The following is a 57,671-nucleotide window of genomic DNA, read 5'->3' on the forward strand; positions in this document are numbered from 1 at the left end:
TCTTCTTCACATAACTCTCCTACAATTACGGGATTAGCCAAAATAAACCCCTTTGGGGTAACAATATGAATAGGATATTCCTCATTTTCAAATAAAGTTAGACCACCACAAAGACTATAAAATTCTTTTAAATCACCTGGTAGCATATGCTTATTCTTATCAATTAACGGTAATTCTGTAGGCTCCTGAACTCGACAATTAGGTAATGATTTTACTTTTTTAATCAACTGATTAATATTTTCCATCTGAATTACTCCCTAAAATTATATTGATTAAAAGCCCTATAATACTCTTGCTTAGCTAAACGTGGTACATTCGCAGCATCAAACATTTTTTCCGTCAATTCTTGTATTTCCTTTGTTGAAACAGATTTCCACTCTACTTTACCTCCAACCTTTTTCCCTGTTTTATCAAAGAGCCATTGTCTATAAACAGCTTTAGTATCATTGTGTTGCTCTTTAGTTAAAGCTATATTTGGAGTATTCGCCCCTCTACTAACATAATCAGGGACATTATGTTCAGCCCATACATCCATAACGCCATGATGATTTTCTAATGGTGAATTGCTTGGTCTATACGGTACTACATCGTATGGTTCTGTAGTCTTACCCTTACCGCCATCTTTAGACTTCGCAAACTTATAATAAGCTTCTATTAATTCGTCTTGAGGTATATTTTGGTTACAATAGTTCCACCAACACTAGAGAATGCATAAGAAGCATCTCTCTTAAATGATTGTAACATTTCAAGCGTAGGCTTCAATTCTTTTGCTAGTGTTACTGCATTAGCAAATGTACTTACTCCACTTGATGCTTTTGCTCCTTTTGTGATATGGCCTATTGAAGATTTAATTAAATCATTCAATTAATTTCTATATACAGATATAAATAGAAGGTGATAACAATATGTTTATGAATTTACTAACATTCAATTAGATATTATGGATATTTAGATAAAAAAATCCAGTGATAATTCATAATTCGTCTGCGTTTCAACATCTCGTACATATTTCCTAATTAGCTCTTACATCTAGCTCACTGGATCCATTACCAACATTACCCTTATACCTACTTTAATACAAACTAAAAAATCCACAGTGTTAAAATTTATCACTGTGGATTCCAACATTTATTTTTCTTGGCAATGCACCATATCATAAGGGTAATATGAACTATCTTTCAAGGTTGAATCATCTAATTTTAAAATTTTAGCGATTGCTCCACTTTCAAAACTCCAGTAACCACTATAAATGTCATGTTTATTTTCATGTACATCGTACCATGCTTCTTCTAAATGTCCCTTATACCAATACTCCTTTATATATTTCTCTAAATTTTTTATAGAATTCTCTTGTGAAATTTTATTACTCTCAATTACTTCTTTTAATTTGAAATATGGATATTTTACATAAAACTCACTTTGCTCATAAAAATCTGATGGCTCACTATTTCTAAAAGCAATAAAATAATTAATCAGATAATCATTTAATCCTTCTTTCCTTACGATTGCTATTAGTCTATTAAATTCTTTATCTTCAACATTTAGCATTACTGCTATAGATATCATCCATAACATACGTATATATCCACTTTCTTTATTCCACACTTTTTCCATTATATTTATTACTTCAGGTAAAAAATCACGAATAGTTTGGATAGAACAACCCGCAGAGTACATTGCCCTTAATTTATTAAAATGATACCCTTGTAACGCTATATATCCATTCTTTACACCTTTATCATCTTTGCCTCTTTCCTCAATAACCTTTTCAACCAATAATAAAAACTTTTCTATTCTCTTTTCCTCATAATTGATAAATTTGTTAAAATATATATCATTTTTGATTTTATCCCTTAGCATAATTTCTTTTCCACCTTTTATACTTCAAGAATTTTCTTCACAATCGTTCCGTCAGGCATAACTTGAATAACAATTCTTTGAATATTTTCTGGATTCAGCAACATCTCTTCCACAATTTCATCTGCTTTTTCTTTTGACAAAGTACTATCTAACCTTTCACTTCCAAGAATCCAATCTTCACTCATTTGCTTACCATCATTTGTTTTTCCTAATTTGGATGTGTTATACTTAGCCTCCGCTATTACATACTTAGGCGGCGGAGATGAATTTTCATATATACCATCTATTCCCTTAACAATTTTTTGATCTAATGTTAATACACGATCATCACTAATTCTAGTATATGTTTGACTTTCAAAAAAGTCATCCATCTTCATTTCACCATAATTTCCTTTACGCTTCGTTGTTTTTAAAGCTACTTCGCCACTTTCTACTGATTCTATTACCGTACGTTGTTGTGCTCTAGCTGCTTCTAATGTTTGGGCTACTTTTCTAGATTCCTTAGCTATTTCACCAGTTTTACCCTTACTACCATCTTTAGATTTTGCAAACTTATAATAAGCTTCTATTAATTCACCTTGAGGTATTTTGGTTACAACAGTTCCACCAACACTAGAGAATGCATAGGAAGCCTCTTTCTTAAATGATTGTAACATTTCAAGGGTAGGCTTCAATTCTTTTGCTAGTTTTTCTGCATTAGCAATTGTACTTATTCCACTTGATGTCTTTGCGATATGACCGATTTTATTTAGCGACTTTAACTTATTTACTTCTCCTACATAATATATATACTCTGAAATACTCTACTTAATTTACAGAACCATTCGTAAACACAAAAATAGTGGCAGTTGGATTCTCCAAACTACCACTATTTTTAACCTCTTAATTCATTAAATTCCGTATAAATTAGTTTTTCAACGTTACTCATGATACACAATGTTTTAATTTGCTTATTATAGAACTTCCTCTACATCGACACTCTCTATCTTCACTTCATACATATTTGGGATATTTACTTCTTTTGGTACCCATGCATAATAATTTTGATCATTCTCTAACATAAATTGAACTAACTTTGTTTCTGAAACATTCCAGAAATTTTTAAGATTATCGATGTAGTCCTCTAAATCTTCTTTATAGTCCAATTGTAATATATAATCTCTTACCGTCAGGGCAAACACAATTAAACTTCCTAATAGATTTTTTTGCTCATTTTCTTCTTCATACTCTTGTGGTAAGAACCACACTTGACCTATTCCTATCGTTTTTTTGTATTTTTCATAAAAACTACTATCATTCATATTCTCATAATCATGTATTAATTCATTGACCAATGAATGCCATTTTGGCGGAATAATATTTTCCAATGCAGGATTATGTTCAATTCCTTCTACTATATCCTCGATTTCTTCTGTCTCATCTTCATAGTGATATTCACTTAGGTCTATATGCTTAAATTTCATTTCATTTTTATAATGTGCCAAATCATATGGATAATGATTATTATCTTTTAAACTTATATCATCCAGTTCCAAAATTTTCGCAAGCGCTGCCGTTTCAAAGCTCCAATATCCTACATATCCAGGTTCTTTATGCGCATTTTTCCACTCATAATCATAATGACCTTTAAACCATTCTTTCTCCATGTACGTTTGTAATCTTTTAGATGCTTCTTTTTTATCTGTTTGTGCAAGTTCTATAATTTCTCTCGTTTTTGCATATGGATTTTCTTTATAATATCTATTCATCATTTTTGTGTATCCGATATCACTAGCGCATAAGAGGAAATCAATTACTGCGTCATTCACATTTTTTTTATCAACTATCTTTTTTAATCTTTCTATATTCTTTTTATCCGTTTCTAACAAAATTCCTAAGGAAATCATCCAAATCAGACTTAAATATCCAATTTCCCTACTTCCTGTATTCTCTAAATCATAAATTGCATTATGAAAATCTTCTTCTATTACACTAACATCTTCCCCTAAAGAATACTTTGCCCTAATATCCTCCATCTCATATCTAAAATTGGCTAGATATGTCCCTTCTATAATACTCTTATTATCTTTAGAATATCTTTGAATTCCATTTTTAGTATCTTCTTCTAAACTTTTAATATCTTCTCTATTTTCCTCTATAAACTCTTTATGATATTCAATTCCTTCTCTACACTTTTCTTCTATACATAAATAATCTCTCATACCATTCAATTCCTCCTAGCTTCTAAATTATGGCCATTCTCCAACGATGTTACCCTTTGCATCTATCTTAAATGTTTTAACCTTTCCGCTACTATCGACTTTTGATAATACTCTTTCTACCTTATCTCTCTCCAACGCTTTTGTAATCTTATCTGCTAATTTGTTATCTCCATCAACAGCTTTCAATATTCTACTTTTTTCAGTATTCACACCTGTCAACCAACCATCTGACATTTGTCGTCCATCTTTAGTTTTTCCTAATTGTGAACTACCAAACTTTGCTTCATCAATAACATATTTAATATTTGAATTTGGATTTGCATTTTCGTATAATCCATCAATCCCTTTTACTATTTTATCATTTATGCCTGATGGTGCACTTTTTCCGACTGGCTTTAAATCAAATCCAGCTTCTTTTAAACTTTGATTATTCAATAAATTGTCACTAGATTTTATTTCACCATAATTACCTTTTTGCTTATTTGTAGCTGTTTTTGCGTCAAAATTGTCTACATTTGTATTTTTGTTACTGCTAGGTTTACCCTTACCACCATCTTTAGACTTCGCAAACTTATAATAAGCTTCTAATAATTCGCCTTGTGGTATTTTGGTTATAATAGTTCCACCAACACTAGAGAATGTATAAGAAGCCTCTTTCTTAAATGATTGTAACATTTCAAGCGTAGGCTTCAATTCTTTTGCTAGTTTTACTGCATTAGTAAATGTACTTACTCCACTTGATGCTTTTGCTCCTTTTGTGATATGGCCTACTTTATTTAGTGCCCTATCGCCTAATATTGTGGTAGCTATTTGTGTTAATCCATAGGTAGTCAATTCTGTACGACTCTCTGCATCTCCCTCTATCATATCTCGTTTTATTTTATTTGAAAATGCATGCCACATATTTTTTGCAGTTTCATCCAAATGGAAAAGTGCATAGGTTACATTAATAAAAGTTCCTATGTCCATATTACTTAAAGCTATTGCGGACTCGATTTCATCACCAATAGCTTTCCCCGATCCTCTTTGAATAGCTTCCCACATCTTTTTCGCTGTTTCAAACGTGCTAACTATACCGTCTGCCGCATCGTCCCAAGCATTTCTAACCGGAGATTTCTTCTCAATTATGTTATTTGTTTCTATATCTTTAATTGACTGATCATTTTTTCGAGCTGTTTCTTCTATAATCCCCTGAATCGAACTCACCCAATCCATATTCAACCCTTGTGTACTAAACGTCCCACTCACAGGACTAAATCCTTTCCCACTTTGTACTTCAGCGAGTCCGGCTGTGATGCTAGCTGCTAATTGGAGAGCGGTGCTGTAGTTGTTGCTGGATGAATGATTGAATTCATATAAATGCTCTAGTTTTTCTTCCAGTTTTTTTCTCATTGCACCTAATACCGTTACAATTGCACCTACTCCGGGCATTGGTGTAAGTACTTCTATTGCTTCTATACTTGTAATCGATTGATTAATTCCCCTTATTTGTTCTCTTATTTCTTGTTCAATCACATCTGTCGAAGCAACTTTCGCTTGGAACTCATTTGGAAATGCTTCATTTTGGCGAATTAATTCTTCACATAAGCATATGATTCCTTGCGCTAATGGCCGAAATGTTTGGACAAGGTAGGCTTTTGCACTACTGTATGTTTGTCCTTGTAATACTGTGTCTATCGCAAATACATCAATAGATTGAATGGCTTGTTCCATACTTTGAATCGTAGCATTACATATAGCGTTCATACTTTGAGTTTGACTTTGTACTTCTCCCAAATACATGTTTAAACTCATGTATTGGCCTCCCTTTGTAGTTGCTGCTGTTCGTAGGAAAGGTTGTTTTCTTTCTCGCTGAGATGCCGTTTTTCTTTAAGCAACGTCTCTTTTTCGTTTTCTAATTCGAATGTAAGTTTTCTTTCATACTGCCCGATCTCTTGCCGCATATTCGTAAAAAAGTGAAATGCTTCTTTGTCACCATACCAAGTTTCTAGTATTCGGTTAAATAAACGATTACTTCTATTTTTCCATTCATGAAAACTAGCCTCAGCTCGTTCTTGATTTTGCAGCGCGATTCGGTTTTCATTTTGTTCTTCAAATATAATTCGTAATTTTTGATTACATTGATTGATTCTCGTTTCAATTCCTTGACTCATCTTTTCTCCCTACCTTTTCCCCTTTACGTAGGTTGTTACATTATTGAAAAGTCTTTTGAAGTCCTGTATCCATTTTCTCAAATTCATTTGCTACGGAATGGATATTATCAATTGTTTGTTGAAAAGCAGTACAAAATTGTTTCGTGATCTGTAAATTTTGTTGATTTGCTTCTTGTGCTTGGAAGTTCACAGATAGTGTAGTACGCGTTGCCTTATTTATAGAGCGACTAGTAGCACTTTGCATTCTATCTGAAGCAGTTCTCATTTTCGTTGCAAATTGTGTTGCCGTATGCAAATTACTTTGAAATTCTCCCATTACTTACTCCCCTCTACCTTTTATTTACAAGAAAATTATAACACGGAAAAATATCCCAATAAACCGAATGTTCGAATTTAACATACAATTCACCACAGTTACTGAGGATACGAGCAACGCTTATCTATCAACATAACTGAGTCCAAGATGGATTCTACTTATACAAAAAAGATGACTTCAGCCATATGCTAAAGTCATCTTTTTCTACCTTATTATTTTACTAATTCTCCATTATAAGCTTTTATATTAAGCGGAGCAGTTAAAAATTGTGCTGCTTTACTAACGAAAGATGTGAAGTGTTCACTCGTATTATGGCTCGCAACTGCTGCTTCATCTTTCCATACTTCTACCATCGTATAAACACTTTCTTTTTCTGTATCTTTATATAAGTCATAAGATACATTTCCACTTTCTTCTCTTGAACCATGAATGAGTGGCTGAATTTCTTCTAAAAATGCTTGTTGTTTCGCTGGATCTACTTGAAATATTGCGTGAATAATAATCATGGTGCTTCCCCTCTCATCTTTCACTTATTGAAGTTCTTTTATAAAATTATTTCCATTCTGCAACTTTTTCAATTGGAAGACGTACTGATTGGTAACCACTGTCTGCAGCTTTCCCGATTGAAATTAACATAACTGGTACGTAGCGTTCTTTATCTAGTCCAAATGCTTCTGCAATTTGGTCTTTTTCAAATCCACCAATTGGACAAGTATCATAACCGTGCGCACGAGCTGCTAGCATAAATTGCATTGCTACAAGACCACCGTCAATTAATACCGTATCTTTCATTACTTCTGGTGTAACCATTGAGAAGTAAGCTGAAAGTTTTTTCATTTGGTCTTCTTTTACTTCTGCTGGCATTAAACCACGCTCTACTGCTGTACCGTAAATTTCTTCTGCGTTATCAAAGTTGTTTAAATCACCAAATAAAGCAATCATTGCTGAAGATGTTTCTACTTGAGATTGATTGAATTTCGCAAGTGGCGCAAGTGTTGCTTTCGCTTCGTCACTTTCAATCACTACGAATCTCCATGGTTGCATGTTTACTGAAGATGGTGCAAGTGTTGCTTCTGTAAGAATTTCTGTCATTTCTTCTTTGCTAATTTTCACTGAAGGGTCGTACTTACGAATTGAACGACGTCCTGTTAAAATTTCGTTAAAATCATTTGTTTTTACTGAGTTAGTCATAGTTGTATTCTCCCTTTTTTATAATTCTTTTATATTTTCTTGAATGTGATTTAACATATTTAAAAGATTATCGCATTCTTCCTCACTTAATCCTTTAAATGCAGATGCTGCAAAACGTTCTTTTTCCTCTTGAAACGCTTGAATTTTATTTCGTCCCTCTTCAGTAAGAGAAACTAACGTAATTCTGTTATCTTCTGGATTTTTACGTCTTACAATCATTTCATTGGCCTCAAGCTGCTTTAAATGCCTTGTTATCGCAGCATTATCAATATTCACTTCTTGCTGAAGTGCTTTTTGACTAATTTCACCTACTTCAAATAATTGAAGTATAAGCTCTAATCGAGACTGGCTCATACCCGTACACCCTTCAAATTTCGAACTTACTTCTTTATTTAGAAAGTGTAATTTATATAAAATAATCGCTTCTTTTGAGCATGAACTTGTCAAATTAACCCTCCTTTACAATCAAAATAAAAACATTTGATGTATCAATAGTTGATATATCAATTAATATAATCTATATCGATTTAGAATGCAAGCATTTTGTTTTTATTTTATTTTTTCCAAATTAAGGCGCTTTGTAGCGTTACAAATAATGTTAATTGCACTATAATAATACTAATTTAAAGAACTGGAGAGTGATTGATAATGCGGCAATACACAAATAGAAATGAGGAATTGAAAATGGAAAATGAAATGAGGATATTCACAAATGACAACAATAAATATAGGGATTGTTGCGCACGTAGACGCTGGCAAGACGAGTTTGACTGAGCGTATTCTTTATGAAACGAATGTGATTAAAGAAATTGGCCGAGTTGATAGTGGTAATACACAAACTGACTCAATGGAATTAGAAAGACAACGCGGAATTACGATTAAAGCATCTGTCGTTTCTTTCTTTATTGATGATGTAAAAGTAAATGTCATTGATACACCTGGACACGCTGATTTTATCGCTGAAGTGGAGCGATCATTCCGCGTTCTAGACGGTGCGATTTTAGTTATCTCTGCCGTTGAAGGTGTACAAGCACAAACAAAAGTTTTAATGCGAACATTACAGAAACTAAACATACCGACTATTTTATTCGTTAATAAAATTGATCGTAGTGGCGCAAACACTGAAAAAGTTATGAAACAAATAAAAGAGGTTCTTTCAAATGAAGCATTCCCCTTCTACTCTGTTCTAAACGAAGGAACGAAAGAAGCCCGGATCATTGAATACAAATCATATGACGATTGTATGGAACTGTTAGCACCATTTAATGAATCGTTACTTGAATCATATGTAATTAACGAAATAATACCGGACGCACTATTAAGAGAAAAACTAGAACAGCAAATACAGCAAGCGAATGTGTATCCAATCTTTTTCGGTTCAGCAATGACTGGTATGGGCGTAACAGAACTTCTTGAAAAACTTCCGGCTCTCATTCCAGCTCATACATCGGTACAAAATGAAACATTATCTGGCGTTGTTTTTAAAATTGAACGTGAATCTTCCGGTGAAAAAATTACTTACGTGAGAGTTTTTTCTGGTAGTTTACACGTTAGAAAATATGTTGATATACAGCGCTGTAAATCTCTATCCCATAAAGAAAAGATTAAAAAACTATGCCTATTTCATAATGGAGATGCCGTTCAAACTACTACCGTTCCTAGTAGTGAATTTTGTAAAGTGCGGGGACTGAATGATATTAAAATTGGTGATATTATTGGTGAACGTACGGATTATATAAAAGATATTCACTTTGCCGAACCACAAATGGAAGCTTCCATTGATGCAGTATCAAAAGAAAGAATTCATGATTTATACGCTGCACTTATGGAGCTATGTGAAGAAGATCCACTTATTAAAGTGTGGAAAGATGATGTTCATAATGAACTATATATTCGCCTTTTCGGTGAAGTACAGAAAGAAGTAATTGAAACGACTCTTTTTGAAAAATATAATTTGCAGGTTACTTTTTCAAATACGCGAGTTGTATGTATTGAAAAGCCAATTGGCATTGGGAATTCCGTTGAAGTCATGGGTGAAAAAGCGAATCCATTTTACGCAACAGTCGGATTCAAAGTTGAACGTGGTGAACTTAATTGCGGCATAACATATAAATTAGGTGTTGAGCTCGGTTCACTACCTTTAGCATTCCATAAAGCGATTGAAGATACGGTATTTCAAACGTTAAAACAAGGATTATATGGATGGGAAGTTACAGATATTATCGTCACGTTAACACATACTGGTTATGCTAGTCCTGTTACAACAGCGAGTGACTTTAGAAATTTAACACCGATCGTATTAATGGATGCTTTAAAGCAAGCTGAAACACATGTATATGAACCAATAAACGAGTTTGAATTAACTGTACCGGAGCACGCAATTAGTACCGCGATGTATAAGCTCGCTGCCGTTCCAGCAACTTTTAGAGAGCCTATATTGAATAATAACTCTTACCAGTTAACAGGATCATTACCTGTTGCAAAAACAGAGAATTTTAAACGAATGCTACATTCATTTACAGAAGGAGACGGCATATTTACAACGAAGCCAGCTGGTTTCACAAAGCTTATGGCTCCCTTCCCTACTCGAAAACGTGTTGATTATAATCCGCTGAACCGTAAGGATTATTTACTTCATGTTTTGAAGGCTTATTAAAGTAAAAGAGGTGCAATTCGCACCTCTTTTGCATGTATTAATAGGTTAGTTTGTCCTAACAACTTCTTTAAGTTCTCCTATTATTTTCGCTATAGCCTCAATTGAATTTTCCGTTTCATATCCCCCAACATTTACAGAATGATTTGCATTTTTGACAACTTCAATCTGTAAATTCGTTTTATATAACTGATCAATTTGATCTGCATTGTATTGGTAATCTTTATCCCCAATAACTAAAAACCCTTCGTGTCGACTATGTAAGATAGAATCAAAAATTGTATCAAACGTCAGTAAAGGTGTAAGTAGTATCATTTTTGACTGCGCGAATTCGTCTCTCTTCATTAAATCATTTGCAATCGGAATTGTTCCGAGTGATTTCCCTAAAAACATAGTATCGTTATATTGCTTACCTTTTAATACGCCCTTCATTATAGGATTAATATCATCCATCATTACTTTCGTTATTTCTTCCATTGTTTTATTCATTACTTGTTCGTCATAAGAATAATGAATATGTACTACATCTATTTTATTTTCGAGCATAAGCATCGTCGCATAATAAAATAACGGTTTATCGTAATTGTATCCTGAACCGGAGAACATAAAGCAAATCCTACTAGAACCTTTTTCGATATGTGTGTAACGAATTACTTTATCATCTATATGTATTTCTTTTTTAGTCCCCTTCACCCTTTTCCCCTCCGAATACATTTAATTTTGTAAAACGATATGTTCTGTATGAACTGCTATATCCTTTACTTTCTCTTTTATAAATGCAGGCTGTAAATTATATGCCTCTAACTCTTCTACCGGCACCCACTTAAAGAAATACGTTCTACCTTCTTCTTCCAAAATATATTGATCCGCTCCATTTGCAGGTAACTCATGTAGCTCTACTTCATAATAAAAACTAATTTCATGAAACTTTCGCTCAGAAAGTGTAAAGAAATTTTCTACTGACCATATTAATCTTTTCCCTTTCATAGGAACACCTAATTCTTCTGCAAGTTCTCGTTTTAACGTATCTTCACTATTTTCTAGCATTTTCACTCTTCCGCCTGGTACATACCAATAATCTTCCCCTTTGTTTTGAAGAATAAGTATTTTATTATCCTGTTTACAAATTGCTCCGACGCGATAATTAAAACATGTTTCCTCTACTTTAAACGTAAGATCCATCCGTAATGCCCCCTCATATAAATATCGAATTATTACAAAACAATTATGTAATTACTGTACAAATAAGGTTACTAAATTTATCCACTTCATTCAATGGTTTTTGAATTTTCTAAACTATTATTTTTCATCATTACAAGTGTATATACATATGTTACAATCACATTGCACACTAGAAAACATTATGGGGGTACGGATGGAAACGTTATTAATCCAGCAAACTGAGAAATCAAATAAGTTTTGGAAAATCGTTGTGAAAGAAAAAGACTATGTTGTGTTTTACGGAAAAATTGGCACAGCTGGCAGTGTGAAAGCGAAAGAGTTTGAAACAGAAGAAGAATGTATGAAAGAAGCTAATAAACTAGTTGCTTCCAAACGTAAAAAAGGATATACAGACCCGTTGCCTGGGGAAGATTACATAAAAGAAAAAACGATAACCGAAGAAGAATTTTGGGAACTACTTCATCGTGCAAAAACGAAAGGTGAGGACCAAGAAGAACAAATAGAATGGCTTACTTCTCACCTTGCTAAACGTACAGTACATGAAATTGTAGCATTTGATACGCATATGCATCGTCTTTTGAAAGACTCCTATACCTCCCGTTTATGGGCAGCAGCCTATATTATTATGGGTGGCTGTTCAGATGATACTTTCGATTACTTCCGCGGATGGTTATTATATCAAGGAAAAGAGACATACGAAGCTTGTATTGAAGATCCAGAACGATTAATTCCTGTATTAGAAAACTTGAGTGAGTATGACGTCCCAGAGATTGAAGAACTTTCTTTATATTTCGGTTTCACTGTATATGCAGAAAAAACTGGTGACGAAGATGATACTTACTTTACACTTTACCATGTCTTATCTAATGAAGAATTCGACGATGTAGATTTTGAATTTGACTGGAATGAAGACGATGAAGAAGGTTTAAAAAAGATGTTTCCTAAGCTATGGGAGATGTATGGGGAAGAACCGATTGAGTAGTAGATTAATTATTCGTGAAAAAGCGCCTTGTTTCTTTAGTAACAAGGCGCTTTTTTTGATACTATATTTAAATTATTATCTTCCCACTCTCCCACCACTCCATAAAAGTCTTTAAAGAAGGAGCAACCCACGTTCTACTATCATTTTCATGATTCCATACATATATATCATCTCTTTGCACTTTTCCATTCAAAATGGAATAGCCAAACAAATCACCATTTCCGCCATCAGCAAAAAATAATAAACAGTCAAAAGGCATGTATAAATCCTTAAAATCAACTATATTTCTCATACTCATATTTTCAGTTTTAATTTTTGAAGCAGACCATATAAAGTCACCGTATTCACCTTCTATACCATTTGTTTCCTGTAATAATTGATATAAATCATTCGGTAACTCCACATGTATACATTGTTGTATATCAGTAAGTTCCTCCTTCGTAGCCGAATTTTTTAAGCTTAAGTTTGATGAGATACTGTGAATGGTGTCTTTCCACATCACCTTTTCTCCTCCTTATGTGCAATCAAGTATATTCAAAGGACACCGCTAAATTTATTGATACCATCTTTCTAACAATTCCTTCTCCCTCTCCCCTGAAATACCTGCTTTTAATTCCCATTCGTCCACACTCTTCATCCACTCATACACATCTGTAACTGTATGTCCTAACCTTCTAAAAGTAAGTCCTTCTTTAACAGCACTTTCAATACTAATTGAAAATCCACCTTTCCACGGCTTCGTTTCACCTTCTAATGAAAAAGTTTCTGGAAGCCATAAAGGCATCTCTGTCCAAGGCTGCACTTTATGTTCATTCATAAACGATTCATCTATCCAAACGAATTCAGCATCACTATTCGTAACTTTTTTACACGTATTTAATAGCTCTTCCATCGTCAAATCATCATTCGGACCTGTTACATTGAATGTACCTGCATTTTTGTTTTCTGCCATGTTTAGTCCCCAGTTTGCGACGTCTTTTATATCAACTATCTGTACTGGACGGTCTTTTCTTCCTGGAACTAACACTTTACCTCCTTTTGCTACACGCCCGATCCAGTATGGAAGTCGATCTGTATAATCGAACATTCCTGAAAGAAGTCCTGCTCTTACGTGTAAAACACGCCCCGGCCAATACTTCTCTGCTTCTTTTTCGCATAATACTTTCAGCGCACCATAATGCTCATAAGGAGATATTTCACCATTCTCTACAGCCTTTATTTGCTCTTCCGTCGGTTCAGGTTGTAATATATAGTCTTCTTTTATGTCATGCAGAATCCAATCTTTATATACGGAAAGGCTTGAGATGAATATATAGTGTTCAATATTATCTTTAAGCACTTCTCCAACATTCCTAATATGATGCGGAGAAAATCCACATGTGTCTATGACAACATCCCACGTTCGATTTTTTAAACTTGATACATCGTTATTTCTGTCACCGGTTAACTGCTCCACATTAGAAAAAATTTCTTTGTTTGTTCCTCGGTTAAATAACGTAATTTCATGCCCTCTCTGTAAAGCCTCATCTACAAATGCTCTTCCTAAAAATCGTGTACCGCCTAGAATTAGAATTTTCATGGTTCTCCCCCATTCGTGATTAATAACCCTTCCTAATGTTTAACGATTTTTTATTGAGGAAAGTTACGGGGAGCGTTTAAATTTTTCTACAAGTTCACCATTACTCTTTTAAAAGTATATACTCTTTGATTAATCTCCATCTATCCTTTGTTTCTGGCACAACTTCAGAAGCCATCACCACCACCAATTCCTTCTCTGGAATACAACAAATCATATTCCCACCATCACCCATTGCACAATACGAATAGACACCCTCTTCTTCTCGTAACCACCATAAGTAACCATATTGATTTGAATTCATCGCTATTGATTCTTTTATCCATGATTTTGATAGTATTTGTTTTCCATTATGAATACCTTCATTCAAATACATCTGTCCAAACTTAGCCATATCCCTAACCGTTAACGTTAGTCCCCAGCCGCCCGCCGAAATACCATTTGGATCGTGAACCCATCCTTTCACATCTTTTCCGAATAAGTCATCAAATCCAAATGCTTTCATATTATAGTTTGGAATTTCTCTCATGCCGAGTGGCTGAAATAAGTATTCATTCGCAAATTCACGCGCATTTTTTCCTATTGCGTTCGTTATGATCGCTGATAGTATATGAGCTCCTGCAGATGAATATTTAAAAGATCCAATTTCTCCGCCGTTTCCTATCCTATTTAACGTATATTGTATCCAATCTTGTTGTGTACATAGTTCTTCTAACGGTTCCTGCCAGTCTACGAATGGATGTGGAGCTGTCATCGTTAGAAGATGGCTTACTGTTACTTCAGATGAATTAACGTTATATTCCGGGAAAAATTCTATTACTCTTTGATCAACGCTTTTTATATAGCCTTTATCTACACATAGTCCAATTAACGCAGAAATAATCGTTTTTGTGACTGACGCTATATGAAATGCATCATCTGGACCGTGACCGTTATAATATTTTTCAAAAATAACATCACCTTTTTGTACTACTAACATCCCATTAATATTTTTATACTCTTCTTTTATAATCAAATCTAACTTTTCAGCAGTTTTCATTTTTATTCCCCTTTAACCCATAATTAAAAAGGTTCGATCGGTACATATATATCAACTATATGTTTATTTTCCGGGTGCCGTCTTGGGTCATTTTTATACATTTCAAAAGGATACGAATCTCTCGGTTTATATCCGCTATTAGGAAGCCACTCACCGTATAAGAAATCCCATGCTCCTTTATATTCATCCTGGAATATTTCAAAATGACCTACCGCATACTTTCCAGAAGGTATTACCATTATTCCAATGTCGCTCGTTTCTACTGGGGACCCCTCTGGAATTTTTATACATAAACTTGTTCTTAAATGATTTTCTTCAGTAAATTCATGATGATCGTGGTAAATGGTTAATACTTTCGTATCCTCAAATACATGACAGTTTTCCTTCGCTGCGTAATGAAATAATTTCTCTATCATTTTTGGAAAAGCTATCGTTAACTCTTCATATGTACCGATATGCCTTATGTATGCGACGTGTATATCGTCCGCTGTTACAATTTCAACATTTCCTCGAACCTTCTTACATTCATTGTATTGAGGAATTCCCCTTACGTCTTTGCAATTCTTGCTATTATCGTTTCGATATTGAGATGGACTTATTCCGTAATGACTTTTAAATGTGCGGGAGAAAACTGCTGAATCTGTAAACCCGAAGTGATACGCAATATGTGTAATCGTCATATCTGTGCGATATGTAAGTAGATTTGTTGCCCTTTCTAACTTCAATCGGTTTACATACCGTGATAATGGCTCGTCTACTATCCCCTTGAAAATCCGATGAAAATGAAACTTTGAAAATCCTGCTATATCCGCTAGCTCTTCAATGGATAGTGAATCATTTATGTGTGATTCTATATAATCTTGCACTTTATAAATGCGTCGTAAGTATTCATTTCTACTTTGTTTACTCTCCATATTTTTATCTCCTCACAACAAAAAGGCTACCGTTAAGCTAGCCTACTTTTACACATTTTTCAAAAACAAAACTCTACTACCGCCGTTCCCATCATAATTTGTATGTACCGATACACCCTCTACCTCATCATCCCCGGCCTCAATTCGAAAACCGATTTCTTGATGAAACTGTATCGACTTTTTGTTAATTGGTGACGTAATTGCTTTTACAACTTTACGATTATTTGCACGAGCGATATCAAAGAAATAAGAATACAATGTCGATGCGATTCCTCTTCTTCTATACTTCGGATTGACACCGATAAAATGAACATATGCTTCATCTTTATATGTTTGTGAAAAGAATCCACATAAGAAACCTAACGTTTCGCCATCTTCTTCAATGATAAAACTCGTTTCTTGAAAATGAACGAAGAACAGTTTTGGCAACATAGCAGCCATATCTCTACCGCCCCACCAATCATTTAAAACAGAATGAATCTTTACATAATCTTCCCCTTGGATGTTTCTTACTTGCATATGTTTCTCCCTTTCACTCACTTCATTTTTTCATAAATTTTAATGACCGTTTCTACTAAAAGGATGAATACCCATATCCCGCAAAATACAAGAACAGACTGGAATAAAGAACCTAGCATAACAATACTTATTAAACCTAATTCTGGGCCTGAAATGGATATTTCATCAAATCCTATATTATGTATAAATGGACCAGTTGAAAAAGCCATCAAAATAGATGCTATTAAATAGATAACACTCATTATTTTTAATATTTTTATAGAAAGATACGAAGTTTGTTCTTGCTCCACTTGTGATAATTCGATTTCACCGCTCGCAATTCCTTTTTGCAAACAGTCCTCACATAGAAATTCTTCCTTAATTTTTTTACCACCGTGCAATGTACCTGTAATTTCTTTACACCTTGAACATTTTCGATTTATCATGTTGTTACCACTCCAATCTATTAAGATTATACTTATATCATTCTGCATTTACCTTAATATCCCTTTTATGTATTTTATAGAGAAAGGTCGTGTTTTATGATTTCAAAACTTACGTTTGGCTCGAAAAAGCGTACCGTTCATTATGTATTAAGACCTAGTTGTTATGCAGTTATTTTCCATTCATCTTCTTCAATGATTGCTGTTATCCAAAAAGGAGACCGTTATTTTTTACCTGGTGGTGGTATGGAAGGTACCGAAACAAAAGATGAATGCTTACATCGTGAACTACTAGAGGAATTAGGATGGGCAATTGAAATTGATCAGTATATCGGTAATGCGGCACGATATTTTTATGCAGAGAAAGAAGATACATATTATTTAAACGATGGGTTCTTTTATATTGCGAACATGGTGCAGAAACAAACTGAAAACTGTGGGGAGGATCATGTTTTACGATGGATGTCTCCATTACTTGCTGTTAAGCTTCTCATTCACGATCATCAAAAATGGGCGGTTGAACAAGCACTTTTATTACGAAAACAAAAATGATCTCCTTCTATATGAAAGAGATCATTTTTACTATTAACTGACTTTTTTCAAATTGAAAGCAGGCTTTTTCATTCCACCTTTTTTTACAACATATAAGCCGATGAAGATAATAAGTCCGCCAACGAGTTGCATCATATTAATTTGCTCTCCAATTGTAACTGCCGCAAAGATAACTGCGAACAATGGTACGAGATACATATAAACCATTACTTTCGTTGAGCCTATTTGACTAATACCGACATACCACATTGCTAGTCCGAAGATGGTCGCAAAGATGATTGAATATGCTAGTGAACCCCAGCTTGGCGTATCTACTGGCCATGTTAAAGAGTTTACGTTGAATAAACAGTATATAACAAGTGGTACAATTCCAATTAAAGTAGACCATGATGTAACTCTCATTGCGGAGTATTTTGTAATAAGAGGTTGCGCTAATATTGGATACCATCCCCACGCAATTGCTGCGACTAATCCAATTACATTTCCGAGCCACGCATATTCGTAAGTAGCTCCTCCTGTATGTCCTGTTAATAAAACAAATGCTGCACCAATAAACGCTACTATTGAACCAATTTGTACTTTCATCGAAAAACGTTCTTGTTTGTGCAATACTGCTAATATCCCTGTAAATATAGGTGACATCGCAATTAATAATGAGGCGTTCGTTGCTGAAGTATATTTCACAGATAACATAAACATCGTTTGATACATTGCTGTACCAACGATACCGACTACTACTAATCGTAACCAATCTTTTCTTTCAATACGTAATGAGCGTTCCATCATAAATGTAATAAGTAATAAGACCGGTGATGCTACTAAAAATCGTAAACTATTAAATTGAATGGATGACATATATGCCACGCCATACTTTCCTATTGTATAATTTGCTCCCCATACTAACGCTACTGATACTAGGAGCCATTCCATTTGCCATCTTTTCATCCGAATCTCCCCTTCCATATTTAGCATAGTAAAATTGGCTGGATATAGCACCGTCCAATTGGCTGTTTTTTTACCCAGCCAATTTGTTATACTTAATGTATATAAGAGATACGGAGGCGTTTGTATGGAATGGAAGCTAGATAGTGACAGTAAAATCCCTATTTATCAGCAAGTGGTTGACTTTATTGAAAAACGTATTACATATGGAGAACTTCCTCCAGGAAGCTTCCTCCCTTCAGAACGGAAATTAGCTACGCAGTTAAATGTAAACAGAAGTACAGTAACGACTGCTTATAATGAACTTCGTGCTATGGGAATTGTAGAAAGTACGACTGGTAAAGGTACACGTGTGAGTACACATATGTGGGGCGTTTCTCCAACATTAACGCCGAACTGGAGAAATTTCGTAGAAGGTGGTACTTTTTTACCAAACTTACCACTACTTCGCCATATTCGGGCAGAAGTACAACAAAATGAAAATATTATAGATTTCGCTAATGGAGAACTCGGTTGTAATCTTTATCCTCACGATCAACTACAAACGATTTTACGTGAACAACCGTTAACGCATTCATTAAGTTACGATCATCCGCAAGGCTATCTCCCGCTAAGACAAGCGGTCGTAAAATATATGAAGGAATATTTAAAAGTTGAGGCGACTGAACAATCCATTATGATTACATCCGGCGCTCAACAAGCACTGCACCTTATCGTGCAATGTTTATTAAATCCAGGTGATGCTGTTGCTTTCGAAAGTCCTTCACACTGTTATTCCCTGCCGTTATTCCAATCAGCAGGTATTCGTATTTTCCCATTACCTGTCGATGAACACGGCATTAATCCAGACGATGTACAAGAGCTATACAGAAAGCACCGCATTAAAATGATTTTTTTAAATCCAAATTTCCAAAACCCTACGGGGACGATGCTTCATCCAAACCGTAGAAAAAAACTATTATCACTTTGCGCAGATTTACGAATTGCAATCGTTGAAGATGATCCATCTAGTTTGCTGACGCTAGAAAAGAAACAACCTTGTCCTACTTTGAAATCAATAGATGAAAATGGAACTGTCATTTATGTACATTCTTTATCAAAAATGATTGCGCCAGGATTACGAGTCGGTTGGCTTGTCGCCCCGCAGTCTGTCGTAGAGCGATTATCAGATGCACGGCACCAAATGGAATTAGGAATGAGTATTTTCCCGCAGTGGCTTATGCAACAATTTTTTGAAACTGTACCATTTCAGTCTCATATCGTACCGTTACGAAAACAACTAGCAGAAAAAAGAGACGTTATCGTTCGTGCCCTAAACGAGCAACTTCATGATAAAATCTCTTTTTCAAACCCTACTGGTGGTATATACATTTGGGGGAAATTAAAAGAACCTATAAACGAAAAACAAATCATTATGCAAAGTTTAAAACAAGAAATTGCTTTTATGCCAGGTAGTATTTTCGGTGCGAAAGATGGTTATATACGTTTATCTTATGGAAAAGTGGATATTGATCAAATTGAGGAAGGTATTTCTCGTTTACGCGAGGCTATTTTGGTATGTGAAAATAACTTTAAATAAAGCTTTCTCGTTTGACAAAACCTAAATCTACCATTATTATCAACTCGAACCTATTTATAGGAGTGATAAAATGAAGATTTACGTTGATGCAGATGCTTGTCCTGTAAAAGATGTAATTATTTTTGAGGCTACGAATGTGGAAATTCCTGTTACCCTCGTTACTAGCTTTTCACATTATTCTAATGCAGAGCAGCCAAAAGGTGTCGAAACAATTTATGTTGATTCTGGAGCAGATGCTGCAGATTACCGGATTATGCAGTTAGCAAAAAAAGAAGATTTAATCGTAACGCAAGATTACGGTCTTGCTTCACTCGCTTTAGCAAAAGGCTGTATCGTACTACACCATAAAGGCTATAAGTATACGAATGACAACATTGAACAATTGTTACAAACACGGTATTTAAGTGCAATGGTTCGCAAAAGCGGTAAGCGTACAAAGGGACCGAAACCATTTACAGCAGAAGATAAAGAGAAATTTAGAGCACTCTTTAAAAGTATGATCGCCCATTAAAGATGAACCTTCTTTTCGCAAGGAAAACTTCGCAACACAAAGAAGAGAATATCCAAATGAACATTCTCTTCTTGAGGTTTACCCGTTTAAAATGAAGGTAAATTATCTAAGTTATTTTCCTTTATTCCATCAGGTTCACTACGTATAATATCTCTGCCATACTTATGAAATACGTCTACATGAGCTAACTTCCCTGATTTTGCTTCTTCAAGGGCAGTCATATAATCTAACTCTCTCCCGCTACTTGTTTTAAACGCAATTAAATCACCATCATCATTTTTACGAACAGCAACAATTTGTTCTGCTCCTGAATTAACTTCATGGTCTACTTCAAATTGAGCTTGTTCTTCTCCTTGATGTAAGTAATCATTATAAACTTTTTCAAAGTCTTTTTTGTCCATAACATTCACCTCCAACACATTTTTTAGTATGGTTGGGAGGTAGTGGTTTTATGTACTTTTCTCTTAGAAAAACGTATTTTTAATACCTACGCAACCCTTCCAAAGTCTCCAATATATCCTCTGTAAAGGCTGTACTACCCTCTGTCTCTAAAACTCTAAAATATAAACTTCTTAAGAAAGCTCTAATATTTTGTACTAAAATATCATATTGAGGATGCGGGATGTCTTCAACAATTGCTATACTATGTAACCAGTTGCTCCACTCTTCTTCAGTTAAAAGATTTTGGTTACGTAACGACATAATTGGTGCTACTAATCTCTCATCCTCAAAGTGAATGTATACGTAGTCATGTAAGCGTACCTTCTGGCGAACAGCAGCTAGTATTGCATATGAGAACTCACGATTTTGGATTGTACGTGCTAAAGCATCGAGCGCATCTGCTGCATGTGCAGTAGAGTGTGCCCAGCCTTTTCCTTCTACGTATCCTCTTACATCTTCTTCTAAATATACATATTCTAGTACTTGTTCTGCCACACTATACAGCTGTTCTTCAGATAACAGTGGTTCTCTTTCATGAACAGATAAAATAAGCGGCGGAATTAATACAGAGAACGCACGTTTAAAGACAGAATCTGTTCCCTTTTCACCAATTTTATAAAATAAATAATCAGGGCTAATTGCTTGCAGCATTAATCCTCGTAATTCTTTTTGTCTAAACACATCATTTGTAATCCATTTGTAAAGCGTACTATAAATTAAATCATCGCGTAATTCAGCATCAGTTGACCCGATATAATCTAACATCCACTGTGCATATGGATAAGCATCTACGTCTTCTGGTACAGCATAATTATTATTTTTAATTTGTAGTAGTTCTTCTTTTAGTTCTAGTACTTCATTCATTATATTTCTTGTCCCCTTTTTGCGTTTTTTATTGTCTTATCCCCTTTTATTTGCTTCATAAAATTAATTTAATTATAACAATAAACAAAAGGCTATACATATATTTCTGATTATGTAATACGCTCATTCATGAAATATAACTTCTGGATTTCCTAAATCACTATTCTGAAATACAACATCCGCACAACTTTTCGGATTATGCTCATCTATATACATCTTACAGGCCGCATGATATCTGTTTAAAAACATTTTCTCAGCTTCTTCATAACTTCCAAAAGCCTCAGTCTCGCGCTTTGCACCACGTTTTCTCGCAATCTCAAAATCTGTATCTACGAAAATTTTATAGTCAAATAAATGCTCTACGTCTTTTTTCAATAGAAACGTCCCATCTACTATTAGTACCATATTAGGTTGAGCCAATAGCTGCCCATTATGGACAGGTATATCCGTTATTAAGTTATGAGAAATCGTATCATATTGTAAATTCCCGTTAGGCCCTAAAGGCTTTAATAATCTTTCTTTGAAAGCTGTATAATCGTGTGCATCTTCATAATACCCTCTTGCAGATTCTTTTCCTTGCGCGTATCGAATTGCTCTCGGATTATGAAAATCATCAATGCTGGCGCGTGTTACTGGTAATCCTCGTTTTTTTATTTCTTCCGCTAGTTCGTTTGCAAATGTTGTTTTTCCCGACGCTGTAATACCACTTACTCCAACTCTTGTTGGGTGCGTTAAATTTAACATTAAAATATGATTAGCAATTTCTTTTATACATTGTTTTCGGTTCATGATATTTCTCCCTTCATTTAGTTTACATAACAAAATTATAATTAACTTTTATGTCACTATTTGTCGGTAAGTCGATATCCTTTGTCGAATCGTTGATATATTTTAAGTTATGATAGATATATTTGAAAAATCGTTGATATATTATGATTGGCTTACTTCCCCTTAAACCCTCGATATAAAGCAGTCCGTAACTCTTGTTTGTATTCTTCAATTTCTGGCATATCGAGCTCTTCTGCCAGCCTGATAGCTAATTCAATATCATACGGTACTCGTACGAGTTGAATAGAAAAGCTCGCTGCTTCTTTTTCATTGTAAGTTCCTTCAAATATTAAATAGGAAGCTTGTGTTATTTCAAGTGGGTTTCCTACGCTACCGGCATTACATAACGTTTTCCCTCTGAAATTTTGAACGAACGCTTGGTGAACGTCACCGTAACAAACGACATCTGGTTTTCTTTCCCCTTCTATATTCTCTGTGAGCTCACTATTTTCGAACATACTAATACGCTCTTCTCTTGAGGCATGTGGTTGAATTCTTTCATATAAACTTCTCGGTGAAGCGTGGAACATACGGATCAGTTTGCCGCTCATAAAAAATTCGATTGAAAATGGTAAGCTTCTTAAATAGTCATTTTGTTCTTCCGATAATTGTTTTTGATGCCATTTTAACGTTTCAAATTCAGTCGGTTTTGTAATGAAATCATCCCAGTTCCCCATTACAACTCCTTCACATTCTTTACGAATGATTTCAATCACTTCGCTAGAATGAGGACCTTTTCCGACTAAATCTCCAAGACACACGACGCGCTCGATTCCTCTTAATTTAATATCTTGCAGTACAGATTCTAATGCTGGAATATTACCATGTATATCTGAAATTACCGCTATTTTATCCAAATGAATCCCTCCATTACTTATAGTTTATTATATCCTCATGTTGTGATTGATACCATTTTGGAATATAGGATGAAAAATGATTATGATCTTCTAAAATTCCGTTCAATCTTTCCTTCATATCATTTACTAAATGTGGCGTGCTTCGGTTTGTCCATACGATATCAGCTGGGAATGTCATTGCTGCATATAATGAGTACAGTTTCCAAAAATGAAGCGACGGTTCGCCTCCGCAATATCCGTGAACTTGTCCAACCGCAAATGGTTTACTTATTCTTGTAGTAAAAATCGCTACGTTATAAAAATCATGTATTGGATCACCAAAATCATATCCACCAAAATCGATAACGATAAACTCCTTATTATGAATCATACTATTTGCTGGATGGAAGTCATCGTGTAAAAAGGTAATAGGGCGATTTTTCAATAATTGTTTATGCTCCCCTACAAATCTTAATACTGGCTTCAAATCAAGGAAGTCTATTTCATAATTTGCTAACGCTTCTACGTATCTTTCGTATTTATTCCATCGAACTGTTTCCCATTTATTACTTGCACTTTCTCTTTCAATTGAGTGAATCCTCTTTAGTACTTCTCCTGCTTTTCTTCCTGCATGGTACTGTTCTTCCACGGATAGCTTCCCTAAACCTTCTTCACCATTTATACCTTGGATCCATTCAAATACTTGAACACATTTATTTATTTGTTCAAGTTTTATAAAATGAATTAACTTAGGCGTTGGAATATGTAATGACTCTAATTGTTTCATATACATATATTCTTCTTGTTTACGTTCAAAATGAACAGCATCACATACTTTCACAAAATATGTTACTCTGTTTTCTAATTCTATTTTATATTTCTCTTCATGTGAAAAACCTTTTGAAATAACTGTACACTTTACAATACGAGGCCATTCTAGTTTACTCTCTATCTCTCTAAGCATTTCCTTCACAACGTTCACCTCTATCAATATATGTACAAACTATGTAACACTTCATGCTCTCGTTTATTTTCACCTTTAAACTCCACTGCAAAAGGATTTTCGCCATTCTTATTCAGATGTTCTAGCACTAGCCCTTCTCCAATCGGCTCACAAAACTGCACATGAATATCTCCAAATACTACACTTTGACACTCGGCATTCCATTTTTCACTTTTCACAACTGAGCTTGTAGATAGCCCCATTACTTCTTTCCATTTCCGCACCGTTTCTCGAACGTTTTTCACTGCATAATGGATCGTTTCAATTTGTTGTACTTTATTTTTATGTTCCGTGATTGTTCCAATGTTACGTAAATCATTTCTTCTTTCTTCGTCCGTTTCATTCCATTGTATAAAGAAAGGTAATTTCGGTCCGTTCTCTTCTTGCTTTACAAATAACATTTTCCATTCTAAAAGGCGACCATCTTTTCTCATACGTTTCCCTTCAAATGGTCCTATCGTATGTAAACCGTGCTTACTAAACTTTACTGCTAGGTCTTCAATTGCATCTGTTCGAATTGCGATTTGCAGCATTCCTTCTCCGTCTTGTAATTTCACTACTGTTTCTTGTACTAATGGATTGTCTGCTTCTTTCGCTTTTTCTTCATGCTGCACTGCTAAAAATTCGATATATGATAAATCAAAATAACATAAACTATTCCAAGTACCCCAAGTAATATGCTCTCCACCTATTGCAGTATAAAATCCGTGCGCCTGCATTTGTTTTGCCGCTTCTTCCGGTGTACAATGTACGGCGTGTACTAGATGATCAAATCGCAACATGTCCTTCTCCCCTTTCTCTCCATCCTTTTATTGTATATTTTATTTTTCTTTCATTCAATTCAAAAAACTTTAAAACCCAGTTGATTTATACGATTAATATGTATTATAATGAAACAAATTTAATTATTGCTGATTGGAAAAACCAAAGGCACTTTTCTCATACGGGAAAAGTGCCTTTTTCATTTATTATTACAGGGGGATTATTTATGCAGAAATTAATTGTCTTTGCTATTATCGGATTTTTCGCTCAATTGATTGATGGGGCACTTGGAATGGCGTATGGGGTAACATCTACCTCACTATTATTAATGTTTGGTATCGCACCGGCTGTAGCTTCCGCTTCTGTTCATTTAGCTGAAGTCGTTACAACCGCCGCTTCCGGTGCATCTCATATCAAATTTGGAAACGTTGATAAATATACAGTTTCCAGACTTACATTACCTGGAGCAATTGGTGCATTTGTTGGGGCATGTTTTTTAAGTAATTTACCTGGCGATGTAATTAAACCGTACATTTCCGTTTTTTTATTTACTTTAGGGGTTTATATTTTATTACGATTCGTCCTTCAAAAACAAATTGTTGCTTCAAATAAGCGTATGTCTGCAAAACAACTTGTGCCGCTTGGTTTATTTGCTGGATTCGTTGATTCAACTGGTGGCGGTGGCTGGGGGCCGATTACGACACCCGTTCTTCTAGCAAGAGGAAATGAAGCTAGAAAAGTTATTGGATCTGTAGATACGAGTGAATTTCCTGTTTCACTCGCTGCAACAATTGGTTTCTTCATCTCACTTGGCTGGGAACAAGTAAGCTGGGTTTGGGTATTTGCCTTAATGCTTGGCGGTATTGTCGCAGCTCCAATTGCTGCATGGTTAGTTCGTATCGTTCCAGCACATTTACTTGGGGTATTAGTTGGTGGTCTTATTATCTTTACGAATATACGTACACTGCTGACTACATTTAAAGTGGATCCAACTATTATTTCACTTTCTTACGTGGCAGTTGGTCTTGTCGTTATTATTTCTATTTTCATTGCTGTTCGCAATCATTCCAAGCGTTCTAACGCATCGACAGCCGGATATCCGAATGATCAAAAACAAATGCTACCATAACGATAAAAATACCGCCCGATATACTTCGAGCGGTATTTTTTATTTTTCTATTTTCCAATTAATCATCGTTTCTGTAGCATTTACTCTCTTCATATGTAACTTTTCTAAAACACGAATCGAACTATAGTTATCTAGGAGTGTCTCTGCAATTATTGTTTCTACCTCTCCTGTTTTGAAAGCCCAATCGATTAGTTCTCTTACAGCTTCTGTTGCATAGCCCTGATTCCAATATTTCTCAATAAATCCATAGCCAATTTCTACTGTTTGCTTCTCGTTTGGTTTCCCTTTAAACCCAATATCACCTAAAAAGCTATCATCTTCTTTCCGAAGAACATACCACGCACCCCATGGTAATATAGCTGCATCTTGTTTTACATTCTTTACATGCCCTACAATATGCGGACCGCTATTGTATCCTTGCTCGTTAGCAATTTGAATCCTCTCTTCTGTACACGGCACTATATAGAGCCTTTCTGTTTCTAATTTCATATTGATTTCCCCTTTTCAATTAAACAATACCTCAATTTTACTAAAAATAAAAAGAATATTCATTCTATCCGTTAAATTTATACTTATTCTTTGAAACGAATTTAAGGAATAATCCTCTTTTGATAGTTATGTCGAATTATATTTTTCTGAATTTTCTTTTAATTTAGAGGGTTTTTCAATATTTTTTGCGAAACATTTGTATAACAATTTTTTCTTTGCTTATTGCTACATAATAGTAGGTTCGGGTGGAGTTTTGCAAGCGTTTCCTATACAATAACCGATATTTTTTGACTTTTCCTAACAAAATATCTTGCAATATATTCAGAAAGTCATTACAATTGCCATATATTAAAAATCTTAGCAATATATCAAATCCTCATCAATCCGATGAGGTAGAGGTTGCGACTTTTATGAGTAAAACGGACGAGACACAGAGAATGTCACCAACTCCGTTTGAAAGGAAAGGTTGCCGAAGTTTATATTTCTTCTCTGGAAATATGAGCTGGGGCTGTCTCCGAAAGGAACAGAACTGTCACGTTTACAAATTACCGTGTAAACGTGGGGTGCTATCTTAACGGAAGGGTATGATGGGGTGGTTATTTGTGAAACGTTCCGCCAAATTCCTTTGGCGGTTTTTTGTATTTTTCTCCCCCGCTCCTTCCTAACCTACAAGAAAAGGAGTGTTGAACATGAATAGCGCAACAAATCAATCTACCTCTAAAACGCAAACTACACAAGGACAAGGTGAATTAAAACGCGGATTAAAATCTCGTCACCTTACGATGATTTCTCTCGGTGGTACAATTGGTACCGGACTATTTCTTGCCAGCGGTGGTGTCATCCATACAGCTGGACCTGGTGGCGCATTAATTGCATACGCCGCAATTGGAATTATGGTTTATTTTTTAATGACAAGCTTAGCTGAACTTGCAGCTTACATGCCTGTTACTGGATCTTTTAGTACGTATGCAACAAAATTTGTTGATCCATCACTTGGCTTTGCACTTGGATGGAACTATTGGTATAACTGGGCGATTACGATTGCTGCTGAACTTGCAGCTGTAACATTAATTATGAAATTTTGGTTCCCAGATACTCCTTCTCTTATTTGGAGTGGATTATGTTTAGCTATTATTTTCCTTTTAAACTATTTATCTGTTAAAGGGTTTGGTGAATCTGAATATTGGTTCGCACTTATTAAAGTAGTTACTATTATTATCTTTTTAATTGTTGGTTTCATGATGATTTTCGGAATTATGGGCGGCGAAACTGTTGGATTTAAAAACTTCACAGTTGCAGATGCACCATTTAACGGCGGTATCATGGCAATTATCGGTGTATTTATGGCAGCTGGTTTCTCCTTCCAAGGAACTGAATTATTAGGAGTAGCTGCTGGTGAAACATCTGATCCAGAACGTAATATCCCAAAAGCAATTCGTTCAATCTTTTGGCGTATTCTTTTATTCTATATCCTTGCGATTCTCGTTATCGGTTTACTAATTCCTTATACAACTGAAAGCCTTGCTGCAAGTGATGTAACAGTAAGTCCGTTTACACTTATTTTTGAAAAAGCGGGCGTTGCCTTTGCTGCTTCTGTTATGAACGCTGTTATTTTAACTGCTGTACTATCTGCTGGTAACTCTGGTATGTATGCATCAACTCGTATGCTTTGGGACTTAGCTCGCCAAGGAAAAGCACCAAAGTTTCTTGGTAAATTAGATAGCCGCGGTGTACCTGTTAACGCATTAATCGTAACGTCAATTGTTGGTAGTATTGCTTTCATTGCTTCTTTATTCGGTGACGGTGTTGTATACATTTGGTTATTAAACGCATCTGGAATGTCTGGTTTTATCGCATGGGTCGGAATTGCAATTAGTCATTACCGTTTCCGTAAAGCATATATCGCACAAGGAAAAGATTTAAAAGACTTACCATATAGAGCAAAATGGTTCCCATTCGGTCCAATCTTCGCATTTACACTTTGTATCATCGTAATTTTAGGACAAAACTACGGCGCATTTATGGGTGAAGCAATTGATTGGAACGGTGTACTCGTTTCTTACATCGGTTTACCACTCTTCTTAGTACTATGGTTAGGTTATAAATTTACGAAAAAAACAAAAGTGATTCCACTTGATAAATGTGAACTAAAATAAAGTGAAACGAGCAAACAAATTTGTTTGCTCGTTTTTTGTTGCAAACCTCTTTCCTTTATTATTGCTCCTGTTTTTGCAATAATAAAGGAAATATAAATAAAGGTTGGGATACAATGAACATTCGTATTACTGATGAAGCAAAAGCAGCTATACGTAGATTAGAACGTGAAGATAAAAAGATCGTTCGCATTAGAGGAACAATGACGAACTCTTGTAGTATTTTCGTTGATGTCGATTTAATTTGGGATACATATAACGCAGATGATGTTGTATATGAAGATGTAGAGCTTATCGTACAAATGGATTCATTCACGAAAGAATACACTGGTGATACAGTGAAACTTGATTATAAGACGACAGGTTTTAGTATTACGACTCCGAGTGAGACTTTAGTTTATGGATTGTCGATTAAAAAATAAAAATTGTTTTCATTTGACCACCGAGGTGAAAAAATGGGTAAATATGTTCCGTTAAAATTTTTATTTAATGAAGAATTAGCAGAGAAAATAGCTGATTCTATTTGTAAACACGATCCTAATTTTTCTAAAAGAATCTTTGTAGATTCTGTAACATATAAAGTTGAAAATTTAGAGTTAAAACAACGTATTGAAGTAATAGCAGATGAATTACACAATGCTTTACAAAAAGATTTTAATGTAGCAATACATATATTACTGAAAACATTAGGACCAGAAAATACAACAGAAGTAGGCACATTCACAAACGGATATATGTACATGCCTATCGCAAAATACGTTGAAAAATATGGTCTGAACGATTTTGAAACCTCATTCAACACCATGTATGAAATAACGAAAAGGAATAACGCTGAATATGCCATTCGGCCTTTTCTTGAAACATACCATGAAGACACACTAGACATATTACAACAGTGAGTTCATGACCAAAACAGTTATCTCTATCAGTGTTTCAGTAGTTTGGAACAAAAGGCTGCTGGTACTAGAATGAGTTTGCTTAATTTCCCAGGCTTTCTAACGAAAGGAATGGGGATTGCGATTGTAGGTGGATTATTATCGATACATTTGCTAAACCGAAAATTACTACCTATGAATGCTAATTCTTTCACTCATTTGTATAGTAATTTACTATTACTTTTTGCAGGAATCATATTGATTAGCTGGTTGGTTACTATGAAAATGTATAAATGCTCCAGAAGAAATATATATCAAGTGAAAAGATTCATTTTTCAATAACTTTTTTGTTATATTTTTCAATCTAGTGACGTTTCTTACATCAAGATTAAACAACTATATTTTTAACCCCGATCTAAATTTAGATCGGGTTATACTTATTTGGACTTTTGAAATTAAATAACTTTATTATCATTTTACATATAAAAAATCAAAATTTAACAATTTACCCTATATGCATTATAAAAGGCTTGTCTAAAATAATGTATATGTCAAGAAAACTTGTCTGTAAGTTGAAATGTTGTAGAATCTAGAGTCCGAATATGCTTACGGTAGATCCTCCTAATCATACTCGCCTGCGTCGGATGGTCTCTAAACCCTTTATACCACGTATGATTGAGGACCTTCGTTCCCGTATTCAGCAACTTGCCGACGAATTGTTAGTTGCTGTACAAGAACAAGGAAAGATGGAAATTATTGCAGATTTTGCTTAACCACTACCCATTATTTTCATTTCAGAGGTGCTTGGGATTCCCGCCACTGATCGAAACCAGTTCCGCAAATAGACAAAAAACTCATGGACACCTCTGTGGAACCTATTCAGGGAACTGAAGTTAAAACAACACTTAAAAGTTTATTCATTACATTGAGACATTACTTAACGAAAAGCGTCTAAATCCTGATTCTGATTTGATAAACGATCTCATTCAAACAAGAGAGCAAGAAAACAAGTTGAATAAGAACGAGCTTCTTTCGACAATTTGGCTATTCATCATCGCTGGACATGAAACGACAGTTAATTACATAGAGAAGTCAACGTCTTTTTTATTTTAGGGGAACTTGTTTTGTTAATTTGATATTTACAGTTAAGTTAAGTTAAGTGACATTTGATTCTCATAATCCGTATTATCTGAAGTTAATAAAGTCTATTACACTCTCTTCTTTAGGAACGTTTCCATAATATCTTTCTTAAATTTTTCATAATCAAACTGAAAAGCTACATTATGCGTTTTATAGCCTGGATTAGTAACAAAACGAAAATCTGCAATGCTTTGACCAAATCCTTCTCCTTGATCAGGGATTACTTTAATAGGTACTCTTGAAAGACTAACAGCGTCTTGATTTAGCAAATACCAAACTGTTACAAAATCATGCATAGGACTTCCACTTATACCAGGATTAGACTTGGAGTAGAAATTATAATAATAATCTAACATAGGTTTGATGATGAGTCCTGCAAGATCCTGTGTACTCCGATGAAATGCATCAATTTGCTGGACCATTTCGGGTGTAACAATCGCGTGTTGAGTCACATTTAAAGGAATAATCGTCAAGTTCTTTGCATGCTGCAGAATTAAGTTTGCTGCATACGGGTCTGCGTAAAAATTAGCTTCAGCCACAGCAGTTACGTTACCTGGATAGAAAAAAGCTCCCCCCATGCAAATGCATTCTCTTACATTTCGCATTGTTTCTAAATTTAATACAAAAGTCGTAGCTAGCGAAGAAAGTCTTCCTAAATTGATAATTGTAAGATCTTCTAAATTTGATTCTATAATTTGATAAATATCATTTAAAGGATAAACTGGATATGAAATTTCAGGTGGAATAATAGGTCCTAATCCAACTTTTCCATGTACCTCAGGGAAATACTGAATCACTATACCTGTCAACGGTACAGAAGCACCAAGGAATACAGGTATTTCTTCTCTTCCCGCAATGTACTTTAAATAGTTAATATTTCTTATTACATCTTCTCTTGATACATTTCCATAATCGGCCACAATTCCTACAAGTTGAATGTCTTTACGAAAAAAGGTGTACAGTATAGCAAACGCATCATCAATCCCTAAATCTGTAAACAGGAGAACCTTTTTTTGCATATCTCTTCCTCCAAAATTTATAGAATTCTACTTTCACCAATGATGCAGTGATTAGAATACGCTTGTATATATATTTTTTATGTATTCTTAAAGAGTGGATTCTATTCACTTGAAATAGTTTTGCTTATCTAAATCTGATATTATATTCAAGCACAAAATACATAAGGGTATTAGAGATATGGAAAAATCTGTTGTTATTGAGGAATTTACATCGGATTGGGCACTACAATTAGGGCTCACCATATCAAAAACGAAAATTGTACGTTTAGACACAAAATTAACATATTTTGATTAGCTCCCTGTACGTTAAGGAATTAGTTTCTATATTTGAGGAGATGTATGTGACAGGTGTATATTTAGGGGAATCTAATATTCACCATTCAAATATGATAGAATAGAAGTATATCCAAAACGGAGGAATAACAAATGAACTCAAACACAAAACAGTTTATTTATGATATCCAGCAAAGAAAGAACAATTATATAGAAAATGCTCTAATAGCAATACAACACCCTAAAAAAGAGCAATCTGAACAGGTCATTCAAAATATAGTAGAGAAGATGGATATGATGATTAGTCTAGTTACTACGTACATGAGGATTGAATCTGGATCTATGGAAGAATTAAAAGAACTTCAGAAAGAAATTATCCATGCTCAAGCATATATCCAAAAACGAAAATTTGAAGAAACACAGAGATAAAACCCTGTGTTTTTATTTGATTTATAATGCTAATCTATTATAAATCAAATTACATGTGATTATTGTTTTGGCATAATCCATACAATTTGTTGAATGCGTACAATATATGGCACCGTATCTTCAATGAGCAAATGATCTAGTTTCACATCCTTTAATTTACCTCTTATATTGCCTCTTACAGTTTCAATAACCACATGTTTACCAATTACTGATTGTAATGTCTGATATACATAGGGATTAGGCACACTTACCATATTTTGTTTACTAAAGTCATTTCCCTCCAAATAACTCATTCTATAAAACTCCTTTCTAACTTGCATTCTTTCTACTAATATATGATATAAATCTTATAAATATGCTAGAAGGATAATTCATTATATGGACGGAAATAACATTTTAATAGGGTACGGTTTCTATTTCTACATTGCTAAAAAAATGATTTATATAAAGTTACTTTTACTAGTTAATAGGAGATGATAAAGGGATATTTTGAATATACATCTAGGTTGTTCCTTTCTGGTTATGTATCATTTTAAATACGCCCTTTATTAGAATAGTGCTCATACTTTTTTTGAGATTCTTTCGTAATACGTGCGTTAAGTAAAATTGCTAACAATAAAAACACTCCATATTTTCCGCCTGTAGCTCCTATGATAATCACACTACTACAAACAAGTACAATTAATAGGATAAACGAAACTAAATAAATACGATCATAATTCTTTGACATCTTCTCGTATTTTATGCGTTCTTTCCTTGCATCCATTTTAATTCCTCCTTTAGATGATCCATTTCACTCTCAGATAAATCTCGGCCTTAAAAAGGAAACAATCTATCGTTTTAAATAATTAGTTTGTTTTTTTATCAACTAATTTATATAACGTAAAAAGAAATCCTACCAATATTAAGCTTTCCACCATGATAATCTCCATCCTCTCCTTCCTTTTAACCCCAACACATCAGATAAAAGTTATGTATATCCCATATTAGCTGCAGCAAGCAAAAAGGATCCCCCTTTTCTTAAAGGCTGATCCTTTTCTCCTTGCATGCAACTATTTTTACCTATTCTTGATTAATTAGAATAATAGCTGGTCCATCTACACGAATTCCACCAACTTCGATTTTTTCATAAGGCTCAACTGTAATAGAAATAATCCCTTCTCGCTTCTTTAATTCATTACTTAATTCTTTTGTTAACATTTTTTTCATGTGCGGACTCCTTCTTACTGCTTAATTTACTATTGTTATGTAAATAAAATAAAAAATGGTTTCTTGGTCTGGAAACCATTTTTTGTAGTTTACCATATGGTGTTACCAGTTCGTTTATCAATTTTACGTAAAGAAGATAAACAATTACTATTCACTGTCTCAGTAGATGTAAGGAACTCTTAAAGCTGGCGGTGAGATTGATTGTTTTTTCTTCTAGAAATAATGACTTAGATAGTATATTACCTAAAACAATGAAAGCCCTACCTCTCTTTCATCCTTACGGCTCCTTGTCCGTGCCAGTGTGAATCAGGATTGCAAAAATCAAGTGACTATTTAATCGAGTTATTTAATGAAACTTCGAATGTTCGTAAAATAAATTTAAAAATAAAAATGGATTAGATTGAAGTAATAACAAAAGAGGTTCCTACTCTAAAAGTGAGTTGAAGAAATTGAATGTCTTTGAAATGATTTACTTTTAATACTCATCATATTCTCGAAAAATTCAGGATGTTTTCGGGAGATATAATACATTATCTATAATAAACCTTAACAGAAACTTTTTATTTGATTTTCAGTGATTCCTTTAATTAATTCTAGTTCACTGACCAAAAACTTATATGCATCATCCAACAATTTTTTTTCACTTGTATTCAGTGTTTTTTCTTTCTTCATACGCATTAAATCGCGTACAACTTCAGCACCTTCTTGTATTTCACCCGTTTTTATTTTGTCCGTGTTCACTTTATGCCTTTGTTTCCACGGCAGTAATTTACATGATTTTTCATGCTAAAAAATGTGTATAATGTGTTTTAATGCAAGTATATCAGTAACTGGGCGTATATTCGAATTCAATATTTTACCCGTAGGAATCATGACTTGCATATTACTGATTGACATTTTGATGACATAATACTGTTGTTTTTCCCCTGAGAATTCTTTTTCTTCTATGGCTTCAATTATACCTGCTCCGTGCATTGGATAAACAATGTTATCGCCAATTTGAAACATATAATCCACCTCCATATGTGGTAACCTTTTCAAGCTTAACACATATGTTGTTTTTTATCAAATATTTAATAATATCACAAGTTCATTTTAGGTGTCAATTACTTTTTTCTACAAAAGTTAAATCAAGTAAAACAGCCGTAAAATACCAAAGAGCGTTCGAGATTTCCAATAAAAGAAAAGGGAATCCATACGCGTATATCCTGAAATCTCCACCCATTAACGTAGATCAATTTCCCCTTGAAAACGGCCAAATCGATCCCGTATTTTTTTCAATCTTATATGATACTCCAAAATCTCAATTCTTGATTTTTCTGCTAGAGGGGCAATTGGTCGTAAATCTTTTAACCCCCAATACTCAACCACTACATCAAGTACTTGATCAAAATATTGTAGTGGGCCATAGTTTGCTTCTTTTGCAATCACAGCCATTCTATTTTCAAAATCAGGCATGACGGCACCTGGCATTTTAAAATTCCTAATCACATTGGCAATATGGTAGCAATAATTTGGTTCCAATTCTAAATGTGTTCGAATAACGTCTCGATAAAACGCATAATGAAGTGTTTCATCTTTTGCAAGACGGCGTAATAATGTAGCAAGATCTGGATCATGCTTACTTGCCACCTTAGCTACATTATTGTAAAACACCATTGTTGCAAGTTCTTGTAGCGTCGTATATGTCATGGCTTCGATTGGTGTATGAAAATCAGGCTCAAATCCACACTCAACGACTGATTTTCTTAATTCATGTATACGTTTAGGGTTTACACTTCGAGTGAGTAGTAAATATGTCTCTAATAAATTCGAATGTTGATCCTCTTCTGAGGTCCAAGTATGAATAAAGTCTGTAATAACAGAAAGGGAACCTTTAAAAGTCGCAGATAAATACGTTGTAAACCATGGTAAATTCACTTCTGTTAATAAAGCTGTTTCAATGGCCGTAATTACACCAGAAGGGAGAGTAACTTGACTTTCATCCCAAGGAACTCTTTTAAAGTCCATTCCCTTATCCCATGGTAAAAACTCATGATAAGCCCAGTCTATCTTCTGCGCTCTTATTTTATGTTGTTCATACAGTTCTTTTAAACGTGGTTCTAATCGAAAATCTAAATCATTTGTTAACATTTAAGTGCCCCCTTTTTCTTACCATGGATATTCATCCTATTTTTATCCTTAAAAATTTTCTACAAATAAATATTACTTTCCTTTTTTAAAGTCAAACAAAACAAATTTGTAACAAAATTTTTTAAGAGCACTATATTTTTATAGGATTTTTTTATTAAAAGGAGGACCGTTACATCTATTTTCTTTTTTATAAAATAGATACTGAAACATACAATATGTTAGTTAGCCTAAATAATAGCTTTGACAAGTGCCAACCCAATTCCATTCGAGCCAAGCTTTTTAGAACTACTTGATTTATAGAATCGTTCAAAAATATGAGGTAATTCTTCAGCTAAAATTCCCTCTCCAAAATCTTGGATCACTAGTTCGATATAGATTGGAGAATTTTTGACCTGAATCATTATGTTACCACCTGGTTTAGAATGTTCTATTGCATTCTTCAACAGGTTTAACAAAGCTTCCTCCATCTATATTTTTTCGTGAATAACGATTATTTCTCTCGGTGCATTCCAATTAATATATTTTTATCACTTATCATGCTTTCCAAGCGATTTAGAACTTCCTTAGTCATATCTACTAAATTCCCTAGCTCTTGATCAAAGGATTTCCACTTATTTATCCCGAATATATAAATAACCATTCTCACAAGGAGCGAATTTATATGAATCTATTCGAACATGAAACATAAAACTGCTTCATTTTAATAAGAGGTCCTCCCTTTTTCTTTTCTCATCATATTATCCATTAAAAAATAGGAGGACAAATTTATGAAACGTGATCCATTATTTTTAACTTTATTAGAAAGTGCAAATACAAACTTTAGTGGCTGGGATTTTTCTTTCATTTCAGAAACGGGTCGAATGAAGAGCGAGCCATTATCGTGGTCGTACGGCAGTACTGCTTTTCAGCTTATGCAACGTGCAGAATCAATGCTCGATATGGGTACTGGTGGCGGAGAGTTTTTATCTATGTTACAACCGTTCCCGTCAACTACATTCGCTACTGAGGGCTACGCTCCAAACGTGCCAATTGCTCAGAAGAAATTAGAACCTTTAGGGGTTACAGTTGTGGCAGTAAGTGATGATACTGCTTTACCATTTCAAAATGAACAGTTTGATTTCATTCTGAATCAACATGAACCCTATTCTGCTTCTGAGGTAAATAGAATACTTTCTCCTAATGGAATATTTCTTACACAACAAGTTGGCGGTCTTGATTGCGTTGAACTTAATGAACAATTGGGTACGCCTCTAAATAGTGAGTTTGCAAATTGGTCTCTCGAAACTGCATGCAGTGAGTTAAACCAAAATGGATTTACTATTTTAGAAGCAAAAGAAGAATTCCCTTTCCAACGTTTTTATGATATTGGCGCTATCATCTATTATTTAAAAGCAATTCCGTGGCAAATTCCTGATTTTACTGTCGAAAAGTACTTTGAGGAGTTATATCGTATACATGAGATTATTTTGCAAAAAGGATATTTAGATGTGAATCAACATCGATTTATAATTAAGGCGATTCGTAGCTAACAAAAAGAGGTGGCAAAGCCACCTCCTTTTTGTTCCGTTTACGTATATTCTCTACTCTTTCACCATAAGAAAAGTTATATCATATATATTACAATTCTGACCAATGAATTGTATTTCTGAAACATATAATCACCTCGCATATATAATGAGAGCAAAAACGTGATTTTTCACTATCCTCTTCTATTGAGAAATGAGTTGTTTTTCATATCGCTTATTCGCATCATCTTCCGTCAAACATGCAGTTGTGTAATGAATAATATTCCGGTTATCATACGTGAATATATGTTTTAACTTATTTTCTTCTGTTAATACTGTCGGTAAGTATTTTGGTAAATTGCTAACAACACCTCTATTATCACCATCTAATATCCAATCAATTTCTTTCCATTCTAATAATCCTTCAGCCGTACGAAATGGTGTATTCATTTGCATTCCATCTGGCAAATCAGCAACGAACACATACATTCCTTCACTAGCCTGGGGCTCATCTTTACCTTTAAAACCAACAGTCCCTTTATACATTACACTTGAAAGTTCTATACCCGTTTCCTCAAACGTTTCTCTAATTATTCCTTCGTATGGCGTTTCATTATCTTCTATTTTTCCTCCAACACCATTCCACATCCCCATATTCGGCTTTTTATTTCTATTTAATAGCAGTATTTTATCGCTTTTTCTAATAAAACAAATTGTGTATTTGTACATACAATCATTTCCTTTCATTTTCCACATGAGTTATTTGGCTTATTTTCAAGTAAAAACACTCGCCTTACAATTCTTTACTACATAATATATAGTACAACTTTCATGCGTAAACACTTTACGTCAAACGAGAGAATCCTTTTTAGAAAGGAGAATTTAAAATCGATAATATAAGCAATGAATTTCTAAACCAATATTACAACAGCCTCGTGTGGTTAAACGATACACACTGGTTCGGAGTTCCAATCTGTAAACTTCCCTCTGACCTCTTTTTGTATCAAGAAATTATTTATGAATTAAAGCCCGATTTAATTATTGAATGCGGGACTTTTCACGGTGGTAGTGCACTGTATTTAGCTTCTATGTTAGATTTAATTGGAAAAGGTCACGTACTTACTATCGATATAACTCCGCAGCCAAATCGGCCATCACATAATCGGATTACGTATTTAACAGCCTCTTCTGTTTCTGTGCAGGCCGTCCAAACAATAGTAAGCATGCGCAAACCTGATGATGTGGTTTTAGTTATTTTAGATTCTGATCATAGTAAAGAGCATGTATCCAAAGAACTATTACTATATAAATCTATCGTCACTACTGGCAGTTATATGATTGTAGAAGATACCTCCATTAATGGAAATCCGCTTCTTCCCGATTGGGGTCCTGGTCCGATGGAGGCTGTGGATGAGTTTTTAACTAAAAATAATAACTTCATAATCGACGAGTCTAAACATAAATTTTTCATATCATTTAATCCAAAAGGTTTTTTAAAGAAAATAAAGTGAAACTTTAATAAGTGGGGTTTTGCTTCTCCCCCACTTATTCTATCATTTTCATTTTTGAAAAAGGATAATATACGAATTCCACCTTGCCAATTATGTTATCTTCTTCAATATATCCTAAGCCATTTCGACTATCTCTACTTACTTCGCGGTTATCTCCCATTACAAATAACTTATTTGGCGGAATTTTTGTCTTTTGAAAGTTATAAAACACTTGTGTGTTGTTAAATAAATCTTTGTTCGTATATGGTTCTTCTTGCTTTTTATCGTTCACATATACCTTTCCGTTCGTTATGTTAATTACATCACCCGGAAGCCCTATTACACGTTTCACATAATATTTCGATTCATCCGCTTCCTTTATAATAACAATTTCTCCGCGTTGTAAATTAGAAAGACGTACTACTGCTTTATTTACAAATACGTAATCTGCTTCATATAAAGTCGGGTGCATCGATTCCCCTTCCACTTTACATAAAGTAAAAGAATGGTAGCCTATTACCATCACCAATATAAATAGTATGTACTTTCCCCAGCCTCTCTTAATTTCCTTTTTCATATCCATTCCCACCTTATAAAGCGCTTTTTAACTCAAAAAATATATCACTGCACAATATGTTTCCATGCAGTGATACTATTTTTACTGTGCCTTGTTCGGTTGTTCTACTGGAATTGAATTTGTATTTGATCTATTTGTTTTTAATTCAAAATACGCATCCAAAATCTCTTTACCAATCGCAGAATTAATTCCTGATTTATCATCATTCACCCATGGTACAACAACTGAAAAAGCTACTTCCGGATCAGCATCATATGGTGCATAACCGGCAAGAGTTAAATTATAACATTTTTTTCGGTTGTTATTCTCATCTCTTCCAATATCACTTTCTCCACCATATACTGTCTCAGCTGTTCCTGTTTTTCCCGCTGGTTTATATGGTAAACCTTTAAACGTTCCGGTACCTGTTCCGTCAGCTTCTTGAAAAACTCTTCTAAACCCTTCTTTTACATGATTAATGTACGAAGTGTCCATATCCACTCGATTTAATACAACTGGTTCAATCGACCGAACGACTTTTCCTACATCCTCTGGTCTATTCGGTTGCTCTCTAACTTCTTGTACAATTTGTGGTTTCATTCGGTAACCGCCATTTGCAATTGTGGAAATATATTGCGCAAGCTGAAGAGGCGTGTATGTATCATACTGTCCAATCGCGTAATCAAGTAAAAATCCGGGTATGTTATCAGTTCTACCTACTTGACCGATTGCTTCATTTGGCAGATCAATACCAGTCGACACACCTAGGCCAAATTGTCTAAAATAGTAGCGCATTTTATTAAATGTTTCTTGTTTAATATCTAATGGATTATTTGGGACATAATTAATGCCTGCCATTTTTAAAGCTGTATTAAACATATAAACGTTTGATGAAACTTGTAAAGCTCTTAAATCATCAATATCCCCAAATTCTTTCCACGATTTCTTCGGCTTAGAACTTCCTTTAAAATACATTGGTGCATCAAAGAAATGTGTATATGGCTTAATCGCTTCTGTTTGATATCCAGCTAATAAAGTAGCACCTTTTACAGTTGATCCTAACTCATAAGAACTTGTCATCGTTCCTAATGCATAATCTTCTATTTGCATACCGCCATCTTTATTTACAATTTTCTTTCCTGCCATTGATAAAATTTGACCGTTTTTCGGATTCATCATTACTACGAACGCACGATCCATCATCGGCTCTGCAGCATGAAAAGCTCGTAAATTCTTTTCAAGGCTTCCCTCTACTTTTTTCTGTAAATCCATATCGACTGTTAACATTAAGTTATTTCCACTTTTTCCTTCGGTCACTTTTTCTGTTCGAACAATTTCCCCTGCTTTATCCATAATATTTTTAGACTGTTCTTTCGTTCCATGTAGTGCATCTTCGTATTGTTTTTCAATGTAACTTTTACCAATACGATCGTTTCGATTATAATCACGAACTAAATAATAATCTAATTGTTCTCTTGGCAACCCTTCATTTTCATTAGAAACGCTACCTAGTATAGAGCGAAGTATTTTATCATTTGGGTATTCACGTTCCCAATCTACTGTCGTATCTACCCCCGGTAAACTTGCCAATCTTTCACTAACGACAGCATATTCATTTTGACTTACATCTTTTTTAACGATTTGCCGCGTCATTTTATATCCCGCATTCATTTTGCTTTTAATTACTAATACTTCTATATCTTCCTTTGAAAGCTCATTTAATTCTTCTTGTGTAATTCTTTCCCGGCGCAGTTCTTCTACTTTTTTATCTAATTCTTTTCCTTCTATTTCTTGCTTTCTAAATTTACTCTCATCTTCTTTCGTTACTTTCGCTGCTGCCCGCTTTTCATTTAACTGCATCCAAAAATCTTTCTTATCTGTCTCTGTTAACTTATCCATGTCCTCTTGCGACATTTCAATCAGCTTGGCTAAATCTCTTGCTACTTGTAAAACTTCTTTCGAGTCTACTCCTCTCATTTTCGTATATGTAACGGTTCGCAATGGTTTATTATTTACAATAACGTGACCTTGCCGATCAAACATTTTCCCTCTAGGAACGGGAGTGCTTACCGTTACATCTTCCTTTTTGTTTACTTCATTTCTATACGTTTCTCCATCAATGATTTGTACTTTACCTAATTGAATTATAATAGCTGAAAATAAAAGAAAGACAATAAAAAATAGTACATTTAACCGAAAAGGAATATGAGTCTTTTTCTTTTTCGATTGTTTCTTCTGCTCCTTTTTCTGTCTCATTTCGCTCCCTCGCTTCATTCTATTAACATTTCTACGCAAAATCATTATGTATCAAATTTATTTATATGATATATATAGAATTTTATATTAATTACAAAAGAAATAAAAGATTTAATTTTCAGTTTTTTAATTAATTATCCTATTTATTACCATTCCCTTAATGCACAATAACATGAATATTATTCTAAAAGAAAAATGGGGCAAATTGATTTTTATAAATTATAGAGATGTGGTTACTACATTATCAAAATGTTTTCATATGGCTTAAAACAGTGATTACTCAAATAAAAAACTGAGGTGGATACCTCAGTTTTTTTAATAATTTATTTCATTGAAGATAATCCCTCAACAAATTCACCAATTTTATTTTGAAAAACATAATCAAAGTTATATTCCTGTCCTGTTAACTCTTCATTTACTAAGATGGTTGTTGCTCCTACTTCCCTCTTTGCGATTTCCGGGAATGAAGCGACAGGTTGTACTTTTAATGACGTTCCCATAACGAGAAGTACATCTGTTTCATATAAACGTTTCATCGCATTTTGATATTGCGGCAGTGTACCTCCGTATAAAACAACGTCTGGATTTAAAATGAAATTACACTTCTGACAGCGCGGTACTTCATGATCAATCATATACTGTAAATCATAGCCTGATTTACATTTTGGACAATGTGCTGTTTGAAGTGTTCCATGTAAATCAATGACGTGCTTACTGCCACCTAATTGATGTAAACCGTCAATATTTTGCGTTAAAATCGTAATATCTTTCCCTTGTTCTTCTAGCTCAGCTAAAAAGCGATGGCCACGATTTGGTTTATATTGATGGAACGTATTAATTTGAAAGATTTCTTTATAATGCTTCCAAAATTCTTTCGGACTTCGGTTATAGTACCCTCTTGATAAGTACATCTCCACATTCGCATCAGCATACAATCCATTTGCTGAACGAAAATCTGGAATACCACTTTCCGTACTTGCACCAGCGCCTGTTAATACTGTAATTTTCTTCGCTTTTTCTAAAATTGAACGTACTTCTTCAAATTGTTGCACAAAAATCACCTCTATGTATATTCCTATACTTATTATACCAGTTGTTTACAGGAGGTGTTGTACAATTCGTTTTATTTAATGCGTCGCACCCCCAACCTCTACAATATCTACTTCAACTGTTGTCGTTACCTCAACTGCCAATTCGATCCCTTTACGAATAGTAGAAAGTGACATACTCGGTTGCCCTGGATATTTACTCGCTTGTTCTGGTAAGAACGGAATATGAATAAATCCGCCTTTTATTTTCTTATCACGCTTCTCTAGTTCATGCATGAGACCGTAGAATAAATGATTACAAACGAATGTACCTGCTGTTTGTGAAACGAAAGCTGGTATACCTTCTTCTTGCAGTCTTTTTACGATTGCTTTCATCGGAAGTGTAGACCAATAAGCAGCTGGTCCTTCTTCTGCAACTGGCACATCTATGGGCTGATTCCCTTCATTGTCAGCAATTCTTGCATCATCAACGTTAATTGCGACACGCTCTATCGTAATATCTGGTCTGCCCCCAGCTTGTCCGATACATATAATCATTTCAGGGTTTAGTTCTTCTATATATCCTTTTAATACTTTTATTGATTTATGAAATACCGTTGGGACTTGTTTGCTAATAATCGTGTACTCTCCAATTGTTTTTTCATGCAAACTTTTTGCTACTTCCCAAGCTGGGTTGATGCTTTCTCCGCCAAACGGATCAAATCCTGTTAATAATACTGTTTTCATAGTTTTCCCTCCTAATTAGAAACGATATACAAGGCCGTACATAATAAACATATTGATAATAAAGATTGAAAGAGCAATTGGTACTTGTGCTTTAATAACTGCATTTTTATCCTTTAGTTCTAAAAGCATCGCCGGAACGATATTAAAGTTTGCTGCCATTGGCGTAAGTAGCGTTCCGCAATATCCAGCAAACATACCGAGTGCTGCCATAATTGCTGGATTCCCACCGTGCATTTGAACAATTAAAGGTAAACCAATTCCGCCAGTAATAACGGCAAACGCTGCGAATGCATTTCCCATTACGACTGTGAAAAGCATCATTCCTAAACAATACGCCATAACAGCAACGAACGGATACTCTGTCGGTAACACTTGTCCGACTAAATCTGAAACAACTTGTCCAACGCCAGACTTCGCGAATATACCGCCAAGTGCTGCTAACATTTGTGGTAAAATTACAGCCCAGCCGACAGCTTGTAATAGTCTGCTTCCTTCTTGTACAGGCGTTGTTATTTTTGATTTTGTAATACGCATCGCCGCAACGAATGCGAGTAATGCACCAAGCGCTAATGCAACTAATGTTACTTTATCTGGATCAACAAGAGAGACATTTCCCCATTTAATTTTCCCTAAGGTCAACGTACCGATAATTGTAAAAATAGGAATTAATAGTGCAGGCATAAAAATTTTATTTTTTAATTTCTCAGCATGTTTTACACGCTCTTGTACTGGAACTTCTTTTTCCTCTGATTTTGTTACTTTATTTAGCGAGGCTAAAACGACCATAGCGAGCACGATACAGCCAACGTAAAACGAAGGAATTACATTTCCGAATAAAAATGTAACTGCAAACAATGCCCAAAATAAACTAGAACCGAATCTGTTGGGATGTTCACGATCGAATGCGATACGAACAGCGATAAAAGCAACGATTATCCCTAATACATAATAGATTGTATCCATTGTGATGATGTTCATATTAGATTGCCTCCTTCTCTTCTTTTCCTTCTGCCTTCATTGTTTTCTCTATATATTTATCAAACCTTCTAAATCTAATCCAGCTTACAATAAGTGCAGATATTGCAGTTAGAATGCCCCAAAGTGCCATATCCCATACACCCACATGCATACCTACTGAATCGAAGAACCCTTTCATTAATAAAATAGCACCAGTTGCGATGAAAATATCTTCTCCGAAAAACCAAGCTGTATTTTCCGCAGCAGCTGCGTTTGCTTTAATCTTTTCTCTTAATTTTTCAGGAAGTTTACCGTATTTACCTTGCGCGGCCCCTTCTGCCATCGGTGCAACGAGCGGTCTTACCGTTTGTGCATGCCCACCAATATTAAGCCCTAGTGCTGCTGACGATTCTCTTATCGTAAAATATGACATTAATACTCTTCCAGTTGTTGCTCCTTTTGATTTCGTTATAAGTGCTTCTGCTCTTTCTTTTAAACCGTAACGCTCTAAAATTCCGATTACCGGTAAAGTTAATATAATTGGCATAGACATATATCTATTTTCTATGAAAAATTTACCGAACATGCTGATCACATCATAAAAACTTAATCCTGAAACCATCCCCGTAACAATACCTGCAACCATAACTACTAAAAGTGTATTTAATCTAAATAAAAAGCCCACTGCAACAAGTAGTATTCCGATTAATTTAATCATCCCAGCACTTCCCCCTATTTTTTATTTCGGTGCACAAATAGAAATACCATTACGTTCGAATATTCTGTATATTTTTCCCGCAAATTGTACTGCTTTTTCTCCATCACCGTGTAAACAAATCGTCTGCGCCTGAACTGCTACTTCCTCTCCATTGACCGAATTTACATAGCCTTCTTTCACCATTTGAAGCACTTGCTTTATCGCTTCGTCTTCATTTTTTATAAGTGCATTTTCTTCTGTACGGCTCGTTAACGTTCCATCTTGCTTATATGTACGATCCGCAAACGCTTCTTGTACGAGAGTTACATTGTATTTTTCTGCAGCCTGTATAAACGCCTCGCTATTTGCTAATCCGTAAAGCGATAGACTCGGATTCATATGATAAATTGCCTTAGCGATTGCATCTGCAATTTTCGAATCCGTTGCCGCCATATTATATAAGGCACCATGCGGCTTTACATGCTGCATTTTCCCGCCTGCCGCTTTTACAAATGCGTCTAATGCGCCGATTTGATATAAAACATAATCGTATACTTCACTTGCTGAAACATTCATGTTTCTTCTACCGAATCCAATTAAATCAGGAAATCCAGGATGCGCCCCTATCGCTACGTTATGCTCCAAAGCTTTTTCAACAGTTTGCCGCATAACAGACGGATCACCCGCATGAAAACCGCAAGCAACGTTTATAGAGGAAACGAACGGAAGAATTTCATCATCATTCCCCATTTTATAAGCTCCAAAACTTTCTCCTAAATCACAGTTTAAATCGATTGTAGTCACAATGTATCCCTCCTAATTTCAGCTTCGTAAAGCGATAAATTTCTTTAATAGATTTATATTTACTTCTTGTTCTATGTACAATTGTTCCGCTTCTTCAAGCGTAATTTCCTCAAAAGAAACATAGTCCCCCGGCTTTAGCTGGGCAAGAAGAGGTAAATCTACAGAAATGATATTTCCCATTCTCGGATAGCCACCTGTCGTTTGCCTATCTGCCATTAATATAATTGGCTGTCCACCATTTGGAACTTGAATGGTTCCAAATGTAACAGGACTCGATAAAACCTCTTTTTCTTCAATCCTATTTAAAACTTCTCCCTCAATCCTATAGCCCATGCGGTCAGCATAATTAGATACCTTATACTCTTTCGTAAAAAATGCCTTTCTACTTTCTTCTGTAAATTGATCATATTCAAAGTCAGTTATGACACGAAGCTTAGGATGTTTCTTATACTTTGATAGTACGCTGTTGTTAATTGCCCATTTCGTTTTTATTCTCCCATCTTTTTGTAAGTCTTGAATGAAACGATTCGCCATTTCTGGTTGTGCACCAATTTGGAAGTAGTCACCCTTGTTGAGCATTCTTCCTTCTATACCGCCAATCGCAGCACGTATGTACGTACTTTTACTTCCCATAGTACGATCAATATGGATGCCACCCGCAAAAGTCACATACGCTCTGCAACCACTTTTCACTTTTCCAAAACAAAGCATACTACCTTCTTCCGCTAAAATGGGACGCCATAACGGGATACGTTCTCCATTCAATAACGGTTCCATATCTGCTCCGCCAATCGCAAGTAAAGTCGTTTTCTTTATTAACAATTTAGGTCCCATAATCGTCATTTCGAGTCCCGCTTCATTCTCTTCATTGCCAACTAACATATTGATCATTCGAAGTGCACTTTGATCCATCGCCCCGCCAACGGGTACACCGTATTGTTGATAATGAGATCGCCCTAAATCTTGGACTGTTGTAAACATTCCTGCATGCAAAACTTCTACATCCATTCTTTAGCCCCCTCAAATGATACGTACTCTTCCTTCGTTATTGGGATAAATCGTAAATACATACCACTTTGAATATATGTTGGTATTTCTTCTTCTGGATTAAATAATGAAATAGGAGTTCGGCCGATAATATTCCATCCTCCTGGTGTTTCAAGCGGATAAATACCTGTTTGATTTCCGCCAATACCTACTGAACCAGGAGAGATTTGTAACCGTGGCGTTTCTTTTCTAGGTGTTTCTAATTCTTTTGATAGTCCTCCTAAATACGGGAACCCTGGTGTAAAACCTAGCATATATACAAAATATGTAGTTTCACTATGTATTCGAATCACATCTTCTACTTGTAAACCTTTATAATGCGCAACCTCTTCTAAATCAGGTCCATATTCTCCCCCGTAGCACACTGGTATAGAAATATGTTTCACATCCTGTTTTACTTCTTCTTTATAAGAATCACACAGCTCCTTTATATACTGGTGAACGTAATCATATGGCCTTTCATTTCTCTCATTTCTCTTCCATACTTCGTATACATTGTAGTAAACAGCTAATGAAGTAAACGACGGAACGCACTCAATCATTCCTGCAAACGGATGTTGCTGCAGTGCTTGAAATAACCGCTGTACTTTCTCATATATATCCATCTTAATTTCTTCACCAAATGTAACAATAATTGCTTGATCCCCTAACGCAGAAAATTTCATCCTACTCCCTCTTTCTATGCCAAAAAGCCGAGTTCTTTCGAAATGCGATGTGCTGTTTCTTTCACCTTAGCGATAAAATATGAAATGTTACTTTCGCTGTACTCAATTGCTAATCCCGAAATACTAATGCCTGCTACAACCGTTCCATCACTTGCGAAAATGGGCGCTGCTATTGCGGCTGTATGATTTTCTAACTCAGAATAACTAATTGTGTAGCCTTCCTTTTTTGCCATTTGCAACACTTCTAGCAATTGTTCCTTATCCACAATTGTTCCATCTGCAAACTGTTTTAAATCCACTTCCTCTATGTATCTCCGTTTCTCTTCCTCAGAAAAATACGATAGTAAAATTCTCGGACATGCACCAGCATAAAGCGGTGCTCTTCTTCCAACCGCCGTATACACGCGTACTGGCTGAACACCTTCCATCTTTTCAACATAAATTGCGTCATTACCATCTTGAATTATTAAATTAACTGCCTGTCCTAAACTATCTCTAAGTTCTTTCATATAAGGAATTGCTATATTTCTTACTGATAATCGTTGTGAAACAAGTTGACCGAACCGTAAAAATACGACCCCTAAACGATATTTCCCCTTTTCGTTTTTTTGTAAAAACTCCATCTCTTCTAACGAGCCAATTAAACGATAAACAGATGTTTTCGGCATATTTGTAAGCTGAACCATCTCAGTTAAACTTAGCTCTTCATGCTCATAAAACAACTCTAAAATATCCATTGTCTTAACTGCCGTTTTATTTATACTCATTCTCTCTTCCTTTCGTTCTGAATTTCGGAACTTAAATTCCATTTTTCGAAACAAACATATAATTTAAAATTATAAAATATTCTTTCAATTCATTCAATAGATTTTAAACAAATAAAAAAGTACGGAAGAATATCTCTCCCATACTTCACTACACTTTATAACGCTCTTACTTGTTTCAACGGCCAGAAAACAGCTTGTCCTTTTCCGACAATCTCATCTTCTGAAATAAAGCCAAACATGCGACCATCCTTAGAAACTTCACGATTATCCCCTAAAACAAATACTTGGCCTTCTGGCACTTTCGTTTTCCCTGTAATTTGTTCTAACGTAAAGTCTGGAGTTAATACACGGTCAGTTGCTTTTTCTTTAAACTCTTTTAAATATGGTTCTTCCATCGCTTTTCCGTTTACATATAAAACATCATTTTTATACTCAACTGTATCACCTGGTAAACCAATTACTCGTTTTACTAAATCGTATCCTTCTTTGCCGTGGAAGACGATAATATCAAAGCGTTCTAATCCACTTATACTATAACCAATCTTATTTACGAGAACTCGTTCATTATTTTCTAAAGTGGGCATCATTGATTCACCTTGCACTAAAGAAGGTGTAAATAAAACGCCGCGAATAATAGCAATTAATACAAGGGTAAACCCTATCGTTTTAGCCCAAGAGAATAATTCTTTCTTCGTATTTTCCTTCATCGTTTCTCCTCTTTCTTAAGCACTTATTTTATTATTTCAACTAGTTCTTGTACTACATTAGGATCTATTTCAGAAAAACATGATTTTGCTTCTCTTACCGCTGTACCGACATGTGCTTGCGAAATTCCAGTTTCATCTAGCAATCGCTTTATATTTTCTTTCGTCACGCCAGCTCCAGCTACAAGCTGAATTTGACCATCACTTACTTTTTGCATTTCTGTAAGCACCGGAATATTGTCTACTATATCTCCTTGTCCACCTGAAGTTAAAACGTGAGTTACTTTATGAAACTTCTTTAAAGTTCTCATCGCTTCTACTGGATTTTCTATATCATCTATCGCACGGTGGTACGTTACATTCATTCCATCTACAACAGATAGTAAATCCGCTAATTTCTCTTCATCTACTTCATTTTGTTCGTTTAATACGCCTAATACTACACCAGCTGCTCCTAACTTCTGCGCAACTATAATATCTTCTTTCATCATTTCAATTTCTTCTTCCGTATATGTAAAAGACTTCGCATGCGGACGAATCATAACATGAATTGGTATACTCACCGCTTCTACCGCTTTTTTTATAAAAGCATAACTTGGTGTTAAACCACCTTCTGTATAAGATGAAATTAATTCAATCCGCTTCCCGCCAGCACTTTCAATTCTTTTTACATCTTCTAAACATGTTGCAATAACCTCTAGCATGAGATGACCTCTTTTCGTGCTTTTTTCTTATTATAACATTAGTAAAAATAAGAAGCCTAGCTTTCTCCTTTAAAACTTAAAAAAGAAGAATGAAAAGAAAGATTTTTTATTGGCAACGATTATTGGTAACATCCTATTATTCATGTACACTCCTACCATAATGAAAAAGCCCGTCATTTTGACGGACTTTTCTAATTTCAAGCTTTTCTTTCCTCAGTTTTCATATCAATGCCTAATTGATCTTCCAATAACTTTACACCTTTCTTTGTAAGATGGACAGCTCGGTTCTTATCCGTTTTCGTAATCCATCCTTGTTCAAAAAGCAGTTTTGCAATTGCAGACCCTAGCCAACCAGAAATATGGTAACGCCGTTCACTCCAATCAAGGCAAGGTTTTGCAAATACCCTCCTTTTTGTATCTGCCTCATCAACATTTATTCCAAAATTCAGAAACCATTGTTTACCTTGTTCTGTTACAATGTATTCTCCATCCCCTAAAATTATAAATTTCCTATCTAGTAATTTTTCAGTTATCTCTACACCGAGTTTGCCTGCAAGATGATCATAACAAGTTCGAGCATAACGAATTTGTTTTAGTTGACCTGATTGTTTTAAAGAGCGAACTTGAACTGTTGGTGCGATTGTCTCTAACTTTTCAAGCACTTCTGCAACTTCTTGATTAGCAAGTCGATAGTAACGATGTCTACCATGTTGTTCAACTGTAAGTAGATTCCCCTCTACTAATTTAGAAAGATGAGAACTAATTGTTGGATGTGACACTTTTGCCATATAAGCCAATTCGCTAGCAGGTAGTGCCTGATTATTCATTAGACAATCTAAGATGATTGCTCTTGTAGGTTCAGCAATTAGTTTAGCTATATATGAGATATTCGGATATACATTCATATTTCGATGATACCCTAACTGTTAAATTGATACAATTATTTTAAGTTTAATAGTAAAGAAGAATTTATTATGAATGCAATTGATCTTAGTATATTAAATTTGAAAGAGACGAGAAGGCGCTCAGAAAAATTATGGAATTCTCTTCCCGATAATTTTCTTAATTGGAGGCCTGATAATGAGGCTATTTCTTTTGGTGAGATGATTCGTCACGTATGGAGCTCAACTTTTTACTATCATATGATTTTAAAAAACAACGGCTCAATAAATGATATACATTTCCCGTATGATGAAGAGCCAATTACTTGTGTAAAAAAGGAAATTGAATTGGCACAATCATACTTTACTGACTTCATAGAGTATGTTCAATCCATAAACATAGCAGAGCTAGATTCAACCCTTATCGATCGAAGCGATGTTGGCTATCAAAGATATTTAGGAGACATGCTATTACGAATTGCCTATCATGATGCGGTCCATGCAGGTCAATTTTTACAATATTTACGAATGATAAACTTAGAAAGACCATTAATTTGGGATTAAATACGAAAAATGTTTATACAGCCTTCAAACTGGCATTACAACAAGAATTTTTCAACAAGAAACAATCACAAAACCATGATAATCATTTATATTAAAAACCTACATCTCAACCAAGTACTTCATACACATAAAAAGCACGGATTTGATCACTAATCAAACCCGTGCTTTCAAAACAACTATTTTATCCATAAACAATAAAATATAAGCTTTAAAAACTACGACCGAAACGCCGCATCCGCCAGCATAGACAATGTTGCATCATCCATCGGTGGATTGTGTAATCCTGCTCTGACGTTTAAATAGTAACGATGGAGCGGATTTTTTTCTGATAAGCTTTTTGCTCCTACGATGCACATTGATTTATCCACTATGGATATCGCCGCATTTGTTACGGCGTATTTCACTGCCGCTAATTCTGCTTGCAGTGACAGTTTATCTTCTGCCTCATCGTATTTTTTCGCAATTTGATATAAAAAGACGCGAGCTTGCATAAGCTCGAGTTCTAATTCTCCAACTAATCTTCTAACATTCGGTAATAAACTAATAGAATGGTTTAAACTATTTGGTCTGTATGATCCCGCAAACTGAACTGCATAATTTCTTGCTGATTGTGCAATTCCTAAATAACATGCTGGTATATGTAGCAACCAGCCAATACCCTTTTGTTTCACTTTCCCGCCTTTTACATCCGTAAAAAAGCGGTTGTCTATCTCTACATTTTGTAAGAGAAGGTCGTGGCTAGCAGTCCCTCGCATTGCAACGCTATCCCACGTTTCTTCAATAGACACACCGAGTGTATTTCTTGGAATAACAAACTCACCAACTTCTTCTTGGCCTTCCATACTTGCTGAAATAATAAAATAATCAAGTACTGGCGCCATCGTTGTAAAAGTTTTTCTTCCATTTATAACCCACTTCTCGCCTTGTTGAACCGCTATTGTTTCTGGTTTGCCGCCACGCGTCGGACTCCCTGTTTTCGGTTCTGTTGCTGCCCTGTTAAAGAGCGCACCATTACGTACTTCTTCGCAAAACCATTTGAACATCTCATCATTCCAAGAGCGATTTTCCGCTAGCTCCTTCACAATGCCAAGATGCCAGCCAATCGATAATGCAGTAGCTCCACAGCCTTCCGCGATTTTCTCTTGAAATAAAACGAAGTCATATAAAGAAATGGCACTACCACCAAATTCCTTCGGTAACGTTAATTTCGTATATCCGATATCTTTCAAATCATTTATATTTTCATACGGAAATGATCCTAATTCACTTAGCTGATGCTCCCTTTCCATGAACTTCGGAATCAATTTATTTATTTTCTCAATAATTAAAGACTGTTCTTCTGTTTCAACAAATGAGAGTGCCATACTATAATCTCCTTTATCCCGCTATTTGCGGGCAGTAAAACTCCCACCTAAAAATTCAGGTGAAGCAAAGGAAGTTAGGTGGGAGATCAACTGCCCGTAAACGCCCGATTGGTTCAACTAATAATCAGTGGGAAACCCACCCACTGATTAAAGTTTCACTTTATGCTCGATTCATAAACCGTTCATTTTGTCATTATGATTATATGAAGCTACCTCTCTATTGTTTCACTATTCCGATAAAAATACAATGTTTTTGACTAATAAGAAAAGTTCCTATTTAAGGATAGATCCTTTTCTTATATTAGTCCCCCTTCAATGCTTTTAACGGCAAAGAGGTTACATATCCAATATACGAGAATAATTCTTTAAAGAAGAATGGTATTTCTGTATCTAACGTTTTATATGCTGATGTCGGCGTTGGTGAAGCATATGCTTCAATATTAATATGTTTTGCGATTCTCATTGCGCGTTTCATATGAAGTGGATCACTTACAATCGTGTATGTGTGTATTCCGTTCTCTATTCCAACTTGCTTCGCATTCTTTAAATTTTCTTCAGTGAAAAGGGATTTTGTTTCAATTAAAATATCTTCCTCTTTTACACCTTGTTTCATTGCATATACTCTTGCAGTACGTGCTTCCTCAAGTTCTGCCTCGAACTTTGTACCACCTGTAAAAATAATCTTTTTAATATTTCCGTTCCTATATAAAGAAATCGCATGATTAATTCTTTCTTTAAATACAGGAGATGGTTTTCCGTTCCATGAAGCTGCGCCTAGTACGATACCAGCATCCGTTTTCACGTCATCATTTGCTTTAAAACGATAACTCCAAATATCGTAAGCTGCATAACTTACATATAAAATAGCAGAACAAATCATTAGTAAAAATACTTGAAAGATTCGTCTTTTCTTACTCTTCTTATTTTCTTTCATTTGTAATTGCCTCCGTACATCATCCATACTTCTATAAAAAACATTTATATCAAATCGTTTTGTTTGAGTTTATTTAAAAGAAGGAACTTTACTTGTTATTTATATATAAAAGGGTTTTCATTTAAAATTGAGGATTATCAATTCATTTTCATTTGCGGTTTTCATTACATTTTTTTAAATTCATAAGTTTATTACCATACAACTACATTGTAACGAATTTTTTCTCAGAAGGGAACGATGAAACAAAAGGAATTAAAATAAAGTAGCATTTTGTAAGAAAAAAGGTATATTTTTCATACCTCACGAACAATATACCTTTCAAAACACGAATTATACCTTTTCTTTATATAACTCTAATTTTTCTAACAATTGTTCTTTTACGCCTGGCCATTCACTCGAGATAATACTGTACACCACCGCATCTCTCACATAACCATTCGGTAATTTTCTTTCATTTCTAAGCACACCCTCTTTTACTGCGCCTAACCTTTCAATTGCTCGTTGTGCTTTTTCATTTCTTGCATCCGTCTTAATTTGTACCCTAAGCATATGCAGTTTTTCAAAAGCATACTGGAGAAGCATATACTTACACTCTGTATTTATACTCGTACGTTGCAAACTCGGATGATACCACGTTTGCCCTAACTCAACTGTCTTATCTTCTACTGAAATATTATATAAACGTGTACTTCCTACAATCTTATTCGTCTGTTGATCTACGACTACCAAAGGTATTTGAGTACCTCTTCCGTAACCCTTTATCGCTTTTTGAACGTATTGTTGCATATCTTGCACACTATCCATTTTAGAGATTAAATACGCCCAAATATCCCGATTTCCTTCTACAATCGAAAACAAAGTTTCGACATCAGTATTATCCATTAACCGCAACTTTGCTCTTTCGTTAATAATTTCCATTTGTAAGCCTCCTTTGTTGTTACTATAACATACCAACAATATCGTTTTATTAATATATAAAAATATTTTTTCGTAAACGTGTAGTACATCTAAAAATAAAAATGCGATGCCTTTATTCAAGCATCGCACTTATAATTTCGCACTACCTACGATTTTACAATAAATATTCATTTACACAAGTTAGTAAACGTCATATATTTAGAACTTACATTCTAGTTCAAAGCAACAAATAAGCAATCGGCGTAATGATAAGCAACGTTAAAATCGTTCTCTGCACATACAGAATAATAAGTTCAGATACTTTTAACGGAATATCTGTTGATAATATACAAGGAATGGAAGCGGAGAAAAACAGTATAGATGATACGGAAACAACTGCAATGACAAACTTTGTCACAAGTGGCGCACTTACAACTAATAATGACGGTAAAAACATTTCTGCAATACCAACTGATGCGGCTTTAGCGGCTAAGTCTGCTTCTGGTAATTGTAATAGCCATGTAAACGGATAGAAAATATAACTGATCCAATCAAATATTGGCGTAAACTTCGCTAAGACGATACCAATTAATCCTACTGACATAATGGATGGTAAAATTCCCATCGTCATAATAAATCCGTCTTTTAAATTCACTGCAATATTTTTCATAATGCTCGGTGCAGACTTTGATACTTCTAACGCATCTTCCCAAGCACATTCTAACATTTTCTCTTTATAAACAGGCTCTGGGAACCCTTCTTCTGTTACATATGTATCTGGTTTTCTACTGAGGGGCGGGATTCTTACGGTGATAGCAGTCACGATGAATGTTACAACAAGCGTAGTCCAAAAATAAACATTCCATAAATGCATAATATCTAATGTTTTTGCGATGATGATCATAAATGTAGCGGATACTGTAGAAAATCCTGTAGCGATAATCGCCGCTTCTTTTGTCGTATACTTTCCTTCTTTATACACGCGATTCGTAATAAGGAGAGCAATCGAATAACTTCCAACGAAGGACGCAACTGCATCGATTGCCGATCTCCCCGGCGTATTCCATAATGGCCTCATAATCGGACGACAAAATGTACCGATAAATTCAAGCAATCCATATCCGACTAATAACGCTAAAAACGCCGAGCCAATTGGAACGAGCAAACTTACTGATATGACTAGCTTCTCATACAAAAACGGTCCAACATCTGGCGCAAAGAACCAAGCTGGTCCTACTTTTAAACAATATAATATGCCAAAAACAACGCCAACTACTTTTAAAATAGAAAAACAAATGTCTACGATAGATGCATTCCATTTCTTCGTATAAAATGGATAAATCGCACCAATTGCCATAACAAATAATGCATAATAAGGTACTACGTCAGGAACCGAAGCCCTAATCCACGATACGATGTGATCAATCATAATAGACGATGCACCGTTTATCGTAACAGGAACGAAAAACATAAACACTCCAACGAGACTAGCAAGTATAAACCGGAGAATAATCCCCTTCTCTCGCCCTGCCTTAATTATATTGCTCTTTAATTCAATTTCACTCAAAATTCGACACCTCCTATTATCTAAATATTCTGTATAATTATGTTATATTCCTTCTTTCCGTTTCTACTATTTAATCATATGAAAAAACCTATTTTGAAATAGGCTTTTCTATTCCCCTTTATAATCATCCACAATCACTTGAATGATACGATAAGATTCTTCTGCCACCCTCTCATTACTATCCTTATTTGCGTCATATGTAATTAACGCCTTCCAAAGTGCCCATCCTCTCGCTCTATTCCATGTTTCTTCGTCCATACGTAACACTTCTTTAAATACGTTTCTACTATTTTCATCAAAAAATGTCCAAGCCATCGCCGCATCACATGCAGGATCTCCTACTCCTAAAATACCAAAATCAATTACAGCACAAAGCTTTCCATCTTTAACGAGTAAATTCCCTGGCGCTACATCTCCATGAACCCAAACTGGCTTACGGTCCCATGTTGAACTAAGTGCTACATTCCAAAGGTGCTTTAATAATGCCTCGTCAAAAACATCCTTATTATTTTCAATAGCAACTCTCGCCTCTTCATCATATACCGATATAAGTCCGCCCCGGTAAAAATTATGTGTTCCAGCTAAAGGTCCGTTACTCGCATCAATAGATTGCAATTCTACTAAAAAAGATCCTAAATCCGCTGCAAATTCATTTAAATCACGAACGTTTTGTTTCGTAACTGTTTCCCCCTCTATCCACTTATTAATAGACCAAGGCAATGGATACGCTTCAGACGGATTTCCTTTCGCAAGTGGGGTAGAAATCGGTAAAGAAAGCCTCTTACTTAATAGTGGTAACCACTTATTTTCTTTCTCTACTTGCGGTGCATATGCCACATCACTTGGCAATCTTACACTCATCTCATCCCCTAAGTGAAACGTCCTATTATCATGCCCACTAAACTTTACAGGTTTCACTTCTAAATGGGCCCATTCGGGAAACTGTTCCTGTATTAACTTTTCAACTAAACTTACATTAATTAGATGCATTCACATTCTCCTTTTCTTTTGAAACTTACTAAGCCCATCCGTACTTCCAACATATTCAAAACCATTTTTCTTATAAAAATCATTCAACGTACGATTATGCCCCACACAATCTAACTTCAAATACTCTTTATCACATTGCACATTCTCTTCTACCCACTGTAAAATCCATTCGCCTATTCCATTTCCCTTATACTTCCGTTTCACCGCAAATCTATGAATATATAATGAATTAGAAACTTCCTCTTTACCAAAAATATGTTCATCCCATTCATTTTGTTTAGGAGAAACTGTAACCGTACCAACTATTTCATCTTCTTTCAGAACAACATATGTATATTTTTCTCTTATACATTCTAGTATTTCAGCCGTAGC

The 57,671-nt window shown here is 34.9% G+C and carries 63 protein-coding genes, 6 pseudogenes and 1 riboswitch (2 of these 70 cut by a window edge); of the genes and pseudogenes, 15 read left to right on the top strand and 54 right to left on the bottom strand.

Going from position 1 to position 57,671, the window contains the following annotated elements; all coding sequences use genetic code 11:
- From CN409_RS00560 to CN409_RS00610, 11 genes and pseudogenes are all read right to left on the bottom strand, one after another.
- On the bottom strand, window positions 1-245 hold the 5' portion of the coding sequence (locus tag CN409_RS00560) for an SMI1/KNR4 family protein (protein WP_000427920.1). Its footprint begins 253 nt before the window's first position; only the first 245 of its 498 coding nucleotides appear in the window; its start codon is at window positions 243-245; its stop codon lies beyond the left edge, outside the window.
- Window positions 246-250: 5 nt separating this feature from the next.
- Window positions 251-637, bottom strand: a pseudogene (locus tag CN409_RS00565) (sugar-binding protein); the annotation flags it as partial.
- Window positions 638-1,128: 491 nt separating this feature from the next.
- A complete protein-coding gene (locus CN409_RS00570; RefSeq protein ID WP_097981887.1) occupies window positions 1,129-1,860 on the bottom strand; it encodes a PoNe immunity protein domain-containing protein in 732 nt (243 codons plus the stop codon).
- A 17-nt stretch (window positions 1,861-1,877) separates the two neighbouring features.
- Window positions 1,878-2,516: a hypothetical protein gene (locus tag CN409_RS00575; protein ID WP_097981886.1), complete on the bottom strand. Its 639-nt coding sequence runs from the start codon at window positions 2,514-2,516 to the stop codon at window positions 1,878-1,880.
- A 297-nt stretch (window positions 2,517-2,813) separates the two neighbouring features.
- Window positions 2,814-4,061, bottom strand: coding sequence for a PoNi-like cognate immunity protein (locus CN409_RS00580; RefSeq protein ID WP_097981885.1), 1,248 nt, complete (start codon window positions 4,059-4,061; stop codon window positions 2,814-2,816).
- A gap of 27 nt (window positions 4,062-4,088) precedes the next feature.
- Window positions 4,089-5,855, bottom strand: coding sequence for a T7SS effector LXG polymorphic toxin (locus CN409_RS00585; protein ID WP_097981883.1), 1,767 nt, complete (start codon window positions 5,853-5,855; stop codon window positions 4,089-4,091).
- Window positions 5,852-6,214, bottom strand: a complete 363-nt coding sequence (locus CN409_RS00590) for a DUF3958 family protein (protein WP_000077521.1) — start codon at window positions 6,212-6,214, stop codon at window positions 5,852-5,854. Before CN409_RS00590 ends, CN409_RS00585 begins: the two co-directional genes overlap by 4 nt.
- A 40-nt stretch (window positions 6,215-6,254) precedes the next feature.
- Entirely contained in the window at window positions 6,255-6,530 is a 276-nt protein-coding gene (locus CN409_RS00595) for a TIGR04197 family type VII secretion effector (RefSeq protein WP_061884319.1), read from the bottom strand.
- A 212-nt stretch (window positions 6,531-6,742) separates the two neighbouring features.
- Window positions 6,743-7,036: a putative quinol monooxygenase gene (locus CN409_RS00600; protein WP_000583805.1), complete on the bottom strand. Its 294-nt coding sequence runs from the start codon at window positions 7,034-7,036 to the stop codon at window positions 6,743-6,745.
- Between the two features lie 46 nt (window positions 7,037-7,082).
- Window positions 7,083-7,721: a nitroreductase family protein gene (locus CN409_RS00605; protein WP_000185391.1), complete on the bottom strand. Its 639-nt coding sequence runs from the start codon at window positions 7,719-7,721 to the stop codon at window positions 7,083-7,085.
- Between the two features lie 18 nt (window positions 7,722-7,739).
- Window positions 7,740-8,168, bottom strand: a complete 429-nt coding sequence (locus tag CN409_RS00610; protein ID WP_097981881.1) for a MarR family winged helix-turn-helix transcriptional regulator — start codon at window positions 8,166-8,168, stop codon at window positions 7,740-7,742.
- Between the two features lie 265 nt (window positions 8,169-8,433).
- On the opposite strand from CN409_RS00610, the gene CN409_RS00620 reads away from it, so the two are divergent.
- Complete coding sequence (locus CN409_RS00620; RefSeq protein ID WP_097981879.1) at window positions 8,434-10,377, top strand: elongation factor G; 1,944 nt, start codon at window positions 8,434-8,436, stop codon at window positions 10,375-10,377.
- A 45-nt stretch (window positions 10,378-10,422) separates the two neighbouring features.
- Here CN409_RS00620 and CN409_RS00625 read toward each other — a convergent pair whose 3' ends face one another.
- Window positions 10,423-11,088, bottom strand: a complete 666-nt coding sequence (locus tag CN409_RS00625; protein ID WP_003278835.1) for a hypothetical protein — start codon at window positions 11,086-11,088, stop codon at window positions 10,423-10,425.
- Window positions 11,089-11,556: an NUDIX hydrolase gene (locus CN409_RS00630; RefSeq protein WP_000366247.1), complete on the bottom strand. Its 468-nt coding sequence runs from the start codon at window positions 11,554-11,556 to the stop codon at window positions 11,089-11,091.
- Window positions 11,557-11,749: 193 nt separating this feature from the next.
- Here CN409_RS00630 and CN409_RS00635 point away from each other — a divergent pair, with 193 nt between their 5' ends.
- Window positions 11,750-12,538 carry a DUF4240 domain-containing protein gene (locus CN409_RS00635; protein ID WP_000449118.1) on the top strand — a complete coding sequence of 263 codons (789 nt, stop codon included), beginning with the start codon at window positions 11,750-11,752 and terminating at the stop codon, window positions 12,536-12,538.
- 67 nt (window positions 12,539-12,605) lie between these two features.
- Here the strand turns inward: CN409_RS00635 and CN409_RS00640 are convergent, their stop codons facing one another.
- From CN409_RS00640 to CN409_RS00665, 6 genes are all read right to left on the bottom strand, one after another.
- Window positions 12,606-13,037 carry an SMI1/KNR4 family protein gene (locus tag CN409_RS00640; protein ID WP_000265344.1) on the bottom strand — a complete coding sequence of 144 codons (432 nt, stop codon included), beginning with the start codon at window positions 13,035-13,037 and terminating at the stop codon, window positions 12,606-12,608.
- 54 nt (window positions 13,038-13,091) lie between these two features.
- The gene (locus tag CN409_RS00645; RefSeq protein WP_000697691.1) at window positions 13,092-14,117 is read right to left on the bottom strand and encodes an SDR family oxidoreductase; all 1,026 of its coding nucleotides are present in this window, start codon (window positions 14,115-14,117) and stop codon (window positions 13,092-13,094) included.
- Window positions 14,118-14,217: 100 nt separating this feature from the next.
- Complete coding sequence (locus tag CN409_RS00650; RefSeq protein ID WP_000844642.1) at window positions 14,218-15,153, bottom strand: serine hydrolase domain-containing protein; 936 nt, start codon at window positions 15,151-15,153, stop codon at window positions 14,218-14,220.
- 23 nt (window positions 15,154-15,176) lie between these two features.
- Complete coding sequence (locus CN409_RS00655) at window positions 15,177-16,067, bottom strand: AraC family transcriptional regulator (RefSeq protein ID WP_000444276.1); 891 nt, start codon at window positions 16,065-16,067, stop codon at window positions 15,177-15,179.
- Window positions 16,068-16,115: 48 nt separating this feature from the next.
- Window positions 16,116-16,586, bottom strand: a complete 471-nt coding sequence (locus CN409_RS00660) for a GNAT family N-acetyltransferase (protein WP_001198087.1) — start codon at window positions 16,584-16,586, stop codon at window positions 16,116-16,118.
- A 17-nt stretch (window positions 16,587-16,603) separates the two neighbouring features.
- Entirely contained in the window at window positions 16,604-17,011 is a 408-nt protein-coding gene (locus tag CN409_RS00665; RefSeq protein WP_016081101.1) for a DUF3980 domain-containing protein, read from the bottom strand.
- 96 nt (window positions 17,012-17,107) lie between these two features.
- On the opposite strand from CN409_RS00665, the gene CN409_RS00670 reads away from it, so the two are divergent.
- Window positions 17,108-17,560 carry an NUDIX hydrolase gene (locus CN409_RS00670; RefSeq protein ID WP_000624007.1) on the top strand — a complete coding sequence of 151 codons (453 nt, stop codon included), beginning with the start codon at window positions 17,108-17,110 and terminating at the stop codon, window positions 17,558-17,560.
- A 33-nt stretch (window positions 17,561-17,593) separates the two neighbouring features.
- Here CN409_RS00670 and CN409_RS00675 read toward each other — a convergent pair whose 3' ends face one another.
- The gene (locus CN409_RS00675) at window positions 17,594-18,505 is read right to left on the bottom strand and encodes a DMT family transporter (RefSeq protein WP_000832991.1); all 912 of its coding nucleotides are present in this window, start codon (window positions 18,503-18,505) and stop codon (window positions 17,594-17,596) included.
- Between the two features lie 124 nt (window positions 18,506-18,629).
- Between CN409_RS00675 and pdxR the strand changes: the two genes are divergently transcribed.
- Both pdxR and CN409_RS00685 read left to right on the top strand, forming a co-directional pair.
- Entirely contained in the window at window positions 18,630-20,081 is a 1,452-nt protein-coding gene (gene pdxR, locus CN409_RS00680; protein WP_000454934.1) for a MocR-like pyridoxine biosynthesis transcription factor PdxR, read from the top strand.
- A 70-nt stretch (window positions 20,082-20,151) separates the two neighbouring features.
- Window positions 20,152-20,592: a YaiI/YqxD family protein gene (locus CN409_RS00685; RefSeq protein ID WP_000708771.1), complete on the top strand. Its 441-nt coding sequence runs from the start codon at window positions 20,152-20,154 to the stop codon at window positions 20,590-20,592.
- An 86-nt stretch (window positions 20,593-20,678) separates the two neighbouring features.
- Here the strand turns inward: CN409_RS00685 and CN409_RS00690 are convergent, their stop codons facing one another.
- The 6 genes from CN409_RS00690 to CN409_RS00715 form a co-directional block, all read right to left on the bottom strand.
- Complete coding sequence (locus CN409_RS00690) at window positions 20,679-20,993, bottom strand: DUF3892 domain-containing protein (protein ID WP_000358166.1); 315 nt, start codon at window positions 20,991-20,993, stop codon at window positions 20,679-20,681.
- Between the two features lie 79 nt (window positions 20,994-21,072).
- The gene (locus CN409_RS00695) at window positions 21,073-21,897 is read right to left on the bottom strand and encodes a DUF2785 domain-containing protein (protein ID WP_086390627.1); all 825 of its coding nucleotides are present in this window, start codon (window positions 21,895-21,897) and stop codon (window positions 21,073-21,075) included.
- Between the two features lie 123 nt (window positions 21,898-22,020).
- The gene (locus CN409_RS00700) at window positions 22,021-22,686 is read right to left on the bottom strand and encodes a nucleoside/nucleotide kinase family protein (protein ID WP_086390628.1); all 666 of its coding nucleotides are present in this window, start codon (window positions 22,684-22,686) and stop codon (window positions 22,021-22,023) included.
- 152 nt (window positions 22,687-22,838) lie between these two features.
- Window positions 22,839-23,582 (bottom strand): metallophosphoesterase family protein, encoded by a 744-nt coding sequence (locus CN409_RS00705; RefSeq protein WP_000357646.1) that lies wholly within the window; start codon window positions 23,580-23,582, stop codon window positions 22,839-22,841.
- 13 nt (window positions 23,583-23,595) lie between these two features.
- The gene (locus tag CN409_RS00710; protein ID WP_000661761.1) at window positions 23,596-24,534 is read right to left on the bottom strand and encodes an aminoglycoside phosphotransferase family protein; all 939 of its coding nucleotides are present in this window, start codon (window positions 24,532-24,534) and stop codon (window positions 23,596-23,598) included.
- A gap of 14 nt (window positions 24,535-24,548) precedes the next feature.
- Window positions 24,549-25,346, bottom strand: coding sequence for a VOC family protein (locus CN409_RS00715; protein WP_000943330.1), 798 nt, complete (start codon window positions 25,344-25,346; stop codon window positions 24,549-24,551).
- Window positions 25,347-25,444: 98 nt separating this feature from the next.
- On the opposite strand from CN409_RS00715, the gene CN409_RS00720 reads away from it, so the two are divergent.
- On the top strand, window positions 25,445-26,455 hold the full coding sequence (locus tag CN409_RS00720; RefSeq protein ID WP_002082558.1) for a sulfite exporter TauE/SafE family protein: 1,011 nt from the start codon (window positions 25,445-25,447) through the stop codon (window positions 26,453-26,455).
- A gap of 39 nt (window positions 26,456-26,494) precedes the next feature.
- Here the strand turns inward: CN409_RS00720 and CN409_RS00725 are convergent, their stop codons facing one another.
- Entirely contained in the window at window positions 26,495-26,944 is a 450-nt protein-coding gene (locus CN409_RS00725) for a GNAT family N-acetyltransferase (RefSeq protein ID WP_000764593.1), read from the bottom strand.
- A 385-nt stretch (window positions 26,945-27,329) separates the two neighbouring features.
- Window positions 27,330-27,521, top strand: a riboswitch (Lysine riboswitch).
- Between the two features lie 112 nt (window positions 27,522-27,633).
- On the opposite strand from CN409_RS00725, the gene CN409_RS00730 reads away from it, so the two are divergent.
- The 5 genes and pseudogenes from CN409_RS00730 to CN409_RS32205 all read left to right on the top strand — a co-directional run.
- Window positions 27,634-29,100: an amino acid permease gene (locus CN409_RS00730; protein WP_001083394.1), complete on the top strand. Its 1,467-nt coding sequence runs from the start codon at window positions 27,634-27,636 to the stop codon at window positions 29,098-29,100.
- Window positions 29,101-29,213: 113 nt separating this feature from the next.
- Window positions 29,214-29,519, top strand: a complete 306-nt coding sequence (locus CN409_RS00735; protein WP_001026197.1) for an iron-sulfur cluster biosynthesis family protein — start codon at window positions 29,214-29,216, stop codon at window positions 29,517-29,519.
- 33 nt (window positions 29,520-29,552) lie between these two features.
- Window positions 29,553-29,993 (top strand): annotated as a pseudogene (locus CN409_RS00740) (hypothetical protein); the annotation flags it as partial.
- A 10-nt stretch (window positions 29,994-30,003) separates the two neighbouring features.
- Window positions 30,004-30,314 (top strand): annotated as a pseudogene (locus tag CN409_RS32200) (tetracycline resistance MFS efflux pump); the annotation flags it as partial.
- A 254-nt stretch (window positions 30,315-30,568) separates the two neighbouring features.
- Window positions 30,569-31,058: pseudogene (locus CN409_RS32205) on the top strand (cytochrome P450); the annotation flags it as partial.
- A gap of 122 nt (window positions 31,059-31,180) precedes the next feature.
- Here the strand turns inward: CN409_RS32205 and CN409_RS00760 are convergent.
- The gene (locus CN409_RS00760; protein ID WP_001170286.1) at window positions 31,181-32,131 is read right to left on the bottom strand and encodes a nucleoside hydrolase; all 951 of its coding nucleotides are present in this window, start codon (window positions 32,129-32,131) and stop codon (window positions 31,181-31,183) included.
- Between the two features lie 426 nt (window positions 32,132-32,557).
- On the opposite strand from CN409_RS00760, the gene CN409_RS00765 reads away from it, so the two are divergent.
- Window positions 32,558-32,833 carry a hypothetical protein gene (locus tag CN409_RS00765; RefSeq protein ID WP_001087711.1) on the top strand — a complete coding sequence of 92 codons (276 nt, stop codon included), beginning with the start codon at window positions 32,558-32,560 and terminating at the stop codon, window positions 32,831-32,833.
- A gap of 59 nt (window positions 32,834-32,892) precedes the next feature.
- On the opposite strand, the gene CN409_RS00770 is transcribed toward CN409_RS00765, so the two are convergent.
- From CN409_RS00770 to CN409_RS32615, 6 genes and pseudogenes are all read right to left on the bottom strand, one after another.
- Complete coding sequence (locus tag CN409_RS00770) at window positions 32,893-33,126, bottom strand: YuzF family protein (protein ID WP_000120816.1); 234 nt, start codon at window positions 33,124-33,126, stop codon at window positions 32,893-32,895.
- Window positions 33,127-33,365: 239 nt separating this feature from the next.
- On the bottom strand, window positions 33,366-33,599 hold the full coding sequence (locus CN409_RS00775; protein ID WP_000340032.1) for a hypothetical protein: 234 nt from the start codon (window positions 33,597-33,599) through the stop codon (window positions 33,366-33,368).
- 296 nt (window positions 33,600-33,895) lie between these two features.
- Window positions 33,896-34,042 (bottom strand): BC1881 family protein, encoded by a 147-nt coding sequence (locus tag CN409_RS00780; protein WP_000738546.1) that lies wholly within the window; start codon window positions 34,040-34,042, stop codon window positions 33,896-33,898.
- A 546-nt stretch (window positions 34,043-34,588) separates the two neighbouring features.
- Window positions 34,589-35,050, bottom strand: a pseudogene (locus CN409_RS00785) (CarD family transcriptional regulator).
- Window positions 35,051-35,266: 216 nt separating this feature from the next.
- A complete protein-coding gene (locus tag CN409_RS00790) occupies window positions 35,267-36,175 on the bottom strand; it encodes an acyl-ACP desaturase (protein WP_097981878.1) in 909 nt (302 codons plus the stop codon).
- A 230-nt stretch (window positions 36,176-36,405) separates the two neighbouring features.
- Window positions 36,406-36,779, bottom strand: a pseudogene (locus tag CN409_RS32615) (sensor histidine kinase); the annotation flags it as partial.
- A gap of 163 nt (window positions 36,780-36,942) precedes the next feature.
- Here CN409_RS32615 and CN409_RS00800 point away from each other — a divergent pair.
- Complete coding sequence (locus tag CN409_RS00800; protein WP_097981877.1) at window positions 36,943-37,704, top strand: class I SAM-dependent methyltransferase; 762 nt, start codon at window positions 36,943-36,945, stop codon at window positions 37,702-37,704.
- 180 nt (window positions 37,705-37,884) lie between these two features.
- On the opposite strand, the gene CN409_RS00810 is transcribed toward CN409_RS00800, so the two are convergent.
- A complete protein-coding gene (locus CN409_RS00810; RefSeq protein WP_000280180.1) occupies window positions 37,885-38,409 on the bottom strand; it encodes an NUDIX hydrolase in 525 nt (174 codons plus the stop codon).
- Between the two features lie 158 nt (window positions 38,410-38,567).
- On the opposite strand from CN409_RS00810, the gene CN409_RS00820 reads away from it, so the two are divergent.
- Window positions 38,568-39,191 (top strand): cephalosporin hydroxylase family protein, encoded by a 624-nt coding sequence (locus CN409_RS00820; RefSeq protein ID WP_265736909.1) that lies wholly within the window; start codon window positions 38,568-38,570, stop codon window positions 39,189-39,191.
- A gap of 34 nt (window positions 39,192-39,225) precedes the next feature.
- Here the strand turns inward: CN409_RS00820 and lepB (CN409_RS00825) are convergent, their stop codons facing one another.
- From lepB (CN409_RS00825) to CN409_RS00890, 13 genes are all read right to left on the bottom strand, one after another.
- Window positions 39,226-39,747: a signal peptidase I gene (gene lepB, locus CN409_RS00825; RefSeq protein WP_044784024.1), complete on the bottom strand. Its 522-nt coding sequence runs from the start codon at window positions 39,745-39,747 to the stop codon at window positions 39,226-39,228.
- A gap of 81 nt (window positions 39,748-39,828) precedes the next feature.
- Window positions 39,829-41,982 (bottom strand): peptidoglycan D,D-transpeptidase FtsI family protein, encoded by a 2,154-nt coding sequence (locus CN409_RS00830; protein ID WP_097981875.1) that lies wholly within the window; start codon window positions 41,980-41,982, stop codon window positions 39,829-39,831.
- Window positions 41,983-42,305: 323 nt separating this feature from the next.
- Complete coding sequence (locus CN409_RS00840) at window positions 42,306-43,034, bottom strand: NAD-dependent protein deacylase (protein ID WP_141527672.1); 729 nt, start codon at window positions 43,032-43,034, stop codon at window positions 42,306-42,308.
- Between the two features lie 75 nt (window positions 43,035-43,109).
- A complete protein-coding gene (gene pcp / locus CN409_RS00845) occupies window positions 43,110-43,757 on the bottom strand; it encodes a pyroglutamyl-peptidase I (protein ID WP_097981873.1) in 648 nt (215 codons plus the stop codon).
- A 15-nt stretch (window positions 43,758-43,772) separates the two neighbouring features.
- Window positions 43,773-44,735 carry a DUF979 domain-containing protein gene (locus CN409_RS00850; RefSeq protein WP_001021658.1) on the bottom strand — a complete coding sequence of 321 codons (963 nt, stop codon included), beginning with the start codon at window positions 44,733-44,735 and terminating at the stop codon, window positions 43,773-43,775.
- 1 nt (window position 44,736) lies between these two features.
- Complete coding sequence (locus tag CN409_RS00855) at window positions 44,737-45,432, bottom strand: DUF969 domain-containing protein (RefSeq protein WP_097981872.1); 696 nt, start codon at window positions 45,430-45,432, stop codon at window positions 44,737-44,739.
- Window positions 45,433-45,453: 21 nt separating this feature from the next.
- Window positions 45,454-46,215, bottom strand: a complete 762-nt coding sequence (gene pxpA / locus CN409_RS00860; RefSeq protein ID WP_000207324.1) for a 5-oxoprolinase subunit PxpA — start codon at window positions 46,213-46,215, stop codon at window positions 45,454-45,456.
- 18 nt (window positions 46,216-46,233) lie between these two features.
- Window positions 46,234-47,223: a 5-oxoprolinase subunit C family protein gene (locus tag CN409_RS00865; protein WP_000382228.1), complete on the bottom strand. Its 990-nt coding sequence runs from the start codon at window positions 47,221-47,223 to the stop codon at window positions 46,234-46,236.
- Window positions 47,214-47,927, bottom strand: coding sequence for a 5-oxoprolinase subunit PxpB (gene pxpB, locus CN409_RS00870; RefSeq protein ID WP_000672262.1), 714 nt, complete (start codon window positions 47,925-47,927; stop codon window positions 47,214-47,216). The genes CN409_RS00865 and pxpB overlap by 10 nt, the downstream gene beginning before the upstream one ends.
- A gap of 14 nt (window positions 47,928-47,941) precedes the next feature.
- Complete coding sequence (locus tag CN409_RS00875; protein ID WP_000026365.1) at window positions 47,942-48,694, bottom strand: IclR family transcriptional regulator; 753 nt, start codon at window positions 48,692-48,694, stop codon at window positions 47,942-47,944.
- A gap of 155 nt (window positions 48,695-48,849) precedes the next feature.
- Window positions 48,850-49,401 (bottom strand): signal peptidase I, encoded by a 552-nt coding sequence (gene lepB, locus CN409_RS00880; RefSeq protein WP_000662494.1) that lies wholly within the window; start codon window positions 49,399-49,401, stop codon window positions 48,850-48,852.
- Window positions 49,402-49,424: 23 nt separating this feature from the next.
- The gene (locus tag CN409_RS00885; protein ID WP_000895107.1) at window positions 49,425-50,102 is read right to left on the bottom strand and encodes a copper homeostasis protein CutC; all 678 of its coding nucleotides are present in this window, start codon (window positions 50,100-50,102) and stop codon (window positions 49,425-49,427) included.
- A 197-nt stretch (window positions 50,103-50,299) separates the two neighbouring features.
- Entirely contained in the window at window positions 50,300-51,007 is a 708-nt protein-coding gene (locus CN409_RS00890; protein WP_001103797.1) for an ArsR/SmtB family transcription factor, read from the bottom strand.
- A 69-nt stretch (window positions 51,008-51,076) separates the two neighbouring features.
- On the opposite strand from CN409_RS00890, the gene CN409_RS00895 reads away from it, so the two are divergent.
- Complete coding sequence (locus CN409_RS00895; protein ID WP_000991277.1) at window positions 51,077-51,547, top strand: DinB family protein; 471 nt, start codon at window positions 51,077-51,079, stop codon at window positions 51,545-51,547.
- A 215-nt stretch (window positions 51,548-51,762) separates the two neighbouring features.
- Here the strand turns inward: CN409_RS00895 and CN409_RS00900 are convergent, their stop codons facing one another.
- From CN409_RS00900 to CN409_RS00925, 6 genes are all read right to left on the bottom strand, one after another.
- Window positions 51,763-52,911, bottom strand: a complete 1,149-nt coding sequence (locus CN409_RS00900; protein WP_097981870.1) for an acyl-CoA dehydrogenase family protein — start codon at window positions 52,909-52,911, stop codon at window positions 51,763-51,765.
- A gap of 301 nt (window positions 52,912-53,212) precedes the next feature.
- Window positions 53,213-53,845, bottom strand: coding sequence for a YdcF family protein (locus tag CN409_RS00905; protein ID WP_000662217.1), 633 nt, complete (start codon window positions 53,843-53,845; stop codon window positions 53,213-53,215).
- A 330-nt stretch (window positions 53,846-54,175) separates the two neighbouring features.
- Window positions 54,176-54,763 (bottom strand): GNAT family N-acetyltransferase, encoded by a 588-nt coding sequence (locus tag CN409_RS00910; protein WP_097981869.1) that lies wholly within the window; start codon window positions 54,761-54,763, stop codon window positions 54,176-54,178.
- A 217-nt stretch (window positions 54,764-54,980) separates the two neighbouring features.
- Window positions 54,981-56,309, bottom strand: a complete 1,329-nt coding sequence (locus CN409_RS00915; RefSeq protein ID WP_097981867.1) for a YjiH family protein — start codon at window positions 56,307-56,309, stop codon at window positions 54,981-54,983.
- A gap of 108 nt (window positions 56,310-56,417) precedes the next feature.
- Window positions 56,418-57,299, bottom strand: a complete 882-nt coding sequence (locus CN409_RS00920; protein ID WP_000550180.1) for an aminoglycoside phosphotransferase family protein — start codon at window positions 57,297-57,299, stop codon at window positions 56,418-56,420.
- Window positions 57,300-57,671, bottom strand: partial view of a GNAT family N-acetyltransferase gene (locus tag CN409_RS00925; RefSeq protein ID WP_000440746.1) — the 3' portion only. The gene runs 144 nt beyond the window's last position; the window shows 372 of its 516 coding nt (coding positions 145-516); the start codon falls outside the window, past its right edge; it ends in the stop codon at window positions 57,300-57,302.

The organism is Bacillus sp. AFS012607, from assembly GCF_002558005.1.
Classification (GTDB): Bacteria; Bacillota; Bacilli; order Bacillales; family Bacillaceae_G; genus Bacillus_A; species Bacillus_A thuringiensis_S.

Excerpts from the sequence above, each read along its gene's own strand:
- CN409_RS00910 (WP_097981869.1), bottom strand. The coding sequence starts at position 54,763 with ATGGAAATTATTAACGAAAGAGCAAAGTTGCGGTTAATGGATAATACT.
- CN409_RS00735 (WP_001026197.1), top strand. The coding sequence starts at position 29,214 with ATGAACATTCGTATTACTGATGAAGCAAAAGCAGCTATACGTAGATTA.
- CN409_RS00695 (WP_086390627.1), bottom strand. The coding sequence starts at position 21,897 with ATGAATGAAGTACTAGAACTAAAAGAAGAACTACTACAAATTAAAAAT.
- CN409_RS00675 (WP_000832991.1), bottom strand. The coding sequence starts at position 18,505 with ATGAAAAGATGGCAAATGGAATGGCTCCTAGTATCAGTAGCGTTAGTA.
- CN409_RS00665 (WP_016081101.1), bottom strand. The coding sequence starts at position 17,011 with ATGATAAATCGAAAATGTTCAAGGTGTAAAGAAATTACAGGTACATTG.
- CN409_RS00760 (WP_001170286.1), bottom strand. The coding sequence starts at position 32,131 with ATGCAAAAAAAGGTTCTCCTGTTTACAGATTTAGGGATTGATGATGCG.
- CN409_RS00770 (WP_000120816.1), bottom strand. The coding sequence starts at position 33,126 with ATGAGTTATTTGGAGGGAAATGACTTTAGTAAACAAAATATGGTAAGT.
- CN409_RS00780 (WP_000738546.1), bottom strand. The coding sequence starts at position 34,042 with ATGAAAAAAATGTTAACAAAAGAATTAAGTAATGAATTAAAGAAGCGA.
- CN409_RS00685 (WP_000708771.1), top strand. The coding sequence starts at position 20,152 with ATGAAGATTTACGTTGATGCAGATGCTTGTCCTGTAAAAGATGTAATT.
- CN409_RS00575 (WP_097981886.1), bottom strand. The coding sequence starts at position 2,516 with ATGTTACAATCATTTAAGAAAGAGGCTTCCTATGCATTCTCTAGTGTT.
- CN409_RS00725 (WP_000764593.1), bottom strand. The coding sequence starts at position 26,944 with ATGAAATTAGAAACAGAAAGGCTCTATATAGTGCCGTGTACAGAAGAG.
- pcp (WP_097981873.1), bottom strand. The coding sequence starts at position 43,757 with ATGAAAACAGTATTATTAACAGGATTTGATCCGTTTGGCGGAGAAAGC.
- CN409_RS00650 (WP_000844642.1), bottom strand. The coding sequence starts at position 15,153 with ATGAAAACTGCTGAAAAGTTAGATTTGATTATAAAAGAAGAGTATAAA.
- CN409_RS00655 (WP_000444276.1), bottom strand. The coding sequence starts at position 16,067 with ATGGAGAGTAAACAAAGTAGAAATGAATACTTACGACGCATTTATAAA.
- CN409_RS00660 (WP_001198087.1), bottom strand. The coding sequence starts at position 16,586 with ATGCAAGTAAGAAACATCCAAGGGGAAGATTATGTAAAGATTCATTCT.
- pdxR (WP_000454934.1), top strand. The coding sequence starts at position 18,630 with ATGGAATGGAAGCTAGATAGTGACAGTAAAATCCCTATTTATCAGCAA.
- CN409_RS00850 (WP_001021658.1), bottom strand. The coding sequence starts at position 44,735 with ATGAACATCATCACAATGGATACAATCTATTATGTATTAGGGATAATC.
- CN409_RS00645 (WP_000697691.1), bottom strand. The coding sequence starts at position 14,117 with ATGAAAATTCTAATTCTAGGCGGTACACGATTTTTAGGAAGAGCATTT.
- CN409_RS00580 (WP_097981885.1), bottom strand. The coding sequence starts at position 4,061 with ATGAGAGATTATTTATGTATAGAAGAAAAGTGTAGAGAAGGAATTGAA.
- CN409_RS00715 (WP_000943330.1), bottom strand. The coding sequence starts at position 25,346 with ATGTTGCGATTTGATCATCTAGTACACGCCGTACATTGTACACCGGAA.
- lepB (WP_000662494.1), bottom strand. The coding sequence starts at position 49,401 with ATGAAGGAAAATACGAAGAAAGAATTATTCTCTTGGGCTAAAACGATA.
- CN409_RS00890 (WP_001103797.1), bottom strand. The coding sequence starts at position 51,007 with ATGAATGTATATCCGAATATCTCATATATAGCTAAACTAATTGCTGAA.
- CN409_RS00600 (WP_000583805.1), bottom strand. The coding sequence starts at position 7,036 with ATGATTATTATTCACGCAATATTTCAAGTAGATCCAGCGAAACAACAA.
- CN409_RS00595 (WP_061884319.1), bottom strand. The coding sequence starts at position 6,530 with ATGGGAGAATTTCAAAGTAATTTGCATACGGCAACACAATTTGCAACG.
- CN409_RS00875 (WP_000026365.1), bottom strand. The coding sequence starts at position 48,694 with ATGAGTATAAATAAAACGGCAGTTAAGACAATGGATATTTTAGAGTTG.
- CN409_RS00590 (WP_000077521.1), bottom strand. The coding sequence starts at position 6,214 with ATGAGTCAAGGAATTGAAACGAGAATCAATCAATGTAATCAAAAATTA.
- CN409_RS00570 (WP_097981887.1), bottom strand. The coding sequence starts at position 1,860 with ATGCTAAGGGATAAAATCAAAAATGATATATATTTTAACAAATTTATC.
- CN409_RS00810 (WP_000280180.1), bottom strand. The coding sequence starts at position 38,409 with ATGTACAAATACACAATTTGTTTTATTAGAAAAAGCGATAAAATACTG.
- CN409_RS00640 (WP_000265344.1), bottom strand. The coding sequence starts at position 13,037 with ATGTGGAAAGACACCATTCACAGTATCTCATCAAACTTAAGCTTAAAA.
- CN409_RS00630 (WP_000366247.1), bottom strand. The coding sequence starts at position 11,556 with ATGGATCTTACGTTTAAAGTAGAGGAAACATGTTTTAATTATCGCGTC.
- CN409_RS00690 (WP_000358166.1), bottom strand. The coding sequence starts at position 20,993 with ATGGACAAAAAAGACTTTGAAAAAGTTTATAATGATTACTTACATCAA.
- CN409_RS00625 (WP_003278835.1), bottom strand. The coding sequence starts at position 11,088 with ATGTATTCGGAGGGGAAAAGGGTGAAGGGGACTAAAAAAGAAATACAT.
- CN409_RS00775 (WP_000340032.1), bottom strand. The coding sequence starts at position 33,599 with ATGGATGCAAGGAAAGAACGCATAAAATACGAGAAGATGTCAAAGAAT.
- CN409_RS00800 (WP_097981877.1), top strand. The coding sequence starts at position 36,943 with ATGAAACGTGATCCATTATTTTTAACTTTATTAGAAAGTGCAAATACA.
- CN409_RS00895 (WP_000991277.1), top strand. The coding sequence starts at position 51,077 with ATGAATGCAATTGATCTTAGTATATTAAATTTGAAAGAGACGAGAAGG.
- CN409_RS00790 (WP_097981878.1), bottom strand. The coding sequence starts at position 36,175 with ATGTTAACAAATGATTTAGATTTTCGATTAGAACCACGTTTAAAAGAA.
- CN409_RS00830 (WP_097981875.1), bottom strand. The coding sequence starts at position 41,982 with ATGAGACAGAAAAAGGAGCAGAAGAAACAATCGAAAAAGAAAAAGACT.
- CN409_RS00765 (WP_001087711.1), top strand. The coding sequence starts at position 32,558 with ATGAACTCAAACACAAAACAGTTTATTTATGATATCCAGCAAAGAAAG.
- CN409_RS00855 (WP_097981872.1), bottom strand. The coding sequence starts at position 45,432 with ATGATTAAATTAATCGGAATACTACTTGTTGCAGTGGGCTTTTTATTT.
- CN409_RS00670 (WP_000624007.1), top strand. The coding sequence starts at position 17,108 with ATGATTTCAAAACTTACGTTTGGCTCGAAAAAGCGTACCGTTCATTAT.
- CN409_RS00900 (WP_097981870.1), bottom strand. The coding sequence starts at position 52,911 with ATGGCACTCTCATTTGTTGAAACAGAAGAACAGTCTTTAATTATTGAG.
- CN409_RS00605 (WP_000185391.1), bottom strand. The coding sequence starts at position 7,721 with ATGACTAACTCAGTAAAAACAAATGATTTTAACGAAATTTTAACAGGA.
- CN409_RS00865 (WP_000382228.1), bottom strand. The coding sequence starts at position 47,223 with ATGGATGTAGAAGTTTTGCATGCAGGAATGTTTACAACAGTCCAAGAT.
- CN409_RS00920 (WP_000550180.1), bottom strand. The coding sequence starts at position 57,299 with ATGCATCTAATTAATGTAAGTTTAGTTGAAAAGTTAATACAGGAACAG.
- CN409_RS00620 (WP_097981879.1), top strand. The coding sequence starts at position 8,434 with ATGACAACAATAAATATAGGGATTGTTGCGCACGTAGACGCTGGCAAG.
- pxpB (WP_000672262.1), bottom strand. The coding sequence starts at position 47,927 with ATGAAATTTTCTGCGTTAGGGGATCAAGCAATTATTGTTACATTTGGT.
- CN409_RS00700 (WP_086390628.1), bottom strand. The coding sequence starts at position 22,686 with ATGAACCGAAAACAATGTATAAAAGAAATTGCTAATCATATTTTAATG.
- CN409_RS00585 (WP_097981883.1), bottom strand. The coding sequence starts at position 5,855 with ATGAGTTTAAACATGTATTTGGGAGAAGTACAAAGTCAAACTCAAAGT.
- CN409_RS00905 (WP_000662217.1), bottom strand. The coding sequence starts at position 53,845 with ATGAAAGAAAATAAGAAGAGTAAGAAAAGACGAATCTTTCAAGTATTT.
- CN409_RS00720 (WP_002082558.1), top strand. The coding sequence starts at position 25,445 with ATGTATTATAATGAAACAAATTTAATTATTGCTGATTGGAAAAACCAA.
- CN409_RS00635 (WP_000449118.1), top strand. The coding sequence starts at position 11,750 with ATGGAAACGTTATTAATCCAGCAAACTGAGAAATCAAATAAGTTTTGG.
- CN409_RS00730 (WP_001083394.1), top strand. The coding sequence starts at position 27,634 with ATGAATAGCGCAACAAATCAATCTACCTCTAAAACGCAAACTACACAA.
- lepB (WP_044784024.1), bottom strand. The coding sequence starts at position 39,747 with ATGAAAAAGGAAATTAAGAGAGGCTGGGGAAAGTACATACTATTTATA.
- CN409_RS00885 (WP_000895107.1), bottom strand. The coding sequence starts at position 50,102 with ATGCTAGAGGTTATTGCAACATGTTTAGAAGATGTAAAAAGAATTGAA.